Origin of the sequence: Vibrio sp. S9_S30, from assembly GCF_014694455.1 — a bacterium.
Taxonomy (GTDB): domain Bacteria; phylum Pseudomonadota; class Gammaproteobacteria; order Enterobacterales; family Vibrionaceae; genus Vibrio.
Map to the genome: position 1 here is coordinate 57,672 of NZ_JAAUWT010000001.1, position 57,671 is coordinate 115,342.

A 57,671-nucleotide genomic window follows, 5' to 3' on the forward strand; every position below is an offset into this window, starting at 1 on the left:
ATGGGTCCTCTTTTCAACCGGTTTTTTAAGTGCGACCTTATTGCCTGGCGGATCCGAAGCCAGTCTATTGATTGCCTTAAAATTGAATCAATACCCCGTCATTCAACTTGTGTTAGTTGCCACCCTTGGTAATACTTTGGGAGGTGTAACCAATTATTGGATCGGACTTTTTCTTCCAAATAGAACCCAACCGGAAAAATACGGTCATAAAGCTTTACAGTGGATAAAGCAATATGGCTATATCACTCTTCTATTCAGTTGGCTGCCGATTGTGGGTGATCCGCTCTGTTTGGCAGCTGGCTGGCTCAGAATGAAATTTATACCTTGTCTAATTCTCATCGCCATAGGCAAAGCGATACGTTATAGCGTGATCGCGGCAGCATTCGTCGGTTTTTAAAGGAGTTTTCATGAGAAAAGTTTGGTTTGGTGCAATTGCGTCATTCTTTGTCGCGGGTTGTTCTTCTCTTGTACCCGTCTCTTTTTTCTCTTCATTACCTGAAGGGGTCACTCTTGTCGAAGAAGTTAAACCACAATCTGGCAAGGTTGTGATTCCATACAAAAAATACCAACTCGATAATGGATTAACCGTCATTCTTGCACCGGATGACTCCGACCCTCTCGTGCATGTCGATGTGACCTATCATGTGGGGAGTGCGCGTGAAGAAATAGGAAAATCGGGCTTTGCTCACTTCTTTGAACACATGATGTTTCAAGGGAGTGAAAATGTGGGTGATCAAGAGCATTTCCGAATCATCACTGAAGCGGGTGGAACATTAAACGGAACCACGAACAGAGATAGAACCAATTACTTTGAAACGGTTCCTGCAAACCAGTTGGAAAAAGTGCTTTGGTTAGAGTCAGACCGCATGGGCTTTTTACTTGACGCCGTTTCTCAAAGAAAATTTGAAATCCAAAGAGACACGGTGAAAAACGAGCGCGCACAAAACTACGACAATCGACCTTATGGGCTAATATGGGAACGCATTGGTGAAGCGATGTACCCAGAAGGTCACCCCTATTCTTGGCAGCCGATTGGTTATGTCGAAGATCTTGACCGCGTTGATGTGAACGATTTAAAAGCGTTTTTCCTCAAATGGTATGGTCCAAACAACGCCACGTTGACCATTGGTGGTAATTTTGATACTGAAGAAACCCTAAATTGGATTAATCAATATTTCGGCTCCATCCCAGTTGGACCTGAAGTGAAAGAAGCCGATAAGCAGCCAGCGACATTAGCAGAAGATCGTTACATCACTTTAGAAGATAGAATCCAACAGCCTATGCTTGTGGTGTCGTGGCCAACAGCCTATCAAGGTCACAAGACCAACTCCTCGCTCGAAATGCTATCAACCGCACTGGGTGATGGTAAAAACAGCATGCTCTATCAGCAGTTTGTTCAATCAGGAAAAGCGGTCGATGCAGGCGCTTTTCAGGACTGTGCGGAGCTCGCTTGTACCTTCAACGTTTATGTTATGGCAAAGGCAGGTGAATCAGGCAACCTTGAACCCATTTACAATGAGCTAATGGACAGCCTGAAAACGTGGTCGGAGAAAGGTGTTTCTCAATATCAGCTTGAGGCGATGATTGGTCGAGCAGAAGCAAACGCCATTTTTGGATTGGAAAGTGTGGGAGGCAAGGTGACCCAACTGGCATCGAATGAGACCTTCTTTGGTCAGCCGGATCGCATTGAAGAACAATTAGAGCAGCTTAGATCGGTTACTCCGGACAGTGTTCAATCGGTGTATCAGCAGTACCTAGTAAACAATCACAAAGTGGTGTTGAGTGTTGTACCGAAAAACAAAACCGACTGGGCAGTTAAGCCAGCGACTTTTGTTACGCCGAAGCGCACCTTACCTGAATATCAAAAAGTCAAAGAATCCGATCTGACATATCGCAAAGCGGTCGATACATTTGATCGTTCGGTCGTGCCAAAAATTTCAGGTGCAGTTAAAGGGACGATGCCTGATTTATACCGAATCTATTTAGACAGTGGTGTTGAAATTCTAGGAACCGTCAGTGATGAAACACCAACCGTTCAGATTGATATTAAACTGCCCGCCGGAAATCGTTACGTTGCCGAAGGGCAAGAAGGGTTGGCTGGCTTAACAGCAACCATGATGACAGAAGGTACGCTGAAACGCTCTGCAAAAGAAATTCAAACAGAGTTAGACCGATTAGGAAGTTATGTTTCATTTGATGTTGGCGCTTATTCAACGTCTATTAGCGTGTCTGTGCTGGAGAAAAATCTTTCGGAAACGTTGGCTCTGGTGGAAGAAATGATTCTGGAGCCTGCATTTCGTGAGAGTGATTTTGAGCGGATTAAGCAGCAAGCGATCCAAGGTCTTGTTTATGAGCATCAGAAACCAAGTTGGTTGGCCTCTCAAGCCACCCGTCAAGTGTTATTCAACGGCAGCCGTTTTGGTCGTTCTAGCGATGGGACGATGGCCTCAATCAGTCGTTTGACACTCGAAGATGTGAAAACGTTCTATAACGAACACTACACGCCTCAAGGCGCGCAAGTTGTCATTGTTGGCGATATCAAGAAGCGAGAGGCAAAGACATCACTGTCATTCTTGAGCGAATGGGAAGGCAATTCGGCGCCACTGTATACACCTCAAGTGATTAAGCCACTCGAAGGTCAAACCCTCTTTTTGGTAGATAAGCCAGGTGCGCCTCAAAGCATCATTCGATTGGTTAAACAAGGGCTGCCTTTTGATACCACGGGTGAGATGTATTTAGGGCAACTGGCAAACTACAACTTGTCTGGAAACTTTAACAGTCGGATTAATCAAAACTTACGTGAAGATAAAGGCTATACCTACGGTGCATACGGGAATGTGTATGGAATGAAAGAGGCAGGTCTGATTGTCTTTTCTGCTGATGTTCGTGCCGATGTAACGGTGGAGTCGGTGGAAGAAATCATCAATGAGCTTAATGAGGTTTCAACGAACGGTTTAACAGAAGAAGAACTGCAATTTATGCGATTAGCGCGTGGTCAGGCAGATGCGCTGAAGTATGAAACTCCATCGAAGAAGTCTAAGTTACTTTCTAGGATACTGACGTATTCTTTAGAAGAAGACTATCTAGAGCAGCGTGATAACCTATTGCAATCGGTTGAACTTTCTACATTAAACAGCGTAGCGGCTAAGTGGTTTAACCCATCCGACTTTCAAATTATCATTGTAGGAGATGCTGAAAAATTGGCACCAAAGTTGAAAAAGTTTGGACTGCCTATCAAAAAACTTGAAATTGAACAGTAGAGCACACATAACTGTTGATTAGGAGCCGTTGATCCTTATCAACAGTTCCTATAGCGGTATGCATAATGTGAGTGTTGTATGCATCTCTGACATGAATACCAATAGAAGCGGACTTAACGTTCTCATTTATTGGTATTTGCTTCAATTTCATAGTAATCAAAGACCAGAATGATTATTCTAGCCTAATACTAAACAGATAAGTGAACTGAGTTTTGACTGTATTCTCCGAGCGACTTCAGAAGGTCGCAAAAGACCCTTCTATTTTTGAGCAGTATGGGCGTGGCGTAGAAAGAGAGTCGTTACGCTACACTTCAGATGGTCATTTAGCACAGACACCTCATCCTAAAGCGTTGGGGTCGGCACTTACTAATCGGTGGGTGACGACCGACTTTTCTGAATCATTGTTGGAATTTATCACCCCTGTTTCCCATTCAGTAAGCGACGTAATCCATCAGTTATCGGATGTGCACCACTTTACTCAGAAGAAGCTGGATGACGAAAAGTTGTGGCCGCTGTCAATGCCGTGTTTCATTAAGAACGAAGACGACATCGCACTGGCTCGGTACGGTGAGTCAAATACTGGCAAAATGAAGACTTTATACCGGGAAGGTCTAAAGCGCCGGTATGGCAGTTTGATGCAGGTGATTTCTGGTGTTCACTTTAACTTTTCTTTTCCTGAAAGCTTTTGGGATGCGCTATACGGCAAGCAAGAGCAAAAAGCGCGTGAAGAAGCAAAGTCGAATGCGTATTTTGGTTTAATTCGAAACTACTATCGATTTGGTTGGATGATTCCGTTTTTCTATGGCGCGTCTCCTGCATTGTGTCCGTCATTCATTCGAGGCAGAGATTCCAAATTGCCCTTTGAAAATATTGGCGAAACGCTCTATTTGCCAGAAGCGACCTCTCTTCGTTTAAGTGATTTGGGTTACACCAATAGCGCGCAAAGTGAGTTGAAAATTGGGTTCAACAGTTTGAATCAGTATCTCGAAGGTTTGAATGCGGCCATTCATACCCCATCGGCAGAGTTTGCTCAAATGGGGGTTAAAGTGGATGGTGAATACCGTCAGTTGAACTCGAATGTGCTGCAAATCGAAAATGAGTTGTACGCTCCAATACGCCCGAAACGTGTCACTCGTTCAGGTGAAAAACCCTCTGAAGCACTTCATCGTGGAGGGGTCGAATACATCGAAGTTCGCTCGCTAGATGTGAACCCATTTAGTCCAGTCGGAGTCAATGAACAGCAAATCCGCTTCCTCGATTTATTCCTTACTTGGTGTGTGTTGTCTGAATCGGAAGAAATGGATAATTGTGAGCTCGAATGTTGGCGAGACAACTGGAGCAAAGTCATCTTAGAAGGTCGAAAAGTTGGGTTAGAGCTGCAAATTGGTTGCAAAGGTGAACGACTTACCCTTCAAGACTGGGGGCATAGAGTATTCAATGAACTTCGCTTAATCGCAGAAATGATGGATGAGCAACATGGCTCGAGAGAATACCAAAAAGTGTGCGATGAATTGGAAACTTGGATTGATCAGCCTGATTTAACCATATCTGGTCAGCTTCTAGCACAAACGAAGAAACATGGTGGGATTGTGGGCATTGGTATGCATTTAGGGAAAGCGTATAAAGAAGCTCACCTGAATCATCAGTATCAGATCTACAATGAAGAGATGATGGAACAAGAGGTTCTAGATTCTCGTGAAGCACAATCTCGTATCGAAGCGAATGAAACACAACCTTTTGATGCTTTCTTGGATGGCTACTTTTCCTACTTGAAGCAATAAAAGAAGCAATAAAACAAATGAAGATAAAACCGTTTTTATTGGTTGTGTTGACCAGTTCAGTGCTCATGGGGTGTGCGACCGCACCGCCTAAAAAGCAGAACAACTTGTGCGACATCTTTAAAGAGAAGCCCAGCTGGTATGATGATGCGAAAGACATGGAATATAAATGGGGAACGCCCATCAATGTCGCCATGGCTTTTATTAAGCAAGAAAGCAGTTTTGTCCACGATGCTAGACCGCCAAAAGATTATTTATTAGGGTTTATTCCTTGGGGGAGAGTCAGCAGTGCGTACGGTTATGCGCAAGCTCAAGATCCGGCATGGAGTGACTTTCAAAAGGCAACCAATCATGGCGGGTCAAGAACGAACTTCGATGATTCCATTATGTTCGTAGGTTGGTATACTCACGAAACTCAGAGACAACTGGGTATTTCTAAATGGGATGCCTATAATCAGTATTTAGCTTATCACGAAGGTCGCGGCGGTTATAAACGCAAGACCTATGCCAGCAAACCATCGCTTAGAAAAGTTGCACGAAAAGTCGAGCAGCAAGCGAAAGACTATGGCTGGCAACTTAAACAATGTGAAGATGAGTTGGAAAGCAGCAGGAGCTGGTTTTTCTAACCGTTATAACAAGGGATTTATCCGATGCCATTACTAGATAGTTTCACCGTTGATCACACTAAGATGAACGCTCCTGCGGTTCGCGTGGCGAAAACCATGCAGACGCCAAAAGGGGATACGATCACCGTATTCGATTTGCGATTCACTGCGCCAAACAAAGACATTCTTTCAGAAAGAGGCATCCACACGTTAGAGCATCTGTATGCTGGCTTCATGCGTACACATTTGAATGGCTCTAATGTGGAAATCATCGATATTTCACCGATGGGCTGTCGTACTGGCTTTTACATGAGTCTGATTGGTACACCAACAGAATCTCAAGTCGTTGAAGCGTGGCTAGCTTCCATGAAAGATGTATTGAAAGTAGAGAGCCAGAATCAAATTCCAGAATTGAATGAATATCAGTGCGGAACGGCGGAAATGCACTCACTTGATGAAGCAAAAGCGATTGCCACTGCGATCATTGATGCTGGTATCGCTGTAAATAAAAATGATGAACTGGCTTTGCCAGAATCAATGTTAAAAGAACTAAGCGTCAAGTAAATAAGCCCCACCTCAACCTTACGTTCAAAAATTGAAGGTCAATATACTTCAAAATAGATGCATTAAGCTCATTGATATAATGAGCTTTTTATCGCTCTTGATTCGTGCTCGATAGATCCGCAGCAATCATACTTCCGCTTGGTACTCTTTCCATCATTATGTTCAAGGGCTTTATTCCTTGGCAGAGTTTCTTTGTTCTTAATACGAGCAATTTCTGACTTTACAGCCTTTGTGACCTCTTTACATTTTTCTTCATAATAAGGGGGGCGCTATTTATCATCATGAAAACTTGAAGAAGAGAGGTTCTCACTCTTAAATCTGAAAGGAAAGCGGGCAAGGCAAAGAGTCATGGCGTTGTATTGGATAAACGCCCTGAGTTTTCAGGGCGTGAAAGTCAACGTTATTGATGGGAAGGGTACACCTTGACTAACTTGATCTTGTTCTCGGTAAAATCAATGATTTCCATTGGGTGGCTCGCTACTTGAATACTGAGCCGGCTTTCGGGAATGTCTTCTAGGTGCTCTAGGATAAGCCCGTTTAATGTTCTTGGACCATCGGTTGGAAGCTCCCAGCTCAAACCTTTGTTTATATCTCTGATATTGGCACTGCCTTCAATTAAGAAACTTCCATCGTTTTGTGGTGTAATTTCGTCAGCAAGGCTCGGTGCCATTGAGGTCGTAAACTCGCCAACAATCTCTTCCAAGATATCTTCAAGCGTAATTAACCCAATGATGTCACCGTATTCATTTACAATCAGACCGATGCGCTCTTTATTGCGTTGGAATTTGAGTAATTGCACATTCAAAGGTGTGGCTTCAGGAATGAAGTACACCTCATCGGCTGCTCTTAATAGCGTTTCTTTGATGAATTCATTCTTGTCTAGCATCAGGCGGTAAGACTCTCTTAACCTCAGCATTCCCACGACTTCGTCAATTTGGTCACGGTAAAGAACAACCCTGCCATGTGGTGAGTGCGTTAACTGACGAACGATAGACTTCCAATCGTCATTAATGTCGATTCCCGTGATTTCATTACGAGGTATCATAATGTCATTTACGGTAACGTGCTCTAAATCTAGGATAGAGATCAGCATGTCCTGGTGACGACGAGGGATCAGTCCGCCAGCTTCATTCACCACGGTCCGGAGCTCTTCAGAGCTCAAATGATCGTCGTCGCCGTGTTTGGCTTTTATGCCAAGGATGCGCAAGAACCCGTTGGTAATAAAGTTGACGAGCAGCACCAAGGGTGACAGTATTTTCATTAGCAGAGTCAGCACGACGGAGCTGGCATAGGAGACTTTTTCAGGGTAAAGAGAGGCCAGTGTTTTAGGTGTGACCTCAGCAAAGACAAGGACAACGAGCGTCAGCACACCAGTCGCTATTGCAACCCCTAAATCACCGTATAAGCGCATTCCTAAAATAGTAGCGATGGCAGATGCGAGGATATTGACTAGGTTATTACCAATCAGAATCAGACCGATCAATCGGTCTGGGCGATCCAGTAGTTTCTCAACTCGGCGAGCACCTTTATGTCCTTCGTTAGAAAGGTGTTTGAGGCGGTATCTGTTGAGCGACATCATCCCCGTTTCAGAACCAGAAAAGTAACCGGAAATGACGATCAGTATCGCCAGCAGGGCAAATAAGACGCCCGTTGATATATCATCCAAAGTTGTAACTGTCCTTATATTACTGAATGGTTGAAGTAATGAGCAAAAAAAGCGATCTTCTTCAACTTTTAGAGTGCTTGAAAAAGAAATGCAAGTATAAATCAGCTAAGAATGATCTCTCGCACAAAGCGACTACCAAAGTAAGCAAGAGTGAGCAATGTCGCACCACTTACTGCAAACCAAGTCACTTTTTTCCCACGCCAACCTTGTTGATAGTGTCCCCACAAAAGCACGGTATAGATAACCCAAGCGATAAAAGACAAAATAGCCTTATGCGCTTTGCCTTGTGTGAACATGTCTTGAACAAATACGTAGCCTGTCAGCAATGTTGCCGATAAGAGCACAGTTCCAATCAAAATGATCTTGAAAAGCTGCCTTTCGACCATCATTAATGGAGGCAGGTTAGGGTTTATGGCGAGGGCTTTTTTGGCTTTGAGTTTATGATCGAGCCATGCCAGCTGCAGTGCGTAAAGCGCAGCGATAGTTAGTGTCGAGTATGAAAACAACGCTAAAGAAATATGGATCAACAGCTTGGGGTCGTTTTCTAAATGCGTGATGTAAGCACTTGGCAAAAATGTGGCGGCAGATAAATTGATGGCTGAAAACCCGTAAACAACGGGCAGCAAAAACCATAAGCGTGTTTTGAACATTGAGGCGCTCATCACCAATGAAATAATGAAGCTGATGAGAGAAGCAACATTGAGAATGCTTAAGTTCTGCCCTGATCCGTCAAAGATAAGATCACTAAGAAGCCATGCATGGAAAACCAAAGCCAAAAGAGCGCTAACAAATACGGTACGCGTTTTAATGCCTGTTTGATTGGCAAGGCCTGGAACGATGGTCGCGACGGCCAAGAAATAAAGAATAACAGCTGTAACCGTAATCAAGTTTTCCATGGTTTCCACAATTTTACTGTCAGAATAAGGGATTATACCCAAGTGACCTGCAAGTTCATAGCATATACTCAAGCTACCTCAAGATGCTAGGTTCAGCGGCTTCTTATCAATAGATTGGGGCTTGGTTTTCAGGCAAGGCACCGATTTGAAAATCTGGTGGTTCTAATTCAAGAATCAGTAACGCCGCATGAAAACCAAGCAAACTCGCCCTTGGGTGCTTATCTTCTGTCCCATTTCATCGTCAAAGAACTTGGAAAGGGCTCGACATTCCACTGCGTTAGTTCTTTGCGAATAGAGAGGCTTGAACCGCAACAGAAGATAGAGCTCTGAATCCTGCACCTTGAGGTAGCTTGAGTATAGATACTGAAGTCACTTCAAGGATTCACGGCACACAAGACAGACACTCGTGTGTGTATATTGTATACTCGCGGCAAAGTATCGCATTGATTAGGCGAATAAGTAATGTTTGAGAATTTAACAGATAGACTATCCAGTACGCTGAAAAACATCAGCGGTAAAGGTCGACTGACCGAAGACAATATCAAAGACACTCTGCGTGAAGTGCGAATGGCACTGTTGGAAGCCGATGTTGCGCTTCCCGTTGTTCGAGACTTCGTAAAACGCGTGAAAGAAGGCGCGGTGGGGGTTGAAGTTTCTAAGTCTCTGACGCCCGGTCAAGAGTTCATCAAGATAGTTCAAAACGAACTGGAAGCGGTAATGGGGGAGTCAAACGAGGCTCTTAACCTTGCGGCTCAACCGCCAGCGGTGATTCTCATGGCGGGTTTACAAGGTGCGGGTAAAACCACCAGTGTCGGTAAACTCTCTAAGTTATTGACGGAGCGCGATAAGAAAAAAGTATTGGTTGTTTCTGCGGACGTCTATCGCCCTGCCGCGATAAAGCAGCTTGAAACATTGGCGAGTGATGTTGGCGTCGACTTTTTCCCATCATCAGCGGACCAAAAACCGATTGATATCGCGAATGCCGCTATCGATCATGCGAAGAAGAAGTTTTATGACGTTCTTGTAGTCGATACTGCGGGTCGCCTCGCTGTCGATCATGAAATGATGGAAGAAATTCAGGAACTCCATTCTGCCATTACGCCTGTTGAAACCTTGTTTGTGGTGGATGCCATGACAGGTCAAGATGCGGCGAACACCGCAAAAGCATTTGGCGATGCGCTTCCACTAACCGGTGTTATCTTAACGAAAGTGGATGGTGATGCGCGTGGCGGTGCGGCGTTATCTGTCCGTCATATCACAGGTAAACCCATTAAATTTTTGGGTGTGGGTGAAAAAACCGATGCTCTGGAAGCATTCCATCCTGATCGTATTGCCTCTCGTATTTTGGGTATGGGTGACGTATTGTCACTTATCGAAGATTTACAGCGTAATGTTGACCAAGATAAAGCGGAAAAGCTGGCAAGGAAATTCAAAGAGAAGAAAGGCTTCGATTTGGAAGATTTCCGTGAGCAGCTTGGTCAGATGCAGAACATGGGTGGCATGATGGGAATGATGGACAAGCTACCAGGTATGTCTCAGCTACCGGATAACGTGAAAGATAAAGTTGACGACAAGATGTTCAAGCAAATGGAAGCCATCATTAATTCCATGACGATGAAAGAGCGTCAGCGCCCAGAGATCATTAAAGGTTCGCGTAAAAAGCGCATTGCTTCGGGCTCAGGTACCCAAGTGCAAGACGTCAATCGCATGCTAAAACAATTCACTCAAATGCAAAAAATGATGAAAAAAATGCAGAAGGGTGGCATGAAAGGCATGATGAGAAACATGCAAAGTATGATGGGTGGAATGGGCGGTGCCGGCGGAGGCTTTAACCCGTTTGGACGCTAACATTTGGCCGATAACAACAGTAACCATGTGAAAAGGAAGCGAGTGAAATCGCTTCCTTTTTTGTATGAGGGACTCCATACATATCGACGTTTCGATAAAAGCGCAAAAAATCAAACGTCCTCAAAATGCAAGGGTTCAAGAGCTGCTTTCTGATTCATTTCGAAGAAAGGAGCATATTGAGCTGACACGAAAGTAAATAATGAAAAATTCAACAGATGCTCGCTAGAACAATGCAAGGTGAGTATTTTTTCAAGTTGTTATCGTGCTCACATAAAATTGTCGCGTATTCATGTGGTGAAAAAATAGCTAAAAGCCTTGCAATGACTAGTAATAAGAGTAAAATTCCGGAGCTTTATTTTGGCACGAGACCCCAAATTTCTCGGTAATCAGAGAGATTGATGGGGTTATATTTATTTTTGAGAAAGCAAAGAGGACGACATGGTAACCATTCGTTTGGCACGTCACGGCGCGAAGAAGCGTCCATTTTATCAAATCGTAGTAGCGGACAGCCGCAATGTTGCAACTGGCCGTTTTATCGAGAAAGTGGGTTTCTTTAACCCGACAGCTCAAGGTCAAGAAGAAGGTCTACGTCTAGACCTAGATCGTGTTAACCATTGGGTTGGTCAAGGCGCGAAGGTTTCTGACCGCGTAGCTAAGCTAGTTAAAGACGCTCAAAAAGCAGCTTAATTCTTTTAGAGAAGATAATTAGTTTATGTCGATGAAGGATAAAGAAACGATGAGCGAGCAAGTCGAAAAAATTGTTGTAGGTAAGTTTGGTGCTTCTTACGGCATTCGTGGCTGGCTTAAGGTTTTTTCCTACACAGACAATGCTGAGAGTATTTTTGACTATAGCCCTTGGTTTATTAAACAAAAGGGTGATTGGGTGGAATGCAAAGTTGAAAGTTGGAAGCGCCATAACAAAGGTATGGTGTGTAAATTAGAAGGTTTAGAGATCCGTGAGGAAGCTCACCTGCTAACCAATGTTGAAATTGCGATAAACCCCGCTTCTCTTCCTGAATTGTCAGAAGATGAATTCTACTGGCGTGAATTGTTCGGTATGCAAGTTATTACCACAAAAGGTTATAACCTTGGTGAGGTCGTTGACCTGTTAGAAACTGGCTCGAACGATGTTTTGGTTGTGAAAGCGAATCTAAAAGATGCTTTTGGCCAAAAGGAACGATTAATTCCGTTCCTTGAAGAGCAAGTGATCATTCAAGTTGATCGCGAAGCTCAACGGATCGAAGTTGACTGGGATCCTGGATTCTAGCTTCAAAATTTAGAGCGAGAGAACACATGTGGGTTGGCGTAATTAGCCTTTTTCCTGAAATGTTCCGTTCTGTTACGGATTTTGGAGTAACAGGTCAAGCGATTAAAAAAGGTCTTTTGTCGGTAGAGACATGGAATCCTAGAGATTTTACTCACGACAAACATCGCACTGTCGATGATAGGCCTTACGGTGGTGGTCCTGGTATGTTGATGATGGTTCAGCCTTTGCGCGATGCCATTCAAACAGCCAAACAAGCCTCACCGGGAAAGACGAAAGTCATTTACCTTTCTCCTCAAGGTCGAAAGCTCGACCAACAGGGAGTTGAAGAATTGGCAACGAATGAGAATTTGCTTCTTATTTGTGGTCGTTACGAAGGGGTAGATGAGCGCATCATACAATCTGAGGTTGATGAAGAATGGTCAATCGGAGATTTTGTGATGACGGGCGGTGAAATACCAGCCATGACGCTAATTGATTCCGTCTCTAGGTTTGTACCTGGTGTACTGGGGGATTTTGCATCGGCAGAGGAAGATTCCTTTGCGAATGGCTTGTTAGATTGCCCGCACTATACGCGCCCTGAAGTATTGGATGGCATTGAAGTACCCAGTGTACTAAAGTCCGGAAATCATAAGGATATTCGTCGCTGGCGATTGAAACAATCGCTAGGTCGCACCTGGATTAGAAGACCAGAGCTTCTGGAAAACCTAGCTCTGACTGACGAACAGGAATTATTACTTGCCGAGTTTATCAGAGAACATCGAAGCAAGTAACCTATTGAATTTAGTATCAGTTTATTCTAGGAATTTATAAAATGAGCAACATCATCAAAGCTCTTGAGCAAGAGCAAATGAAATCAGATCTACCTAAATTTGCACCAGGTGACACTGTTGTAGTTCAGGTAAAAGTAAAAGAAGGTGACCGTGAGCGTCTACAGGCATTCGAAGGCGTTGTAATCGCTATTCGTAACCGTGGTCTACACTCTGCATTTACAGTTCGTAAGATCTCGAACGGTGAAGGCGTAGAGCGTACGTTCCAAACTCACTCACCAATTATTGATAGCATTGAAGTTAAGCGCCGTGGTGCAGTACGTCGTGCCAAACTGTACTACCTACGTGATCGTTCTGGTAAGTCAGCTCGTATTAAAGAGAAACTTGCTAAGAAGTAATGCTGATTGCATTCTCATAGAAACACGGGCTCTCCAACTGGGAGCCCGTTTTTTTTTGAGAGGCAGAATGGTTTTAGTTTGTCTATTGGGTATACACTCTGAGTAATCTTCTAGAGCCTCTTTGAGTTCTGTACGTTGTAATTAAAAAGGAAAGTCAATGAAACGTCTTCATATTGCTGCAGCTGTAATATTGAATCCGACTAAAAACCAAGTCTTCATCACTAAAAGGGCAGACAAAGCACACAAAGGCGGTTTGTGGGAGTTTCCTGGTGGCAAGGTGGAAGAAGGTGAAACAGCTCAGGATGCAACCATTAGAGAGCTTTATGAAGAGATTGGGATAAAAGTGACCGCTTTAAGTCATTTTGAGTCACTAAAACACGATTATCCCGACAAATCTTTAGAGTTTGATTTCTTTGTTGTAACGGGTTTTGAAGAAGAGCCTTATGGGAAAGAGGGGCAACAGGGAGGTTGGGTGAGTATAGTGGATCTTCAGCAGTTTGACTTTCCAGAAGCCAATGTACCAGTATTGGAAAAGGTGATGAGTATTTACGGTACTCCCGCAACTTAATACTAGTTAGCCTCACCTTGAGATAAGACGTATTTGAATCAATTGAATGTAGAAAGAGACGCGTAAGGCGTCTCTTTTTAATTTCATTGAGGCAGACATGAAAATCAGTGAGCTTCTTCTGACCAACCATCAGAGTCGGACATGTCCGGTGCACCTGCAATGGCTTTTTCTTCCTCCGCCCACTCGCCAAAGTCAATGAGTTGACATTTTTTGCAGCAGAAAGGGCGAAAAGTGCTTTTTTCTCCCCATTGCACATCAGTTTGGCAAGTTGGGCATTTTACGATAGTCACGTTATTCATAGTGTGCTTTTGATTCGGTTCTGATGAGTGTTGATTCTAGCATGTTTTTCCGTGACAAGAAGCACAGACTCTAGCAGCAAATGGTCAGATCAAATTCGACATCATGTGGGTAAGCTTGCCCTGATCCAAAACTCATAAACTTTATGGCAAAGCGATTCTTATGACCTGAAATCATCGGGTAAACACCGTACTCCAATGGGATGTTCAAGCGCAGAATATTGGCTTCTTCTGCGTCACTTTGGAAAAAACCAGCACGGGCGATGATCGGTTTTTCGTACCCGGTTTCTCTTGTCAGTTGCAACCACAGGTGCAAAGCGGAGGTTAAGGGTTGTAACGTGTCAAGCCAGCCTTCAATGTCTCTTTTCCTATTTTCATCAGGTTGGTGTAGCCAAAAATGCAGTGAGGGTAAATCGAAGCAACAGGATCCGCCTGGTAAATTGAACCGTTGGCGAATGGTGCTTAAGAAGCGATCTTCTTTTAAGGATTGACCAAAGCGCTCCGCTGCCATGAGTTCCTTATGCACATCATCGATGTTTGAGAGAACGGCTTGAAGCATATCTTGGTCAACGCCATCCACATTGAGCCAAGATTTGTAGGACAGGCGTTGTTTTTCTAAATCTTTAGCAAGCTCAGATTTCATTTGAATTTGCTCAAATATTTCAAGCAAGTCAAAAATAGGGCGAAAGAACAGCGGGTATTGAACGGTATCCACTTTTGCCGCTGCGTGACTCATTTGTCGCAATAGCGATTCCACTCTAAGGTAAATTCGAGTTTTTTCATTTAATGGATGTTCAAATTTATGAGTGGTCATGAAAAACGCCTTTGTGCTCCTTTTGCGGTTATTGTGGCTTAGTGACTCATTGCCATGTATTTATGATGTAGTGCCGTAACTTGCGCCAATAAATCACACTCTGGTGAGTCATTGTCGATGACGTTATTAGCGTAGCTCAAGCGCTCCTCACGTGTTGCTTGTGAATTCAAGATAGACTCAATTTGCGCTAGAGGTACATCATCCCGATTCATTGTACGCTGAATTTGCGTATCTCTTGTTACATCGACAACAAGTATTGTATCTGCCATCGACTGTAACTGGTTTTCTACCAGCAAAGGAACAACCAGCAGAGCGTAAGGCGATTGTACCTGTTTTAAGCTTTGCTTCATTTTCTGGCGAATCATCGGATGAAGCAAGTTATTAAGCCAAAGTTTTTCTTTTTCGTTCTCAAAAACTCTTGCTCTAAGCTTTATGCGATTCAATGAACCGTCTGAATTCAATATATCCGTTCCGAAATAGGCGGCAATTTGCTTTAACCCTTCAGAATGAGGTGCTACAACTTGTCTGGCTATAACATCAGCATCGACAATATCGATATTGAAGTGTTTTTGAAAAAGGTTCGCTACGGTTGTTTTCCCGCTTGCAATCCCTCCAGTTAAACCAACAACAAATGCCATGCTTTACCTTTAAATCGGATGTGGTGAAACAGTCTATCTAGGAATCACAACTAAATGCCAAGGAAATGTGAAAAATACCAACTTGTGATGTCTTTTCCAAACAATAAGGTAACCCAACCCGCTATAGCAAGGTAGGGACCAAAAGGAAAAGCTTGTTCTATGCCCTTTTTTTGCAATCTTAGCTGAATTACACCAAAGACAACACCCACTAAAGATGACATCAATATGATGATGGGCAAACTTTGCCACCCCAACCACGCGCCCAGTGCCGCGAGCAATTTGAAGTCCCCAAACCCCATGCCTTCTTTGCCTGTTAAAAGCTTGAATAGGTGATACACACTCCATAAACACAAGTAACCCGCTATTGCGCCGATTACAGCATCGGTGAGTGACACTGGGCTAACCTCAAAGAGTGAGAGCGCGATTCCAGCCCACATGAGGGGTAAGGTGAGTTGATCGGGGAGAAGTAAGGTATCGAAATCAATGAAAGTGGCAGCGATAAGCACAAACGTAAAAAACAGAAGTGCGACAGAGAAATAGCTAAATCCGAAATGGTTTGCAACAGCAAAACTCAAACCTGCGGTCAGCAATTCAATAAGAGGGTAGCGTGCGGAGATCGACGCATTGCATGCGTAGCATTTACCGCGCAGCAGTAACCAACTCAATACTGGAACATTATCTCGAATTCTGATTGGCGTATTGCACTTTTGGCAAGTGGAGCGTGGGACACTTAATGTGAGTTTTTTTGCTGGTGGCTCAATGTTGTATTCAGGAAAGGCATCGGCACACTCTTGTCGCCATTCGTTGTCCATCATTTTTGGAAGCCGATAAATAACGACATTCAAAAAACTACCAATGACTAACCCAAACACAGAAGCCATCAACGGAAATAGCCAAGGGTAGTAGTGAAAAGCGTCCATACAAGATCTCTAAGGTGAAATGTGTTTAGGGTCTGGAGACCACTAGCCAGTGGCAAATATTAGCCTAATACACTCATTAAGTTAAACACTGGCAGGTACATAGAGATAACCAATCCGCCAATGACCACTCCAAGGAATATGATAATCAATGGCTCAAGCAACTTCCCGAGGTTATCGACGGTGTTATCGACTTCAAACTCGTAGACGTTTGCGACTTTATTAAGCATGTCATCCAGAGACCCCGTCTCTTCGCCAATCATGACCATCTGCAATACCATTTCAGGGAAAGCTTCGGTATTACGCATGGCGATATAAATAGGCATGCCTGCGGCAGTATCTTTATAAACTTGTTCGATAGCGACTTGGTAGTACAGGTTGCTCACCGTTTTAGAGCTGGTTTTAAGCCCATTAAGAATTGGAATGCCGGCATTAAAACTGGTCGCAAGTGTTCGGCTGAACTTCGCGATGGCGGCTTTACTTAAGACTCCTCCGAGGATTGGGAACGTTAATCCCCATCTTGAAGTTCTTAATCGAAATTTAAACGATCGCTTTCTCATAAGCTTAAAGGTGATACTCAGTGCGGTGATTGCGCCCACCATTTTCAAGGAATCGTGTTGTACGATGTGTGAGAGTTTCAATACCTGCTGGGTAAACCATGGTAATTCAGCCCCAAACCCTGTGAACATTGTTTCAAATTCTGGTATGACGAATTTTAGCATCAAAAAGGATACCCCAACCGCAGTCAAAAGAACCATCACTGGGTAGATCATCGCTTTGATAACTTTGGAGCGTAACTCCTCACTTTTTTCTTGGTAGGTTGCGATGCGTTCGAAAACATCGGACAAATTACCCGTTTGCTCGCCCGTTGCAATTAAGTCGGTGTAAAAACTGTCAAATAGTCTGTTGGATGTGCCGAGTGCTTTAGAGAGCGGGGTGCCTGCCTCTACGGCTTTGGTCACCTGAGATAGGATGGATTTCATCTCTGCTTTGTTGTGATTATCCGACACCATTTTTAAAGATTGCACTATTGGAACGCCAGTTCCCAGCATGGTCGCCATTTGACGAGTGAATATCATGATGTCTTTCTTTTTAACTTTGTGGCTCAGTTTGTCGAGTATAGAAATGCCCGACTTTCTGACTTTTTTAATTTGAACTCGTTGGCTTCGAAGCTTGTCGCGTACTTCCATTTCGGTGTAGGCCAAAAACTGACCTGATGTTTTCTTCCCTGAGCTGTTAATGCCTTTCCAGCGAAAGTTGTATAGCTTGAGGCGAGGGGTAACGGAACGTTCCAAACTGTCTCCTTACAAATACAAAACGCGTTGGAGCTCTTGGTAGCTCGTGATGCCTTGTTTCAAGATCTCAATACCCGATTGGCTGAGGGTCTTCATTCCGTTCTTAACGGCCAGCATTTCGATGTCGGCAATATTGGCTTTATGAGAAACCGCTTGCTGCATTTCCGCATCAAAAGGCATGACTTCATAAATACCAATGCGGCCACTGTACCCAGCGTTACAATCGGCGCAGCCTTCTTTTGATGCTTGAAAAAGGGGGCAGTCAGATTCGATTTGATGTTTTTCTAACAGGGCTGGAGAGAGCTGATGCGAGACTTTACAGTGCGGGCACAAACGTCTAGCCAAACGTTGCGCGATGATCAGGCTGAGTGAGGAAGAGAGGTTATACGGCTCAACCCCCATATTGCCCAATCGAATGACCGTTTCTGCTGCGGAGTTGGTGTGCAATGTCGATAGAACTAGGTGGCCTGTTTGGGCTGCCTTGATGGCGATCTCTGCCGTTTCAAAGTCTCGTATTTCCCCCAGCATGACGATGTCAGGGTCTTGTCGCAAGAAAGACTTGAGCGCTGCCGCAAAGGTGAAGCCGATCTTCGGTCGGATTTGGACTTGGTTGATGCCAGCTAGGTTGATTTCAACCGGATCTTCAGCGGTCGAAATATTGCGTTCAACCGTGTTGAGAATACTGAGCCCAGTATACAGGGAAACGGTTTTACCACTCCCTGTTGGACCCGTCATCAGGATCATGCCCTGAGGTCGACGTAACGCTTCGATATACAAGGCTTTTTGTTCCTCACTGTAGCCAAGCATGTCGATGTTCAAATTTGCACTGCTGCTGTCTAACAAACGCAGAACAATTTTTTCTCCCCAAAGGGTGGGCAGAGTGGAGACTCGAAGGTCGATTGCGGTTGTGTCACTGAGTTTCAGCTTAATACGTCCATCTTGAGGCAAGCGGCGTTCTGCAATGTCCAGTTTTGAGAGTATTTTTAACCGTGCGGCCAGCCTTCGCCCCAGCTGCGGTGCGGGGCTATTGGCTTGAATGAGAATGCCGTCGCAGCGCATCCGAATTCGATAGGTCTTTTCATAAGGTTCAAAGTGAATATCTGACGCGCCTTTACGTACGGCATCGAAGAGGACTTGATGAATAAAGCGACTGACGGGGGCATCATCTAAGCTGAGGTCTTCAGCCGATTCGAATTCATCGTCACTCACTTGAACCAAATCCGCGAGCTCTTCTTGCGTGATTTCTTTACCACCAGTGCTGCTATCGACTCTATTCTTGCCGTACATTCTACGAATGCAGCTGGTCAGTTCTCTCTCATCGCAAAGCAGGAGCTCGACTTGTTGATTGGTGGCAAAGCGAAACTCTTCTTCCGCTTCAACGATCGTTGGGTCGGATAGCGCAATAAACAGGGTATTGTTGTTGGACTCAACGGGCAGTGCATTGTAGCGGGTGATCAAATCTCTCAGACCAAGCTGTTCACACAAGGGGAGGTAATTGTATTGATGAGCTTCTATGACCGACAAACCAAAAATCTCAGCAATGTGCCGAGTCAATTCAAAAGCAGACAGTATACCAAGCGCAGTGATAGCACTGGGGACCGTGCCCCCAGTACTACCGACGTGCTCAATAATAGCCAGCTTGTGTTCTTCGCTAATGATATCGGCTTGGCGAAGAATGCTCACTAAATTGGTGTGCATGGGTTATGGCTTACAGCTTTTAGGAATTTCAGAACTCTCAATTTTACCCGCTGGCGTGAATGTACATGCCCATCCGCTTACTGATTTTGCAAGAGCAAGCGACGCTCCGGTTATCGAAGAATTTGTACCGAATTCAAAGTTAATGGTGCCTGTAGCACCGCTAATACCTGTAAAGGATAGCGTACCTAGCTTATTCATTGTTGTTGTTGCTCCGACTGCGGTAAAGCCATTTGCGTCGTTAGCAGGGAAAGTACCAATTTCTTGAATATGCATATCCACATTGGTTACTAGTGCACGTGCCGTTGCCAAACCTGTCGCTGCTTCTGATTTCTTAACATGATTTTTATAGGCGGGAATTGCCAAAGCAGACAGCACGCCAATAATCGCGACGACAATCATTAGTTCTATTAATGTAAAGCCTTGTTGTTTCCTATTTTGCATAAATAACTCCGTTTATAAGGTCGTATAAAAACAGAGCGAGGATAGGAGCGTGCCAAAAGTAAAGAAACTGTAATTAAAAGATTGCTGGAGGAGGATTTCAGAATTTTTATTTTGTTTCAGTATGTTACTGGTTTAGTGCGACTGGGTTCAAATGCGGTGAGTGATGTCAGTCGCAACCGTATGATAAGGTTAAAAAAAGGAAGTAGACCTTCCTTTTCAATTATAAGTTTACATTTATAAAATATTTCAGATTTGTGATGATGCTCAAATCCGAATTTTGTTAAATCTGAACTATGTAAGCCGCATGGAAAGATCCATGGCTTTCAAATGTTTAGTGAGTGCACCTACTGAAATATAGTCGACACCAGTATCCGCGTATTCGCGAATTGTCTCCAGAGTGACGTTTCCAGAATTTTCTAACGCTGCTTTACCCGCGTTAATTTTGACCGCCTCACGCATCATGTCTGTGGAGAAATTATCGAGCATGATGATGTCCGCGCCCGCTTCAATGGCTTCCTTTAGTTCGTCTAGATTTTCTGTTTCAACCTCGACAGGCTTTCCTGGGTTGAGTGCTTTAGCAGCTTCAATGGCTTTACGAATGCCACCACAGGCAACAATGTGGTTTTCTTTTATTAGGTAAGCATCAAAGACACCAATACGGTGATTGAACCCGCCGCCACAAGTTACCGCATATTTAAGCGCACTTCGTAAACCGGGGATGGTTTTTCGAGTGTCAAGCAGTCGGCAATTTGTGCCTTTCAGTTTTTCAGCGTATTTCGCAACCAAAGTGGCGCAGCCTGAAAGGGTTTGAATAAAGTTCATGGCGTTGCGTTCGCCTGTTAAAAGCGCTCTTGCCGGACCAGACAGGGTGCACAAGGTCTGATTAGGCTCGACTTTATCGCCATCTTGAACATGCCATTCGATGTTGACTTCACCACCAAGCTGTTTGAATACTTCGTCCGCCCATTCTTGACCGCAAAAGATGCCATGCTCTCGCGTAATAATGGTGGCGGTATTGGTTGCATCCTCTGGAATTAATGCTGCGGTGATGTCTGCTGTAGGATCAAGTGTGCCCCCTAAATCTTCTTTTAAGGTGCTCTCGACCGCACGTGTAATTTCCAATGGAAGTTGCTGTTTTAGGTAGTCAAGACGTTCTTGGCTGTTGTGTGTGTTTTTCATCGCAATTCAGTAAATACCAGAGGTTGAAATTGTCTGCATCATACTCTGGCTTGGAGGAGAATTCAGCTATTTATCGGGATAGAACTGAGTTAAGTGACATACTCGCCTCGTTTATGCCTGTTATCTCCAAACAGCCGCTGCTCTGCTTCTTGGTGTGACTTCGGTATATACTCTTAATAATGAGCTGTTTAATAAGAATCAAACAACATGAGAATTGATGAAAGTCATTGGCTTACAGAGATCAATAAGGTGGTGTCTCCTCATTACGATGAGCGCCCTGAAGGTGAGGGCATCTCTTTGCTAGTTGTGCATCACATCAGTTTGCCTCCTCGCCAATATGGTGGCACTTTTGTTGATGACTTTTTTGCCGGAAACCTAGATCCCACGCTGCATCCGTTTTTTGATGTCATTAAAACCCTTAAAGTGTCAGCCCACTGTTTGATTCGGCGTACGGGTGAAATCGTGCAATTTGTTCCGTTTGATAAGAGAGCATGGCATGCCGGAGTGTCGAGTTTTGCGGGGCGTGAGCGTTGTAATGACTATTCTATTGGTGTCGAACTGGAAGGGTGTGAATTCGACAGTTACACGTCTGAGCAATACGACTCGTTGGTTAAGTTAACTAAATTGCTGCAATCTCAATACCCAAGTATGAGTGACCACCGAATTACGGGGCATCAATATATCGCTCCTCTGCGCAAATCTGATCCTGGTCTCACATTTGATTGGCGGTATTTTCGCGCTCTTCTCAAAACCGGATCGAATTAGCATATTTTCAGTGTGTGAGCTGGATACTTGTTTTGCGTAAGGTGTCCAATGTTAACTTATGTGTGTCGAACACTAACTGAGTGTGTCGAATGCTAACTGAATGTGTCAAACACGGAGATGCGACTAAGCTCTATCTGCCGTTAAAAAAAAATTGTCATAACTTTTATTTATGTCACACAGATATTTATGTCACACAGAGCGATATATTAATTGGTAAGACCAATTGTATTGCTGTTTTAATGCGCTCTTGTTGTCTCTTGGTTAATTTGTTCTGCGTTCAATGATGTGCGTCAAGTTTTATCTGGACAGAAACGTTTTATTTATGTTATTTTTTTGCCCAATTTGAAATTGGTATTACCAATTGACTGCAAGAGTAGAAGAACAACACATATGGCTTATCAAAGGATTCGTCAGCCGAAACTCTCTGATGTTATTGAACAGGAGCTTGAACGGTTGATTTTGGAAGGAACGCTCTCACCGGGGGAACAATTACCACCGGAGCGAGAGTTGGCGAAGCAGTTTGATGTTTCGCGTCCTTCGGTCCGAGAAGCGATTCAGAGGCTGGAAGCAAAGCGATTGTTAACTCGTCGCCAAGGTGGCGGGACATTCGTCAGTGAGTCTCTCTGGAAAAGCTTTTCCGATCCTTTGTTAAACTTATTGTCCACCCATTCCGAGACCCAGTTAGATTTGCTGGAAGCACGACATGCGATGGAAGGGTTATCCGCTTACTTTGCGGCATTACGTGGTACCGATGAAGACTTTGAGCGAATCCAGCTCTGCTTAGAGCATATTCGTACAGCTCAAGACAAAAAAGACGTGGAAGTGGAAGCTTCTGCGGTTATGGCGTTCCTTATCGCCTTAACGGAAGCGGCACATAATGTGGTTTTACTTCATATCGTGCGTAGTTTGTCGCCTTTGCTTGAGCAAAACGTCTTGCAAAATTTAAAGCTCTTGCATCGCCGCGCAGAAGTGGTGGATAGAGTCAGTAAACATCGAGCTAATATTGTGGATGCGATTGTTTCTGGTCAGCCTGAACAGGCGCGTGAAATGTCTCACTCACATTTAGCTTATATCGAAGAAACATTGCTGGATTTAACTCGTGAAGAGTCTAGAAGAGAACGCTCTTTGCGCAGAATCCAGCGAGGTAACGAGTCGTAATCACGGCTTGTCACAAGTTTAAAGTAGATCCAACCAACAGAAGGATAGATCGCCATGTCTGATACGAAGCATGACGTAGACGCAATTGAAACTCAAGAATGGCTTCAGGCACTTGAGTCAGTCGTTCGTGAAGAAGGTGTAGAACGAGCTCAATTCTTGTTAGAACAAGTTTTAGATAAAGCACGCCTTGATGGTGTAGATATGCCAACAGGCATCACAACCAACTACATCAACACGATCCCAGCCGATCAAGAACCAGCTTACCCTGGTGACACAACGTTAGAGCGCCGTATTCGAGCCATTATTCGTTGGAATGCGGTGATGATCGTTTTGCGTGCTTCTAAGAAAGACTTAGACCTAGGTGGTCACATGGCTTCTTATCAGTCTGCAGCGGCATTCTACGAAGTCTGTTTCAACCACTTCTTCCGTGCTCCCAATGAGACCGATGGTGGCGATCTGGTTTATTATCAAGGTCATATTTCTCCGGGGATTTACTCGCGTGCATTTGTTGAAGGTCGTCTAACGGAAGAGCAACTAGACAACTTCCGTCAAGAAGTAGACGGTAAAGGTATTCCTTCATACCCACACCCTAAACTGATGCCTGAATTCTGGCAGTTCCCCACTGTATCTATGGGCTTAGGTCCTATTTCAGCGATTTATCAAGCCCGTTTCCTTAAGTATCTTGATGGTCGTGGCTTAAAAGATACTTCTGCTCAACGTGTGTACGCTTTCCTAGGCGACGGTGAGATGGATGAGCCAGAATCACGTGGTTCTCTATCATTCGCTGCACGTGAGAAGCTGGACAACCTATGCTTCCTAATCAACTGTAACCTTCAGCGCCTAGATGGCCCTGTTATGGGTAACGGTAGCATCATCCAAGAGCTCGAAGGTCTATTCAAAGGCGCGGGTTGGAACGTGGTTAAAGTTATCTGGGGCAGCAACTGGGATGCCTTGCTTGCGAAAGATACGACAGGTAAATTACTTCAGTTAATGAACGAAACTGTCGATGGCGATTACCAAACATTTAAGTCGAAAGATGGCGCATACGTACGTAAGCACTTCTTCGGTAAATACCCTGAGACAGCGGCACTTGTTGCTGATATGACCGATGACGAAATTTTTGCCCTTAAGCGTGGCGGTCATGAGTCCTCTAAGCTTTACGCAGCCTACAAAAATGCGGCAGAAACGACGGGTCGTCCAACGGTTATCCTTGCTAAGACTGTAAAAGGTTACGGCATGGGTGAAGCCGCTGAAGGTAAGAACATCGCGCACCAAGTTAAGAAGATGGATATGACTCACGTACTTCACCTACGTGATCGTCTAGGTCTTCAAGACATCTTAACTGACGATGCAGTGAAAGAGCTTCCGTACTTGAAACTGGAAGAAGGTTCGGCTGAATACGACTACCTTCATGCGCGTCGTAAAGATCTAAAAGGTTATACGCCACAGCGTTTGCCTAACTTTACTCAAGAGCTTAAGATTCCTGAGCTAGAAGAATTTGCTCCATTATTGAGCGAGCAAAAGCGTGAAATCTCAACGACGATGGCTTATGTTCGTACGTTAAATATCCTTCTCAAGAATAAAGGCATCGGCAAAAACGTCGTCCCTATTATCTGTGATGAAGCGCGTACGTTTGGTATGGAAGGTCTATTCCGTCAAATAGGTATTTATAACCCGCACGGTCAAGAATACACACCTGAAGATAAAGGCATTGTTTCTTACTACAAAGAAGCGACTTCTGGTCAGGTTCTACAAGAAGGCATCAACGAGCTAGGCTCAATGGCCTCTTGGGTTGCGGCTGCGACGTCTTACAGCACCAACGACCTGCCAATGATTCCATTCTACATCTACTACTCTATGTTCGGTTTCCAACGTGTTGGTGACATGGCGTGGATGGCGGGCGACCAACAAGCACGTGGCTTCCTACTGGGTGCAACGGCTGGTCGTACAACATTGAACGGTGAAGGTCTACAGCACGAGGACGGTCATTCGCACGTGTTAGCGAACACTATCCCTAACTGTATTTCTTACGATCCAACGTTTGCGTATGAAGTCGCTGTGATCATGCAAGACGGTATCCGTCGTATGTACGGCGCTGGTCAAGAAAACGTGTTCTACTACCTAACGGTAATGAACGAAAACTACGCGATGCCAGCTATGCCTGAAGGCGCTGAAGAAGGCATTCGTAAAGGTATTTACAAGCTTGAATCTTACGCTGGTGCTAAGTCTAAAGTTCAACTATTGAGCTCTGGCACAATTATGAACGAAGTGCGTAAAGCCGCGACTATCCTAAGTGAAGAGTACGGTGTAGCGTCTGATGTATTCTCTGTGACCTCATTCAATGAGCTAACTCGTGATGGTCAGAGCGCAGAGCGTTACAATATGCTTCACCCTGAAGCCGAAGCGAAAGTTCCGTACATCACAACAGTACTTGGCACTGAGCCAACCATTGCTGCGACGGACTACATGAAGAACTACGCTGAGCAAGTTCGCGCGTTCATCCCGGCTGATTCTTTCAAGGTTCTTGGTACTGACGGTTTTGGCCGCTCAGATAGCCGAGAAAACCTACGTCGTCACTTTGAAGTGAATGCCGGTTACGTTGTGGTTGCGGCACTAACTGAACTAGCGAAGCGTGGTGATGTTGAGAAATCAGTGGTTGTTGAAGCCATTAAAAAGTTCGACATCGACACTGAAAAAACCAACCCGCTATACGCATAAGACAACGCTTAATTTAGAAGGTAGATAAGCAATGGCAATCGAAATTAATGTGCCTGACATCGGTGCAGATGAGGTTGAAGTTACTGAGATTCTTGTAAGCGTTGGCGACAAGGTCGAAGAAGAACAATCCCTTATCACGGTAGAAGGTGATAAAGCCTCTATGGAAGTTCCTGCATCTCAAGCGGGCGTAGTGAAAGAGATAAAAGTAACGGAAGGTGATTCAGTCACCACTGGCACTTTGATCATGATCTTTGAAGCAGAGGGAGCGGCGGAAGCGGCGGAAGCGGCACCTGCGCCAGCTACGGAAGCGGCTCCTGTCGCTGAAGCAGCGCCGGCAGCACCTGTTGCGTCTGCAGAGAAAGAAATTCATGTTCCAGATATCGGTGGCGACGAAGTTGAAGTGACTGAGATCATGGTAGCGGTTGGCGATGCAGTCGAAGAAGAGCAGTCTCTTATCACTGTTGAAGGCGACAAAGCGTCCATGGAAGTGCCTGCACCGTTCGCTGGTACAGTAAAAGAGATCAAGATTAACGCTGGCGACAAAGTGTCGACAGGTTCTCTCATCATGACGTTTGTTGTAGAAGGCGCTGTGCCAGCTCCTGCCCCAGCTCAAGCTGAAGCAGCTGCTCCTGCGGCGGCTCCAGCAAAAACGGAAGCACCAAAAGCGGCTCCAGCTGCGTCTACGGGGGATTTCCAAGAGAACAACGAGTACGCTCATGCCTCTCCAGTTGTTCGTCGTCTCGCTCGTGAGTTTGGCGTAAACCTATCTAAGGTGAAAGGTTCGGGTCGTAAGAGTCGCATCTTGAAAGAAGATGTTCAGTCTTACGTTAAAGATGCACTCAAGCGTCTAGAGTCGGGCTCTGCTGCTTCAGGCAGTGGCGATGGTTCGGCGTTAGGTCTACTTCCTTGGCCAAAAGTTGATTTCAGCAAGTTCGGTGAAACAGAAGTTCAGAAACTGTCTAAAATTAAGAAGATTTCTGGCGCAAATCTACACCGTAACTGGGTGATGATCCCTCACGTTACACAGTGGGATAACGCAGACATCACTGAGCTAGAAGCATTCCGTAAAGAGCAGAATGCAATCGAAGCGAAGAAAGATTCGGGCATGAAGATCACGCCACTTGTGTTCATCATGAAAGCGGTGGCGAAAGCGCTAGAAGCGTTCCCTGCATTCAACTCGTCTCTTTCTGAAGATGGTGAAAGCATCATTCTTAAGAAATACGTGAACGTCGGTATTGCAGTAGATACACCAAATGGCCTGGTTGTTCCTGTATTCAAAGACGTGAACAAGAAAGGTATTTACGAGTTATCTGAAGAGCTGATGGTGGTGTCTAAGAAAGCCCGCGCTGGTAAGCTGACGGCGGGTGACATGCAAGGTGGATGTTTCACTATTTCTAGCTTGGGTGGTATCGGCGGAACAGCATTTACACCAATCGTGAATGCACCAGAAGTCGGAATTCTAGGTGTATCCAAGTCTGAAATGAAGCCTGTATGGAATGGTAAAGAGTTCACGCCACGTCTGCAGTTGCCATTATCGCTTTCATACGACCACCGTGTGATTGATGGTGCAGAAGGTGCGCGCTTCATCACTTACTTGAATGGTTGCTTAAGCGATATCCGTCGCTTAGTGCTATAAGTCAAGATACGTAAAATCAGGGCGGCTATTAGCCGCCCTTAAATTACAAGCTAACGGTTTGATTTAACCTTGTTGATAATAAGCGAATCTCAATCGAACTGTTGTCTGGCTCACAGGCTAAATGGATTTACTTTTCACACCTTTAACAACTCTGTAAACTGTTTCGGTCTGAAAATAAAACGTTCTAAAAAAGAATTCATTGAACCCCCACTCAGCCTGTTAGGGATAATGACTACAAGAGGTCAAAATGAGCAAAGAAATTAAAGCCCAAGTTGTTGTACTTGGTTCTGGTCCTGCTGGTTACTCTGCTGCATTCCGTTGTGCGGATTTAGGTCTAGAAACCGTACTTATCGAGCGTTACACCACTCTAGGTGGAGTGTGTCTAAATGTGGGGTGTATCCCATCTAAAGCACTGCTACACGTATCTAAAGTGATCGAAGAAGCGAAAGCAATGGCTGATCACGGTGTGGTATTTGGTGAACCGCAAACGGACATCAACAAAATCCGAATCTGGAAAGAAAAGGTGGTTAATCAGCTAACTGGCGGTCTTGGCGGTATGGCTAAGATGCGTAATATCACTGTGGTTAATGGTTACGGTAAATTCACTGGTCCTAACTCGATCCTTGTCGAAGGAGAAAGCGAAGCGACGACGGTGAACTTTGACAACGCCATCATTGCCGCAGGTTCTCGTCCAATTAAACTTCCGTTTATTCCACATGAAGATCCTCGTATTTGGGATTCTACCGATGCGCTGGAACTGAAAGAAGTCCCGGGTAAACTGCTTATTATGGGCGGTGGTATCATTGGTCTTGAAATGGGCACAGTATACCAGTCTCTAGGTTCCAAGGTTGACGTTGTTGAGATGTTTGACCAAGTGATCCCTGCCGCGGATAAAGACATCGTTAAGGTTTACACTAAGCGAGTCAAAGACAAGTTCAACTTGATGCTAGAAACCAAAGTGACGGCTGTTGAAGCGAAAGAAGATGGTATCTACGTATCAATGGAAGGCAAAAAAGCGCCGGCAGAAGCTGAACGTTATGATGCTGTTCTTGTGGCGATTGGTCGTGTGCCGAACGGTCTTCTTATCGATGGTGAAAAAGCCGGTATCGAAATTGATGAGCGTGGCTTTATCAATGTTGATAAGCAAATGCGCACAAACGTACCTCATATCTTTGCGATTGGTGATGTTGTCGGTCAGCCAATGTTGGCACACAAAGGTGTGCACGAAGGTCATGTGGCGGCGGAAGTGATTTCTGGTAAGAAACACTACTTCGATCCTAAAGTTATTCCTTCAATTGCTTACACTGAGCCAGAAGTGGCATGGGTGGGTAAAACAGAGAAAGAAGCAAAAGCGGAAGGCATCAACTACGAAACAGCCACTTTCCCATGGGCTGCATCTGGACGTGCAATCGCGTCTGACTGTGCGGATGGTATGACGAAGCTTATTTTCGATAAAGAAACACACCGCGTTATCGGTGGCGCTATTGTGGGTACGAACGGTGGTGAGCTACTCGGTGAAATTGGTTTGGCTATCGAGATGGGCTGTGATGCGGAAGACATCGCCCTGACCATTCATGCTCACCCAACGTTACACGAATCTGTCGGTTTGGCTGCTGAAGTGTTTGAAGGTTCTATTACTGACCTTCCAAACAAGAAGGCTGTGAAGAAGAAAAAGTAACTTTTCTTTATGCTGAATGATAAAAGCCGCTGCCAGTCAGCGGTTTTTTGTTACAAGCTTTCGCGGCTTTTGCTAGTAGCTCAGGTTAGATGGTTGACTCTAACAAAAAAACGGAGGGAAAACCCTCCGTTTGTCGATTTTGCAGTTTACAAAAGGACGTTTTAATCTTGCTTGTAAATGCAAAGCATACCTAAGAAGCTGCCTACAAGCCCTTCTAAGTACTCAGGGTCTGGGTTGCGGTTAGCTTGAACATAAAGGGAGTAGCAAATGCCGTGTAATAGCTTAGCTAAGTCTTCTGCTTTGTGTTCATCACATACTTCACCACGCTGCATGGCTGCTAGGAACATCTCTTCAACACGCTTCTGAGAGCTTTCGTTACTGGATAGGAACAAAGGCCATACCTCTTCACGAGTGGAGGTGCTCCATTCGAACCAAACTTTCATCCAGTGCGTGCCATCCAGTGCAGATTTGATGATGTTCTTGGTTAGGCTCGTCAAGTTTTCTTCAGCCGTCGCTTCTGGAAGAATGCTTTCGTCGATGAACTGAGCGTATTGCTTTTCAACTTGGCTCAACACTTCATCAACCAAATCTTCACGCGTTTGGAAGTAGTTAAAAACAGTAGCCACTGATACCTGAGCAATCTCAGCAATATCAGCGTGACCACCGCGACCGATGCCGCGTTTTGCGAATACTTCGATCGCAATATCATGAAGTTGCTCTTTACGCTTTTGTGGAGATAGCCTTGTTCTTGGACGTTTTTTTACAGTATCCATAATTGATTTTCCTTGCCAACATATGAAGTTTAATGATTATTTTATAATTAGATTTGCCATATGAGTGTAATGGTGCATATAAAAGTGTCAATCAGGAAATATTAAAAAGTACTTAATTTCATGACCAAGTTAAAATTTACCCTGAGTCGTTTGCAGTGGTAAAATGTGTCAATGAGTGCACATTAACGAAAATTCAAATTATTGATAATGTGATTTTATTTGCAAAATCAGCCACTAATTAATTGAGAGCAGTATGAAACATACAGTTGAAGTCATGATTTCTGAGCAAGACGTTCAGGATCGAGTTATCGAATTGGGTAAAAAAATTACTGAGCGCTACAAAGATTCAGATAAAGAATTGGTGCTGGTGGGGCTGCTTCGTGGTTCATTCGTTTTTATGGCTGATCTGACGCGTGCTATTGGTAAGAACCATTCTGTCGATTTTATGACCGCTTCTAGCTACGGCAATTCAATGGAAAGCTCTCGTGATGTGCGTATTTTAAAAGATCTGGATGATGATATTAAAGGCAAAGACGTTTTGTTGGTGGAAGACATTATCGATACTGGTAACACGTTGAGCAAGGTGTGTGAAATTTTAGAAATACGTGAACCCGCGTCTATTGAAATTTGTACGTTGTTAGACAAACCATCACGCCGTGAAATTGCCGTGGATGCACAATTTATTGGCTTTGAAATTCCGGATGAGTTTGTTGTTGGTGTCGGTATCGATTACGCACAGAAATACCGTAACTTACCGTACATTGGAAAAGTGGTTCCGCAGGAATAAAGGCCTACCCGTATAGTAAATAGAAGAGACGCCACTGTTATAGTGGCGTTTTGTCTGCTGCTTTTGGGGGTTACAATTCTTGAATAAAGCGCAGCCGCCGCTTGTCTAGCTCCTCACGTATGTCTTTTCCTTGAAATCCATCTCGAATGACGTTTTGAACATCCGCTTGTAATGCGGCTTGATACGCTTGATTAAAAAGTGTTGATTGAGGGTAGGGATGGTTTTCCAAGCCCAGTCGACCACGATGATCGGCTTCACAGCAGACCAAGAGCTGCGCTAGGCGTTCCGGTTTACGCCATACATTTAGTTTATTCAGGATCTTAAGCTTTGTTTTTGCTCGTAGCTCTGCTGCTCGGTGTATATTGGTGTGGTGTTCACATACAACGAGTGCCGTGTCTCGGTATTCATTTGGAATCTTAATGCGCTGACATAATGCCTTAATAATATTGAGCCCGGTATGGCAATGCATTTTATGGCTTGGCCACTCTTCTTTCGGTGTGACGCCTTTCCCCAAGTCGTGAACTTGCGCCGCAAATCGAATCACAGGGTCTCGACTCAAATTGGCGGCTTGTCTAGCAACCATCAATGTGTGGATGCCAGTATCGATTTCTGGGTGCCACTGTTGCGGTTGAGGTACACCAAATAGTGCGTCCAATTCCGGTAGAATGACACTTAATGCGCCACATTGTCTGAGTATCTCAAGGAAAACGTCAGGTCTGTCTGTACTGAGAGATTTGTACCATTCCTGCCAAACACGCTCGGGCGTCAAGTGTTCAAGCTCTCCGGATTGCGTTATCTTTGACATCAACTTGAGAGTGTCGTCTGCGACAGTAAACCCTAATGAAGCCAGTTTGGCAGCGAATCGTGCCACTCTAAGAACACGAAGAGGGTCCTCTGTAAACGCATCTGACACATGGCGCAAGATTTTGTTGTGTAGATCAACTTGCCCGCCGTAAGGGTCAACGATAGTTCCATCTTTGTGTTGAGCCATGGCGTTAATGGTTAAATCTCTTCGGAAAAGGTCATCCTCAATGGTCACATCAGGCGCAAAGTGACATTCAAATCCTGTGTAACCATGCCCAGATTTGCGCTCTGTACGAGCCAATGCGTACTCTTCGTGGCTTTCGGGGTGCAAGAACACAGGAAAGTCTTTACCGACGGCTTGGAATCTATTGGCAAGCATTTTTTCTGGCGAGCTACCAACCACAACCCAATCTTTGTCGTGTACTGGAATGCCTAGCAATTGATCTCGCACCGCACCACCGACTAAATATACGTCCAAGTTTGACCTCCTAATTATGCCATGGAGCTTTACAAACCCCGTCACAATGGTAACTTGCCAGAATCTTAGCGAAGAGAGATAAGCATGTATAAGGATTTTTTCGGTTTCACGGAGATGCCGTTCTCCATAGTACCGAGTTCTCGGTATTTGTATTTGAGTGCGCGTCACAGAGAAGCAATGAATCATCTTCAATCGGGTTTGGGAGAAGGTGGCGGATTTGCGATGCTGACTGGTGAAGTTGGAACAGGCAAAACGACGGTGTCGAAAGCCATGCTTTCCACTCTAGGAGAGGAAACCAAAGCCGCGCTTATTCTCAATCCAACGTATTCAAACCAAGATTTGCTGGAGGCTATTTGCGATGAATTTGGTATTGAATACCCAGAATCAGCCAGCCTGAAAGAGCTGACGCAATCCATTCAGCGTTTCTTACTTGAGAATCATGAGAGCGGATGTCAAACGCTTTTGATCATAGATGAAGCGCAGCATCTCCTTCCTGATGTGCTAGAGCAATTAAGATTACTCACCAATCTAGAAACCGATAGTCAAAAACTTTTAAAAGTATTGCTGATTGGGCAGCCTGAATTACAAGCAAAGTTACAGACAACGGAACTCAGACAGCTTGCACAGCGTATTACTGGTCGATATCACCTGTTACCACTTAACCCTACAGAGGTGAGTGAGTACATTGCGTTTCGGCTTGGGTTGGCGAATGGCTCCCAAAGTAGTTTCGAACCCGCTGCAATTAAAGTCATCGCAAAATACACGCAGGGTATACCTCGTCTTATCAATTTGATCTGCGATAAAAGCCTACAATATGCCAGTCAAAGTGGTGTTAAGGTTGTGAATAAAGCGCGAGCCGAACAAGCTTGCCAGGATGTCATGGCGTTCCAAGCACCCGTTCAGGGGGCTCCCTCACCATCGTCACGCTCCTCTTCGATTTGGCAAACACTGCTGCTATTAACTGGGAGCGCAGCACTCGCGATATTGGCTTATTTTGCTACACCACTGGTGCTTCAGAAAGTGATTCCAGCTCAACCTCCAGAAGTCCAAGTTACAACCAAGACGATCCAAATACCGGTTGTTGATACTTTGTTGCCTTATTTAAAGCGCAGCGAAGGTGAAACAGAAACAACGCTAAAGCTGTTCGGTTTATGGGGGCTTAAGGCTTCGGTTAGAGATACGAATTGTGAAAGGTCTCGCTCTTCCTACTATTGTTCCATTGAGTCAGGAGGGTTAGATGACGTGATAACGCGGAATCGCCCCGTGGTTTTTGCGCTGAATGTGGGCGACGAACGACATTATTCGTTGCTGTATGCAATATCTGGCAATACGGCTCAAATTCTGGTTGGAGACGCTCGTATAGAAGTGCCTATCGGGTGGTTGGAGCAGAACTGGGCTGGTGAATATCGCACTATTTGGCATGATCCAATTGCGGAGACGCTTAAGCTTGGGCAGCAAGGCGAATCCGTTGCTAAGTTAGATGTGATGTTGGCTAAGGCACTCGGTGAACCATCACTGGGCAGTGATGTTTTTGATGAAGTATTGAAAGACAAAGTGGAAGCATTTCAGCGTTGGCAAGGGTTATTTGTTGATGGAATTGTAGGAGCTAAGACCTTGCAGTATTTAGATCTAATTGTGAACGATTTGGCGCCATCATTGACCGCTCCATCATTGACTAAAGTGACTGAGGAACCATCGGATGCGTAATGTGCATAATCGGATAAAGTGGAAAGGGGCTTCCAGCCATTGGGGGATTCAATGAGTTACTTAAATACGCCCTCAACGGGGTTCAGCTTTTTGAAATTGATGGTATTTGTCGTTCCTGCTGTATTGGTGTCTTCATGGCAGTATATGAATTATCAACCAGATAGCGCCCTCGTCATACAGGTAAAAACGGTGAAAGAGCCACTAGCGAAGGTGATCACTTATCCTGAACCTAAGCCTCTTAAGGACATGCCAACGGTCGATGAACACCCCACTGAAGTACGGTATGACGCTGCGACGGAAACAGCACGAGTGCTGAGTACTCAAGCGCGACCTGAGGCGCCAATACAGCTAAAGCCTCAAGAGCAAAAAAAAGAAACGTTGGATAACTTAGATCTTTCCTCTTTGTCACCGGAATTGGCGCAAGCGGTTCAATCGGCTATTCACGATACCGCGAAACTGGATTCTCGTCGTTATGATGATGAACCCGTTGAAGCTATGACGTTAGAGACCACGCCGTTAGAAGCTACGCCGCTATTAGGCAATGAACGCCGATTCCGAGGTAAACTTCCGGCACTTAACTTACAAACTCATATGTACGCATCAAGTAAAGATAGACGCTGGGTGAAAGTGAATGGTAAGGAGTTAAAAGAGGGGGATTGGGTCGATGATCAAGTCATGATTAAGAGCATCACCCCTAGAACGGTTGTGGTGGAGTTTGCGGGTCAGAAAATTGAGCTACCTGCATTGCATGAATGGCGTTAGCTTCCATTTTTTATGGTGTGCTCTTGTTAATGTTAATGAAGTACAGCGATCAAAAAAGGGCGCATAATGTGCCCTTCTTTTTTTAGTGTCTATTTTGAATGAAGCATTAAGCCCAACCAGATGGCGCCTTTTTTCTGCGGGGAATGAGGTGAGGAAGAACCAGTCCAAAGATAAGACCAATGCCCGCAACACCACCGCCATACATGAAATACTTCAACAGTAAATCTTCTTTCTGTGTATCCAGTTTTGCGCGCAATTCACGCACTTCACTTTGAGAGGCGGTTAACTGCTTGTTCATATCGGCGTAGTTCTTTTCAAGCTCTTTGATTTGTTCGTTACGAGCTTCAAGGGAGTTCACCAGCCCAGATTTCTCATCATCAGAGTTTCGACGTGCATTCGCCAGTTTCTCTTTCACTTCGGTCAGCTCTTTTTCAAGTGCAGGCAATCGCTCTGCTATGCTTGGGCGAGTGGATACGTATTTGCTATCTACCCAGCCTTTTCTGCCTTTAGAGTCGACAACTTGGCTATATCCAGAATCAGGATTTGTTGCAACTAACGTAATTTTGTCGCCTGCATTGACACTGCCGATGATTCGAAATTGATTGCTTGGTCCTGCGTGCATATAAGTGAATAAGTTGTCTGAGATGTAACGATCTTTTGCGAAGCTGACAGGCGCGACAAGCATGCTAAAGAGGGTCAGACAAATAAGTTTTTTCACGGTACGTCCCTTAACTGATGGAGTTGAACAACGTTTACGCTATCCATTTATTCTTAATTAGACAGAGATAGTATGAATTTTCAGGCGGTGGTGCAACAAAAGAGGGAGGTAAAGCCTCCCTTTCTGTGCGTTTGAGTCAATAATGACATGTGTCTAACAGGAGGCTTACAAAAATAAGCCTTGAATTGCATAGAAGAAGATGACGGCAAGCAGTGCGCCAGCTGGTAACGTAACAACCCAAGATGCAACGATGTTACGTACCACGCCAAGGTTGAGTGCTGCGATGCCCCGAGCAAAGCCGACACCTAACACGGCGCCAACGAGGGTTTGCGTGGTTGAAATAGGTAAACCAGTGCCAGATGCTAAAACCACCGTTGAAGCGGTTGCGAGCTGAGCAGCAAAGCCACGGCTTGGAGTCAGTTCCGTAATACCAGTACCTACTGTCGCCATGACTTTGTGTCCCATGGTTGCCAAACCGACAACGATACCAATACCGCCGAGTGGTAAGATCCACCACGCAATGGACGTTTTCTCCACGATTTCACCGAGGTTTTCAACGGTCGAAACCACAGCAGATAGAGGACCAATTGCGTTTGCTACGTCGTTCGAACCGTGGGCAAATGCCATCGCACATGCTGTAATCACCATGAGCACACTGAAAATGCTCTCAACACCGGCGAAGCTGTGGTCGTCCTCGCGATGGGCGAACTTCTTCTGAATATAGAGGTAGCCACCGATCATGATTAAGCCAGACACACCAGCAGACCATAGCCAAGCTTCTGAGTTGGTTAAATGCAAGCCAACGTGTTTCAAACCTTTCTTAATGGTCACCAACGCAATCACCATGGTGGTGATGAACATATAGACTGGTACAAAACGTTTGGCGTTAATGAGTGGGTTTTCTGTATCGAAAATTAGGCGCTGTGCACTAACGAATATCAAGTAAGCGAAGATACCTGAAATCAATGGTGTCACAATCCAACTTCCGACAATGCCCTGTACTGATTGCCAATCAACGGCTTCAGTACCAACGGATACGCAAGCAAATCCGATGATGGCACCAATAATAGAGTGAGTAGTAGAAACCGGCCAGCCCATGTACGACGCAAGCAGTAGCCAGGTACCTGCAGCGAGAAGCGCAGACATCATACCGTATACAAGAACGTCAGGCTGATCAGCAAAGAAGGACGTCTCGATAACCCCTTTACGGATAGTATCGGTGACTTCGCCACCCGCCAGATAAGCACCAGCAAATTCGAAAATCATCGCGATGATGATCGCTTGTTTTACCGTCAGCGCTTTAGAGCCAACGGACGTACCCATGGCGTTTGCTACATCATTGGCACCGATACCAATTGCCATTAAGAAGCCAAATAAAGCAGCCACTATAATTATGATAGTGCCGTAGTTCGCAAGGATATCCATCGTAATACCTAGTTGTTGGATAACGAATGAGAGGATTTTTGAACAAGCGCGCAACAAGGGCACACAAGCTTTCCGTGCGCCTTGTTGCAATCCAATCTCATGTTATGTGTTTCAGTTTTCGGTTATGAACGAGATAGCATCAGTTCAAGGCGAGCGCCGACGCGCTGAGCTTGATCGGCGATGCCACCTACCCATTCTAAAATCTTGTATAAGAACATAATGTCGATCGGATTGTACTTCGACTCGACCGCCATAAGTTGCTGGCGTAATACAATTTGCATGGCATCGGTATCGTCTTCGATGGCATCCAATTGGTTGATCATCTCAGCCACCAAAGTGACTTCGCGACCTTTAAAACCCGTTTCCAATAATTCGTCTAGTTCGCTGATGACTTTCTGCGCTTGATCGGCGGCATCAAGGCAACGCTTAACGTATAAAATGAAGTTTTCCTGAAGTGGCTCTGGAATTTGTAGTTGGCGACCAATAACCCGACCTGCGATGTCTTTGGCAAGGTTGGCTAGCTTGTCTTGCTGGGTGAGCAAATCAAGCATATCGGTACGATCGACAGGCATGAATAATCCACGTGGCAGTTTCAGACGAATCTCACGTTTTAACACGTCAGCTTCCCTCTCCAAATGAGAGATCTGAGCTCGAATTTCGCCGGCTTTTTCCCAGTCACCCTTAGCGCTAACTTCAAAGAAATTAACGAGGTGAGAGCAGCACTCATTCACACACACAACGTGGCGTTGCAAAGGTTTTATTGGGGACTTTGCAAATAACCCCATAATTGTATTTACTGGCATGGTTATTCAACCTAAAAAATATAACCTTAATAAGAAACTTCAGCCATAAAGGTGAAATCTTGAACGATGGCTATAAAGTCGCGCATGTTAACCTAATCATTCCATCATTAAAACTGTTTTAGATCATCATTTGGGCGTTAATTGCCTCTTGCTGATGTTAGTATTAAGCAATATGCTTTCAGGGTCATCCGTTAAAGGTATAAATATGGAAACTGAGATAGAACTGAAGTTTTTTGTTTCACCTGAATTTTCAAAGATTTTGGTTGCCAAAATAGCTGAAGAGAAAGTTCTACAGCACAGTTGTCGAGAGTTGGGGAATACCTATTTCGATACCCCAGAAAATTGGTTAAGACAACATGACATCGGTCTGCGAATTCGACGCTATGATGATGTCTTCGTTCAGACAGTGAAAACTGCGGGTCGTGTTGTTGCAGGTTTACATCAACGGCCTGAATACAACGCCGAGCATTCCAATAATATTCCCGACCTATACCTCCATCCTAGCGACATTTGGCCCAATGGCAAAGAAATAGACGCATTACAGCAAGAGCTTACTCCTATTTTCTCTACCGATTTTAAGCGCGAACAGTGGTTGATTAGCATGTCGGATGGGAGCCAAGTTGAAGTGGCATTTGATCACGGTTGGGTAACGGCGGGCGACAAACAAGATGAAATTTGTGAAGTCGAGTTAGAGTTGAAATCTGGACAAACCGACGCACTCTTCAATCTTGCTCGTGTTTTGTGTGAAGATGGTGGTATGCGTTTGGGTAACTTGAGCAAAGCGGCTCGCGGATATCGGTTAGCGTATGAGCATCAAGGTGATGAGGTGACACCTCTGACGTTGGTCGCAACGGAAAGTTCTCACAACGCAGAGTATTGCCTTATTCAGTCTTTGGAGCATGCATTGGGTCACTGGCATTACCATGAGCAAATCTATGTTGAGCGTGATGAGTTCGATGCTTTACATGAAATTGCCCATGCCATTGGCTTTATTCGCCAAACATTGTCGGTATTTGGCGGCATAGTGCCACGACGAGCGAGCGCCGTTCTACGGCAAGAGTTGATGTGGTTAGAAGATGAGCTAATGTGGCTTAAAGATGCAGGCTACTTAGGCGAGTTGATGGATGATAAAGGGCATGTATTACGAAAGTTGAATGCTCAAAAGTGGCTTGTCGAGCAGCTTGATGCCCAATTCCAAGCTCTACCGAACAGAGAACAATCCTTGAAGTTGCTTAAATCCGCTCGCTACACTCGTTTGTTGCTTGATCTGAGCCGTTGGATCCTCACTCGGGGTTGGCAGCCATTCCTCGATGACAAAGCACGTGAGAAGATGGCTCAAGATGTGCGCACCTTTTCGGTAAAGCAACTCGATAGGACATGGGCTGAATTGGTTGAGGCGTTTCCAGCAGAGCGTCAATTGAGCCGCCAAGACTATATTGATCAGCAGTACCGTTTATCCAGAAATTTGTACACTGGAATCTGTTTTGCGTCTCTCTATAACGCAGAAGATAGAAATGCGTTCCGCTTACCTTGGGAAGATCTCAAGCAAGGTATCGACGATTTGTTAATGTTAGAGCCGCTATGCAAATTACTGCCAAGTTTAGACGGTGAAAACCAAATGCAATTGGAACGTTGGTTGAATCGACAAGAAAACTCCATTTTGCATGCGATGGAACAAACCCGAAAAATGAGTATGGATACCACACCCTACTGGCAATAAACCTTTCCTCAGAAGTGCACTTGGTTGAATGAGTGCACTTTACTCTCTAGCTCAACGCGAGCTCATTTCATTAACTAAGTTAAAAAGTTATTTTATATTTCTGTTTGAACGCCGACACATAAATCGCGAGATTTCCAACAATATGAGTAAACAACAAGTATTGGATCACAAATAGGGAATTCCATCAGTGAAAAGTGACTGGCAACTCAATGGCAACGAAATGTCTTTGTTATTATCGCTTTCATACGAGGCGTAAAATAAATCCACAACAATAAAAAGTACGTCTCACAAAGAGTGCGGCAGTATTTGTTCGCAGTTCAATGAACACTATATGGAGTACGTACTATGGCGAGTATGAAGTTTAAACCGTGGGAAAGAGTTATTACAGATATTCGGTTGGTGCCAAAGTTAGTGATATTGATGGTATTCAGTACTGTCCTGATCATTGTGAAGCAACTTTGGGATGCGAATACTTTTTACGATTCAGTGGTTCTTGTCCAAAAAGATCAAGCGCAGGAAGTTTCTCACGCACAAGCCTCTTCTATAGACAGCGTATTAAACAGTAATAGGGAAGGCGCGGTGTCGTTGGTGGAAAACAACATTGCTGCGTTGACCAAAAACCGCAACACTAACCACTACATCTATTTGGTTGAACGAGACACTGGCAAAGTTCTCGGTCACCCTTCAGCAAGAACTCTTTCTGAACTCAATCAAACAACAGAAAGTGGACAGCCTTTATCGGCTCTGATTAGCGGAGCCTCTACTGGTTTTGGTTTTGAGCTGGAAGGTGGTAATCGATTTGAGTATGCGTCCAAAATTAGTGGTGCAGATTGGTTTGTCATCGCCTCTCAAAGTGGAGACATTGCTCAAGCTCGCTACGACGACTATTTGTCGCAAATCTTTTGGCAAACCTTGGTGATGATCATTGTGTTTGTTGCTCTGCTACTTGGCGCCGCGCGAATTATGCTACGACAGACTCAGTACATTGCTTATAGCATTCAAAGAATGGCAGACAAAGATCTATCAACACCCATTAACTTGGAATGCAAAGATGAATACGGCGATCTGGCTCGTGAACTAGAGAAAACGCGCTCTCAACTTCAAGAGGTCATTAAGCTGCAAATCAACTCTTCTCAAGAGTTATCCGCTCTAACGGAAGTGATGGCCATCAGCATGTCGGAAACGAAAGATTCTGCGCAAGAAGAGTTTAATGAGATTGACCAGCTAGCAACGGCAATGGGGGAAATGAAGGCAACCGTTCAGGCAGTAGCAGAGCACGCCCAAAATGCCTCGTCTGTTACAGAGAATGCCTCGAGTCAAGCTCAGCAAGCGCAACGCTTTGTGCGAGATACGGTAGGTAAGATGAGTGAGTTATCGGGAGATATATCCGAATCTGCTCAGGCTGTGAATCAAGTGGAAGAACGCGTAGAAGCCATCGGCAGTGTGGTGGGGACAATTCAAGGAATCTCTGAGCAAACCAATCTCCTAGCGCTCAATGCTGCCATTGAAGCGGCACGTGCAGGTGAAGCTGGACGTGGCTTTGCGGTGGTTGCCGATGAAGTTCGAAACCTCGCGCAAAGAACGCAAGGCGCGACGATTGAGATTCAAGAAATGATCACTCAACTTCAAACCAGCGCAAATTCCGCTGTTGAGTTAATGGAAAAAAGTGTGGTTGAAGCTTCAGAAGGTGTGGCGTTGGTTACCAATGCAGGTACAGAGCTGGATGGCATTGTTGTTCAGGTAAACCAAATTAATGACATGAATTTCCAAATTGCCACGTCGGCTGGACAACAAAGTACGGTAGCCGAAGAGATGAACCAAAACCTCAGTAATGTTCGGGAGCTCGTAGAAGCCTCCGTTGTCGTAGTAGGGGAATTGCTGGAAACATCAGAAATAATGCAAGCAAATGCTGAAGAACTGGATGGGAAAATACAGTCGTTTAATGTTTGACGGGTTTTTAAACTCATAGAATACAAATAGCGCTCACATTTCATATGTGGGCGTTTTTTTATGTGATATGGTAAATCGAATAAGACCACCTAACTCGTTGACAGGGATGAACAATGACCTTACCGACGCCCATTGCAGAACAAGCCCAATTCTCACGTCAGAAAATAGAAGAACATTACCCATCAGTATTCGACACTTGGCCCCAAGCCAAATTATCGGATCTTGAGCGCGTGCTAGGCTTGAGTGATTTTATCGCCGACAGTATGCAGCGAGATGAAAAGCTGTGTCAGCGATTACCTGAAATGTTATCAACACAAAACCGAGCCGATGACTATCGTGACAGGTTAAAAAAACAGCTTGCCAAATGTGTCGATGAAAACACCATGATGAAAAAATTGCGCGAATTCAGGCGTCGGGAAATGGTGTACATCGCGTGGCGAGATTTTACCGGGTCGTGGCCACTGGAAAATAGCCTACATCATTTGTCCTCCCTTGCGGAAGCGCTTATTTTTGAAACCTATAGGCACCTTTATCACGCTTGTTGTAAAGAGTGGGGAACGCCGTGCAATGAACATGGTGAAGCGCAACCCATGTTGATCATTGGGATGGGGAAGCTAGGTGGTGGTGAGCTCAACTTTTCTTCTGATATCGATCTTATTTTTACGTATCCCGAGAATGGGGAAACTCAAGGAGCCCGCCGTAGCATTGCGAATGCACAGTTTTTTACTCGTTTGGGACAGCGATTGATCAAAGCGTTAGATCAGCAAACGTTTGATGGCTTTTGTTATCGAGTCGATATGCGATTGAGACCGTTTGGAGAAAGCGGTCCGTTGGTGATGAGTTATGCAGCATTAGAAGATTACTACCAAGAGCAAGGGCGCGATTGGGAACGATACGCCATGATCAAAGCTCGCGTTATGGGGCGAGAAATGTACCCTGAGTATCAAGAGTTAAGAGGCATGCTTCGCCCATTCGTTTTTAGGCGCTACATCGACTTCAGTGCCATTCAATCACTTCGTCGCATGAAATCCATGATCAGTACCGAAGTGCGCCGTCGTGGATTATCGGACAACATTAAGCTTGGTGCTGGTGGCATCCGTGAAGTGGAGTTTATTGCTCAAGTCTTTCAACTGATCCGTGGTGGTCGAGAGCCCAGCTTGAGAGGGCGGGGCTTACTAGAAACGTTAGACGCAATCGAAGCCAAAACTTTGTTATCGGAAGATGACGTCATGCATCTGAGAGAAGGGTATTTATTCCTTCGAAAACTTGAAAACTTAATTCAAGCGATTGGCGATCAACAAACTCAGACTTTGCCAGACAAAGCACTGGATCAACAGCGTTTAGCTGTAGCGATGAAATGTTCAAGTTGGGATGCGTTGCGTGGTTCGATAGAGGAACATATGTCTAATATCCACGCGATTTTCGAGCAACTCATCGGTGATGAAGAAGAAGAAACTCAAGCGGTTTCAAAACACTTTAAAGAAATGTGGGATCTGGCCAATACCGAAGAGGTATTGGTGCACATTTTTGAAGATGACCTCAAAGTTGAATCCCCAGATCCATTGGTGAAAACCATTATGGGCTTTAAAAAGGACTTAGCGAAAAAAACATTAGGTCCTCGCGGTCGCGAAGTCTTGAACCGATTGATGCCTAAGGTCTTCCATGCACTGTTTAATCACAAAGATGCCGAGTTTGGTTTGTCTCGGGTCTTACATTTACTTCACAATATTTGCACTCGTACGACTTATCTAGAGCTTCTTGATGAGCATCCGGCTGCGCTGACTCAACTGGTGAAGTTATGTACCGCTAGCCCCATGATATCTGAGCAACTTTCTCGGTACCCGATATTACTCGATGAGCTTTTGGATTTGCAGCACCTCTATAATCCAACACCTCTGACAGAATATAAATCTGAGCTTCGGGATTACCTAGCACGCATTCCAGAAGATGATATGGAGCAACAAATGGATGCGCTGCGACAGTTTAAGCAAATATGCATATTGCGCATTGCCGCGGCGGATATCTCGGGTGTATTACCTGTCATGAAAGTGAGTGATCACTTGACGTACTTGGCTGAAGCCATAGTTGAAGCCGTTGTAGGGCAGGCTTGGTTGCAAGTGACCGAAAAATATGGCGAACCTACCCACCTTAAAGATCGTGAAGGCAAAGGCTTTGCGGTTATCGGTTATGGCAAAGTCGGTGGTTGGGAGCTGGGCTATAATTCTGATCTGGATATTGTGTTCATGCATGACTGCCCAGTGCATGTCTACACGGACGGCAAGAAAGAGATTGATGGCAGACAGTTTTATTTGCGTTTAGCCCAGCGCATCATCCATATCTTTTCCGTTCGCACCGCTTCCGGCATCTTGTATGAAGCCGACACAAGGCTGCGTCCTTCTGGGGCTTCGGGCATGCTGGTCAGCCCAACGGATGCATTTGAAGAATATCAATTACAGGAAGCTTGGACATGGGAACACCAAGCGCTTGTCAGAGCGCGTGCTATATACAGCGATGCACCTTTAAAATCGGCTTTTGAAGCAACAAGAGCTAAAGTCCTCTCTGCAAAGCGAGAGCAAAGCAAACTCAGAAAAGACGTTGCAGAGATGCGTGAAAAAATGCGCAGCCATCTTGGGGGGAAAAAAGCCGGGCGGTTTATGTTGAAGCAAGATCCCGGTGGCATCACCGACATTGAATTTTTAGTTCAATATTTAGTCTTAAACTTCAGCTCAGAATTCCCATCTTTATTAACGTATTCTGATAACGTTCGGATTCTTGAAGCAGCGGCAAATTTGTCGTTATTGCCCGCTCAACAAGCCGCCAAGCTGACTTCTGCATACACCACATTAAGAGATGAAATTCATCATCGAAACTTGTTAAATCAAGACGCTGATGTAGCGGAATCACACTTCCAAGAGGAAAGAGAATGCGTCGTGCATTCATGGCGTGAATGGCTAATCGATTGAACACCCATTGAGGTAGCCAGAGTGTAGACTCTGGTCTTACCGTTTTTTGCGTCTGGCGGCTATGTTACTATTCTGCCGGATTTGTATTTTTGGAGACAAACATGAAACCAATTTTGCCGGACTACACTCAATCTGGAGTGCTGATTGTAGGCGATGTAATGCTCGATCGTTACTGGTACGGACCGACAGGTCGAATTTCACCAGAAGCACCAGTACCTGTTGTCAAAGTTGAAGACAATGAGGAGCGCCCAGGTGGAGCGGCAAACGTGGCGATGAATATTGCCAGTCTTGGTGGTCATGCGTATTTAGTCGGCTTAACGGGTCAAGATGAACCCGCTCAAGTGTTGAATGAAAAATTAACCTCTCTAAACGTGACGTGTGATTTTGTCTCACTTCCCGACTTTCCAACGATCACTAAGTTGCGTGTAATGAGCCGTGGTCAGCAGCTTATCCGGTTAGACTTTGAAGACAACTTTGAAAATACTGATGCGCAATTTGTACTGGATCGCATGGAGAAAGCGTTACCGAACGTGAAATCAGTCATTTTATCGGATTATGCGAAAGGGGCGTTAGAACATGTTCAGCAGTTCATTCAGAAAGCGCGCTCTGCTAGTGTCCCTGTTTTTATTGACCCCAAAGGTGCCGATTTTGAACGCTATCGTGGTGCAACATTGCTGACACCGAACATGGCGGAATTTGAGTTAGTTGCCGGAAAAGTGAAGAATGAAGAAGATCTTGCTGAAAAAGGGCTGGCTCTGATTGAAGAATTTGATTTTGAGGCGTTGCTGGTCACTCGAAGTGAGCATGGCATGACGTTACTTCGTAGAGGTCAAGAACCTTTTCATCTTCCAACTCAAGCAAAAGAAGTCTTTGATGTAACAGGCGCAGGCGATACGGTTATATCCGTTCTTGCTGCCTCTGTGGCGGCGGGAAAACCACTCGATGAGGCGTGTGCGTTAGCGAATGCTGCCGCAGGTGTCGTGGTTGGTAAGCTTGGTACGTCAACGCTGTCCACCATTGAGTTGGCAGCAGCAGTGCACGGTAGCCAAGACACCGATTACGGCGTGATTAGCGAACATGATCTGATTGCGGCAGTAAAACAAGCACGCGCAAAAGGTGAGAAAGTGGTCATGACCAACGGTTGTTTTGATATTTTACATGCGGGTCACGTGTCGTATTTAAATCACGCCGCTGAACTTGGCGACAGGCTCATTGTTGCCGTCAATACGGATGCGTCGGTAAGAGCGTTGAAAGGTCCAGGTAGACCCGTCAATTCAACAGAACGCCGAATGGCCGTACTCGCTGGTTTAGGTGCTGTTGATTGGGTGGTTCCATTCAGTGAAGAAACACCACAACGTTTGATTGCTGAAGTATTACCAAGCTTGCTTGTCAAAGGCGGAGACTATAAACCAGAAGAGATAGCGGGTGGCAAAGAAGTCATTGATGCTGGCGGTGAAGTGCGAGTGTTGAACTTTGAAGAAGGATGTTCAACTACTGAGATCATCGAGGCAATCAAAGGTGGGCGTGGTTAACCTCCACAGCTAGGAAAAATAAAAAACGACGTTTATACGTCGTTTTTTATTTTTACGATCTAAAACAACTTAGCTTACAGATTTCAAACCTGCATTAATGTCCACAATATCTTGCTCGCTTAATGTACCCACAGCCTGACGAAGTTCAAGAACACTTAGGATGTAGTTATAACGTGCATCAGAAAGATTGCGGTTGGCGTCGTACAGGCGACGAGTTGAGTCGAGCACATCAACAATGGTTCGAGTGCCCACATCGAAGCCTGCTTCGGTTGCTTCAAGAGCGGATTGCGCTGAAATCATCGACTGGTTGTAGGCACGGATAGCACCAATATTGGCATTGATGTTGTTGTAGTAGGCACGAACATCTTTTACAACGGAACGGTATGTTTTCTCTAAATCTTGGCTCGCCTTAATATACTCCGCTTCGGCTTTCTTTGTTAGTGATGTCGTGTTACCACCAGTGTAAAGTGGTACATGGAGAGTTACGCCAATGTTAAATTCATTGAAGCTCCCATTCCCAATCCCCCCTTCTGTACCAGAAACGTTGGTGAAATTATATCCACTATCTAACGTAAGGCTTGGTAAATGACCAGAATAGGCTAACGAGATGGAGTCTCTTGCGATATCTTGTGCGATGCGCTTGGTCAGTAGCGCTAAGTTTTCTTGTTGCGCTTGTTCGATTAATGCTTGGGTTGATGCCTCGGGTCTGTCTGCTGAAAAGCGCTTAGTATCAAGAACGGCGATTTTTTGGTGTTCCTCGCCAGTGATTTCACGCAGAGCTTCGTAGCTATTGGCTAGGGTGTTTTCTTGAAGTACCTCCGATGCCAATACGCTGTCATACTGCGCTTGCGCATCATGTACATCCGTGATTGCGGATAAACCGACTTCAAAGCGTTGTTTGGTTTGTTCAAGTTGGCGAGCTACAGCGGCTTTTTCTGCACGAACAAAATCGAGACTGTCTTGTGCTTTTAGCACTTCAAAGTAGGCTTTAGCCACTCGTAGGATAAGATTTTGCTGTTGAGCTGCGTAGTCTGAATCAATTTCTCGAGCCTTTTTCTCAGTTTGCTTGAGGTTTAACCAACTGCTTCGTTTGTAAAGCTCTTGTTTTAAGCCTACGCCTGCTGTCAGAGAATTACTATCGCGTGAACTTAAGCTGCTCTGCCGAATGTTGTAACCCGCCTGGAGATCAATTTGAGGAAGCATGGTACTGCGAGAGCTATTAATGGCTTCAAATGCCGCTTCGCGCTGTGCGGCGGCACTCAGTAATTGAGGATCGTTTTGTTTTGCTAAATCGTAAATTTCAGCTAGGTTATCTGCCCAGGCTGCATTAATGCCTAGTGCAGTGGTAATTAATAGTGGAAGCAGCTTTTTCATTTTGCCTTTCCTGCCTTGTTATATAAAAATTGGAGCCATGCGCGAGTGTAACGCAACTCGCTTGACTTTTATGTCTATCTTTGCATTTTTAGCAATGTATCACTTAGATGCACAGCAAATAAATTATTCACTTAAATATTTTTGCAGTCATTATCAAAAAAGTTGAGCGCAATCATTGGAGATATCAGGATACAATGATTAGAATTCTCATCTCCGGAGACACGCAATGCAGCAGTCAGACAACAAACATCAACAGTTTACTCCACAAGATGTAAAAATCATCTCAAGAAAATCGCTTTATCGAGGCTTTTTCTCGATGGTGAAATACACATTCCAGCATAAATTGTTTGCTGGTGGATGGAGTCACCCCATTGAGCGTGAAATGTTTGAAAGGGGTCATGCCGCCGCGATGTTGCCATATGATCCTATCGAAGACAAAGTTGTCCTGATTGAGCAAATTCGAGTTGGGGCACTTGAGCACCATAGCCCATGGCAACTCGAAATTGTGGCTGGCGTGATAGATACCGATGAATCCTCTGAAGCAGTTGTACGCCGTGAAGCGATTGAAGAGGCTGGCGTTGACGTTGGGAAAATCGAAACCATAACGAGTTACTACCCTTCTTCAGGAGGTTGTTCTGAAAAGTTGGATGTTTTCATCGGTCAGGTAGCGGCATCAAGCGCTCAAGGCATTCATGGCTTAGACTATGAAGATGAAGACATAAAAGTGCATGTGATGAGTCGGCAAGAAGCTTACCAGCTTGTTAGGGACGGAATTATTGAGAATGGTGCCTCAATAATTGCACTGCAATGGTTGGAATTGCATCATGAAGAACTAAAATCTCGGTGGACGTAAAGAATGTTGAATAAGTCATATCATGTTGATCTTGCCGCTCTTATGAGAGTATACGAGACCAATTACGCCAAATTGAATGCATTGCTGCCAGGACAACCGAGTGTTGGTGACGTGCGTTCTTATCAGGTGGCGTCCATGGCTTATCAGTTGGAAGTGAGTGAAGTGACCAAATACACCACGCTCATCGATGTGTGTCAGTGTGACGAGCAACCCGTTTTTCCACTTCCAAAGATGACCGTACGACTTTACCACGATGCTCGTGTTGCAGAAGTGTGTGCAAGCGAGCAGATTTCTCGGGTCTTTGCTCGTTATGATTATCCCAATACAAAAATGGTGCAAAAGGATGAAAAGTTTCAACTTAACCAATTTTTAGGTGAGTGGCTTACCTTCTGTCTCAAAAACGGTATTAGCCGAAGCCCCATTTATTAAGCACCAACATTATCAAAAATTAATGTTATCAAAAACCAATGTTATCAAAATAGTGTAGAGAGATTCAGCCAGGTTTTATTTTGAAATTGTCCTTAGATTCAAATCGCGATATCAGACTATTGCAGATTACTGACACTCATTTGTTTGAACCTGAAGACGGGTGCTTATTGAGTGTTAACACCCAAGATAGTTTTCATGCTGTTGTAAATACGGTTCTTTCTCGGCAATTGGAATTCGAAGCCATTCTGGCAACGGGCGATATTTCTCAAGATCATACCGCGGTTTCTTATCAGAAATTTGAAGAAGGCATTGCTCCATTAAAGAAGCCATGTTTTTGGTTACCGGGTAATCACGATTTCAAACCGGGAATGCACAGTATTTTCCCGTCTACGCAAATTAAGACTACATCGCACGTTGTGCTCAATCAAAAGTGGCAGATCATATTACTGGATAGCCAAGTTGAGGGCGTTCCTCATGGTCGACTGAGCCAAGAACAGTTGGATTTACTGGAATCTAAATTGACTGAGTTTCCTGACCATCGCGCCATTGTGCTATTGCATCACCATCCAGTTTTGGTCGGTAGTCATTGGCTTGATCAGCATGCTTTAAAAGATGCCGATGACTTTTGGTCCGTACTAAGCCATCATCAAAATGTAGAGGCGGTACTATGTGGGCACGTCCATCAAGATTTTGATGTGATGTATCAGGGAGTCAGAGTGGTGGCGACCCCTTCGACTTGCGTGCAATTTAAGCCTAACTCCGATGATTTTGCGTTAGATAATGAGTCGCCAGGTTGGCGCATGCTCACTCTTACCCAAGAGGGAGAACTCAAACTGGAAGTTGGGCGATTACCCGATGGTGAGTTTCTGCCTGATTTTTCTGCTGGAGGATATTAATTTGAGCCAAAACAAGCCCTCATTGTTGCTTTATATCCACGGGTTTAACAGTTCCCCTCAGTCACATAAAGCGAATATCATTCTAGAGTGGTGTAGTGAACATCGGCCGGATATCAAAGTGATTGCACCACAGCTTCCTTGTTACCCACAGCTCGCGGCAGAGTGTTTGCTCGAAACCGTAAAACAATATCAGGCCGACTATCAAATTGGATTGATTGGTAGCTCTCTGGGGGGGTACTTGTCTACGTGGCTCAATGCTCATTTTGGTTATAGAGCCGTATTGGTGAATCCAGCAGTAAAACCTTATGAATTGTTGGCGGATTACCTAGGGAAGCAAGTTAATCCCTATACTCAAGAAGAATATGTGTTAGAAGAAAAACACATGGATGAACTTAAGGCGCTGGATGTTAGTATCATTAAACAGCCACAGGATTTTTGGTTACTTCAACAAGAAGATGATGAAGTCTTGGATTTTCGGCAAGCCGTGACGCGATACAAAGGCGCACAACAAACCGTTGAGCCTGGTGGCGATCACAGTTTTGTTGGTTTTGAAAGATACCCTCAACAAATCATAGAGTTCCTAAGAATTTAGCTGGGTAGCTTAAACATTTAAACACGGAGGGGCAGTTAGCCCAAGTTGGTATGGGGTCATAATTTTGAGGTTTACTTACCTTGCTCTCTTGACAACCCCTTGTCTGATCCAGAGTATGTTCCATCATAGTTTTATCATTGTGCTTTTGAGGTCTTTTTCTACAACTAGGCGCAACTTTCCACAATGTCACCAAAAAACTGAACAATCACGCATCAATGTGCTGATTGCATTCTAATCACTTGAGTATTATTCCGTATTATGACTGAACAATATAATGCGAAAGACCTGTCTGTTCTTGAAGGTCTCGACCCAGTACGACACCGTCCTGGTATGTATACCGAAACTGAGCGTCCAAACCATCTTGCGCAAGAGGTTATCGATAACTCAGTCGACGAAGCATTGGCTGGGCATGCAAAGAAGATAAAAGTCATTTTGCATAGCGACCAATCACTAGAAGTGATCGATGATGGTCGAGGTATGCCCGTCGATATTCATCCAGAAAAAGGGATTTCGGGTGTGGAACTTATTATGACCAAGCTCCATGCTGGTGGTAAGTTTTCCAACGATAACTATAAATTTTCTGGTGGCTTGCACGGCGTGGGTATTTCCGTTGTGAACGCTTTATCCAAACGTGTTGAAGTCACGGTAAAGCGTGAAGGTCAGGTACATGAAATCGCGTTTGAGGGCGGGGAGACGGTCAGTGATTTAACGGTGACAGGCACGTGCGGTCATCGCAATACAGGCACCTCTGTTCACTTTTGGCCGGATGCTAAGTACTTTGACAGCGCTAAATTTTCTGTTCTGAGGTTGGTCAATAATCTACGCGCGAAAGCCGTGTTGTGCCCTGGGCTCGAAATCACCTTTAACGATAAGGTCAATAACGAAGAACACAAATGGTTCTATGAAGATGGCCTGAAAGACTACCTTGCTGAAGGTGTGAAAGGTTATACCGTTCTTCCAGAAGAGCCTTATATCGGTGACTTTTCCGCTGAGACGGAAATGGCGACATGGGCCGTGATTTGGCAGCCTGAGGGCGGCGAAATGATCACAGAGAGCTATGTCAACTTAGTTCCCACCAAGCAGGGCGGCACCCACGTTAATGGCCTTCGCCAAGGATTGTTGGATGCCATGCGCGAATTTTGTGAGTTCCGAAACTTGTTGCCACGTGGTATCAAACTGACGGGTGATGACGTCTTCGATCGCTGCTCTTATGTACTCTCAATAAAAATGCAAGACCCTCAGTTTGCCGGGCAAACCAAAGAGCGTTTGTCTTCTCGTCAAACTGCGGCATTCGTTTCCGGTGTTGTGAAAGATGCCTTTAGCCTGTGGCTAAATGAAAAGCCGCAATTGGCCGAGCAACTGGCGGAAGTGTGTATTGCCAATGCTCATCGTCGTATGCGTGCGAGCAAAAAAGTCGTACGTAAGAAAATCGCATCCGGTCCAGCGCTTCCAGGCAAGCTTACCGACTGTTCTGTTCAAGACTTGAGCCGAACTGAAATTTTCTTTGTGGAAGGGGACTCTGCGGGAGGCAGTGCAAAACAGGCTCGGGATAGAGAGTTCCAAGCGGTGATGCCACTTCGCGGTAAAATACTCAATACTTGGGAAGTCTCTGCTGATCAGGTATTGGCTTCTCAAGAAGTGCACGATATCTCCGTTGCTCTAGGAATTGACCCAGACAACGATAACCTAGATGGCTTACGCTACGGTAAGGTATGTATTCTCGCGGATGCGGACTCGGATGGTCTTCATATTGCGACGCTTTTATGCGCCCTATTTACACGCCATTTCCGTGCGTTGGTGGAAGCTGGTCATATTTACGTTGCCATGCCTCCTTTGTATCGAATCGATTGTGGTAAAGACGTTTTCTACGCCCTAGACGATGATGAAAAAGAAGGAGTATTGGAGCGCCTTTCTAAGAAGAAAGCCAAAATCAATGTGCAGCGATTCAAAGGTCTGGGTGAAATGAACCCACTTCAGCTGCGTGAAACAACCATGGATCCTAATACGCGTCGCTTGGTTCAATTGACCATAGATGACAGCGATGCAACCATGGAAATGATGGACATGTTGCTTGGCAAGAAACGTGCGGATGACCGCCGTGCTTGGCTACAAAGCAACGGTGATTTGGCTGAGGTTTAATAGATGTCGACAGAAATAACATACGATGGCGTTGAACAGCTGCCGATGCGCAGATTTACTGAAGATGCCTATCTAAACTACTCCATGTACGTCATCATGGATCGTGCATTGCCCTATATTGGCGACGGTTTAAAACCGGTTCAGCGACGCATTATTTATGCCATGTCGGAGCTCGGTTTATCCGCTGCGTCTAAATACAAAAAATCGGCGCGTACTGTGGGCGATGTGTTGGGTAAATATCACCCCCACGGTGATTCTGCCTGTTATGAAGCCATGGTATTGATGGCGCAACCGTTCTCCTATCGTTACCCGTTGGTTGATGGTCAGGGGAACTGGGGAGCGCCGGATGACCCGAAATCCTTCGCTGCGATGCGATATACCGAAGCCAAATTGTCCAAGTTTGCGGAAGTGCTGCTTGGAGAATTAGGGCAAGGAACCGTTGAATGGCAACCCAACTTTGATGGCACGATGAAAGAGCCTCAAATGTTGCCTGCAAGGCTGCCTCATATTCTCCTGAACGGTGTGACGGGGATTGCGGTTGGTATGGCGACAGATATCCCGCCACACAACGTACGTGAAGTGGCGGATGCCACCATTAAGCTAATTGATAACCCTAAGCTGGAACTGGCAGACATCATGCAAGATGTCCAAGGACCGGACTATCCGACGGAAGCGGAGATCATTTCTCCGAAAGCTGAAATCGAGAAGATTTACCGCAATGGTCGCGGTAGCATTAAAATGCGCGCGGTGTGGAACAGAGAGAATGGTGAGATCGTCATCACCTCTTTGCCTCATCAAGTCTCAGGTGCAAAACTACTCGAACAGATCGCCAATCAGATGCGAGCGAAGAAACTTCCGATGGTTGATGATCTTCGTGATGAATCTGATCACGAAAATCCAACTCGTATTGTCATCGTCCCCAGATCGAATCGGGTGGACTGCGATCAATTGATGAATCATTTGTTTGCTTCTACGGATTTGGAAAAAAGTTATCGTGTTAACTTAAACATGATTGGCTTGGATAACCGCCCACAAGTGAAAGGGCTGGTGATGATCCTGAAAGAGTGGATCGAATTTCGTCGTGAAACGGTTCGTCGCAGGTTGCAATATCGTTTAGATAAAGTGTTGGCACGTTTGCACATCTTGGAAGGTTTGCTGATCGCCTATTTGAATCTTGATGAAGTGATCGAAATTATCCGAACGGAAGACGATCCAAAAGCGGTGCTGATGACTCGTTTTGGTATCACTGAAATTCAAGCCGATGCGATCCTCGATACGAAACTTCGTCATCTTGCCAAGCTCGAAGAAATGAAGATCCGTGGCGAGCAAGAAGAGTTAGAAAAAGAACGTGAGAAACTGGAACAGCTTCTCGGCTCTGAGCGCCGCTTGAACACATTGATTAAAAAAGAGATCAAAGCCGACGCTGAGAAATACGGTGATGATCGTCGTTCGCCCATTGTTGAGCGTGAAGAAGCAAAAGCGTTGACCGAGCGAGACCTGATGCCGAGCGAACCAATCACCGTGGTTCTTTCGGAAAAAGGCTGGATACGTCATGCTAAAGGTCATGATGTTGATTGTGAAAGCTTGAATTATAAATCGGGTGACAATTATCTAGCTCACGCTCGCGGTAAAAGTAATCAACAAGCCGTTTTTCTTGGTACAGACGGTCGCAGTTATTCGCTCGAATCCCATTCATTGCCTTCTGCGCGGAGCCAAGGCGAGCCTATCACTGGTCGCTTGAACATTACTGCGGGTACAACCATTAGCCAAGTGATCATGGGCGAGGAAGATCAGCTCTGGCTCGTTGGTTCAGATGCTGGTTATGGGTTTGTGTGCAAAGGCGCGGACTTGCTTTCTAAAAACCGAAGCGGTAAGGCGCTGGTGAATCTGCCTCAGAATTCTGAAGTCATGACGCCAAGTGCTATTTCTGATCTGGATAATGACGAGATCCTCGCGATCACCAATCAAGGTCGAATGCTGATATTTGCTATTAAAGATTTACCCCAACTCAGCAAGGGCAAAGGGAATAAGATCATTAATATCCCTTCAGCAAAAGCCAAAGAGCGGGAAGAAACGGTTTCTCATCTAATGGCTCTGCCAAGTGGGGTATCTATCACGCTGTACGCGGGTAAGCGGAAGCTCGGTTTGAAACCGGCTGACTTAGATAATTTCCGAGGAGAGCGAGGTCGAAGAGGTGGCTTGTTACCACGAGGTTTACAGCGCGTGACTCGAATTGAAATTGAGAGTAGCGCTCAGCTATCTGATCCTGAATCAGACAGTGAATAATGCCTCCCCCCTAGTTTTAAACTAGGGGGTTTTGGTTTGGTGCGTTTTTTGTTTAGTGTATAGATTGATCTAGAGGGGAAGCTCGTCTTTTAACCTTGCGGGTCGTCACCAACGAGTACATTGAGTGTTACTTTTTCACCTTTACGAAGCACGGTCATTTCTACTTCAGTACCAGGGCGAAGCCCCGTTACGATTTCCAACACACCTTCTTTTCCGTTAACTTTTTCACCACCAATTTCAAGTATGATGTCTTTTACTCTAATCCCCGCTTTTTCTGCGGGACCTCCCACATCCACACTCATTACTATGATTCCGCCGACGTATTCCGCCCCAAGTATTCTGGATGAGATGGAAGTGATGTCTTGGCCACTAATACCAATGTAACCACGAATGACTCGACCATCCGCGATGATTTTTGCCATTACCCGATCAGCTAAAAAATACGGTATGGCAAATGAAATCCCATAAGTATTGGTGTTCGTTGCTTGCTGAAATGAAGCCGTATTAATACCAACTAATTCCCCTTTGGTGTTCACCAAAGCGCCACCTGAATTACCTTTGTTGATTGCCGCATCCGTTTGTATAAAGGGCTGACGACCATCTGCGCTGATAGCAAAGCGTTCTATCGCCGAAATGATACCAAAAGTGGTGGTTTGCCCTAAGTTATACGGGTTACCTATCGCAAGAACGACGTCGCCGACTTTTTCTTGATAGTTCGGATTTAGAGGGATAACAGGTAGATTTCCCCCTTCGATACGCAAGACAGCGATGTCTGTTCTGCGATCTTTACCGACCAGTTGAGCGGAGAAGTATCGACCATCTTGCAAGGCTACCGTTATTTCGGCAGCCTGAGCGATGACATGATAGTTCGTAATGATGTAACCTTTTTTACTTACAATGACGCCAGATCCGAGATCTTGCTTAATCCTATTCCTGTCACCATTATTTGGCTTGCTCGTATAAATGTTGACTACGGCGGGGCTCGCTCTACGTACAGCATGACTGAACGAGACTTGAAGATCTTCGATATTCGCTGGCGTGTTATTTATCGTGGCTTCTACCGCAGCCGTTCGTAGTGATGGCAATACCGCAAGAAGTAAACCTGCAGTGATGAGTCCTATGAATGAAGAGCGTAAAAGGGTTGTCCACATACTATCCTCAGAGTGGGTATAAGGGGAAAACCCCATAAGAATTTGATTTGTATTAAAAGGGAAAGCATAGCACTGAATAGCTAGCGGATGCCAGTGTTGGCTATGCCAGTTGTCTGTTAGCTCAGATAGAGCAGGCGTAAAAAAGGAAGCAGTAAATTTGCTCCCTTTTTAGAAATGTTGTTTGTTAAATAATAAGTTCTATTTTAATATCAATAAGTTACTCAATAATAAGGGCTTATCCAGCCGCAAGAATTATCTTACAACGAGATAGAGCGTTCTTTCGCCTCGTTGAATATTCAGTGCAAGTACATTGGGTTTGTCTTCCAAGAGCGTTCTTAACTGCCCAAGGTTTTTAACGCGAGTACGGTTAACACCAATGATAACATCACCTTCTTTTAACTGATAAGCATCTGCAGGTGAGCCTTTTTCAACTTTGGTGACTTTCACCCCAGACAGTGGGTCGTTGCTATCTGTGTTTGATAGCTCCGCACCAGCAAGACCTTTATGCAGTTTGTTTGCACGTGTCTTATTGTCACCGGCTTCTTGCAGAGTTGCTTCAAATATTTTGTTTTTACCGTCTCGAATGACGCCAATGGTGACTTCTTTACCGGAACCTAGCGTTGCTATTTTTGCTCGAAGTTCATTAAAAGTACTGATGGATTTGCCGTTTAAAGAAACAATAACGTCACCCGCTTCCAGCCCCGCTTCATCTGCTGCGCTTTCAGGAACAACCTGGCTTACGAATGCACCTTTATTGGACTCATAGCCAAGAGCCTCAGCGAGCTCGGATGTGATTTCACTTCCTTGAATGCCGAGTAAGCCTCGCTTAACTTGACCAAACTCCAGTATTTGCCGTGTCAGGCTTTTCATCATATTGGCAGGAATTGCGAATCCAATACCAACATTACCACCGTTTGGTCCCAATATTGCTGTGTTAATGCCAATCAGTTCACCATTTAGGTTCACCAAGGCTCCACCAGAGTTACCACTATTAATGGCGGCATCGGTTTGGATGAAGTTCTCAAAATTCTGTAAGTTTAAGCCAGAGCGTCCAAGAGCGGACACAATGCCAGAAGTCACGGTTTGACCCAATCCAAATGGATTGCCTATAGCAACGGTAAAGTCGCCAACACGCAATTTGTCGGAATCTGCTAATGCTATCTGGGTAAGGTTTTCTGACTTCTCTAATTTGAGCAATGCCACATCCGACATTTCATCGCCTCCGATGAGCTCAGCATCGTATTCGCGACCATCGTACAATTGGACGCGGATATCGTCGGCGCCTTTGATTACGTGATAGTTAGTGACAATGTGCCCTTTTTCAGCATCTATGATGACGCCAGAGCCCAATCCGCGGAATGGACGTTTTTGCACTTGTTCCGTAGGAAATTCCGGACCAAAAAAGAATCGAAATGCTTCTGGAACACGTTGAGTAGCAACTTCTTTGCCTTCGACGGCAATGCTTACAACCGCTGGGGTGACTTTTTCCAGCATGGGTGCAAGGCTAGGTAACTGATCACCGCTAACCGCCACTGGCAATGCCGCGGTAGCGGGCAGTGGTGCGATGATTGAACTTAAGCTTAATGTTAATGCACTTAAAACAAGCAAAGGTTTTTTCATCATAAGGCTCCTCTTTGATAGGTGAAAATTATGACTAAGTAATCTACATAAAGTTCAATCATCTATTTTTCAAGTCATGACACTTTTGGAGAGGGTTCATCGGTAGGAGTGTTGATGACTTCTTTCTCTTGATCTTTCAAGAGACCCGTTGCGCCGTGTGCATAATCTTTAGGTGCTTCTTGAGTGATTCCTTTAGAAATGGTTTCTTCTTCAGTATGTTGGGCTATCTTTTTAACAAATGGATTATCTTGTTCGGGGACATTAGGCAACAGTTCTACCGAGGTTTTCGCCATATGCTGATAGAGTTTAGTATAGTCTTTTCCTAGTACATCTAACATTTCCGCTGTTTGAGCAAAGTGATCGGCAAGTTCTTGTCTTTGTTGCTCTAATTCGAATTTGGATTTCTCTAAATCTTTTTGAATAGATTTTTGTTTATTCACATCCGGTGTCATCAGTTTTGCCAGAAAGTAACCGGCAACTAATCCGATTACAATCCCAATGACAATATACATCTCAGGCATAAATGCTCCTTTATCATCGTTACGGTAAGCTGTGTTTGGCTGAATTTTTGGGAATTCAATTGCAGAGACCAAGTCACCTTTGAAGCTCTATTTGTTATTGGTGTGTTACACAGTCGAAGGGGCATGGTACTATGAGTTCAAAGTACGATAAAGAGAAAGCGTCTTATACTGAGAACAAAAAAACGACATGTCGCAACTCTTTCAAGCCGCTATAATCGTAATAATATCAACACGATTAATGAACAATAATTAACGTAAGTTTCCAATGACACCTAAGCTTAGATATCAAGAAGATATAGAAAAAAACGGTTTTTCGGTTGATCTTGCTCAGCAACGTGCTGTTGAAAGATTGGACAATTTATATCATCAATTTCAAGACTATTTGAATACCCCAGTCGAACTCCTCTCTACTTGGCAAAAATGGATTGGGAAAAAGCCTCAAAAACCAGAACCACCAAATGGTGTGTATTTTTGGGGCGGGGTAGGGCGTGGAAAAACGTATCTAATGGATACATTTTTTGATGCTTTGCCTACTGAG

The 57,671-nt window shown here is 44.9% G+C and carries 49 protein-coding genes (2 of these 49 cut by a window edge); 30 read left to right on the plus strand and 19 right to left on the minus strand.

The annotated features are described in order from the left end of the window. The 5 genes from HC752_RS00320 to luxS all read left to right on the plus strand — a co-directional run. Window positions 1-397, plus strand: the 3' portion of a protein-coding gene (locus HC752_RS00320; protein WP_190333093.1) for a YqaA family protein. Its footprint begins 41 nt before the window's first position; only the last 397 of its 438 coding nucleotides appear in the window; its start codon lies off the left edge, out of view; the stop codon is at window positions 395-397. Window positions 398-407: 10 nt separating this feature from the next. Further along, complete coding sequence (locus tag HC752_RS00325) at window positions 408-3,260, plus strand: M16 family metallopeptidase (RefSeq protein ID WP_190333094.1); 2,853 nt, start codon at window positions 408-410, stop codon at window positions 3,258-3,260. Window positions 3,261-3,472: 212 nt separating this feature from the next. Then, complete coding sequence (gene gshA, locus HC752_RS00330) at window positions 3,473-5,041, plus strand: glutamate--cysteine ligase (RefSeq protein ID WP_190333095.1); 1,569 nt, start codon at window positions 3,473-3,475, stop codon at window positions 5,039-5,041. Window positions 5,042-5,058: 17 nt separating this feature from the next. Then, window positions 5,059-5,664, plus strand: coding sequence for a transglycosylase SLT domain-containing protein (locus HC752_RS00335; protein WP_190333096.1), 606 nt, complete (start codon window positions 5,059-5,061; stop codon window positions 5,662-5,664). Between the two features lie 24 nt (window positions 5,665-5,688). After that, window positions 5,689-6,207, plus strand: coding sequence for an S-ribosylhomocysteine lyase (luxS, locus tag HC752_RS00340; protein ID WP_190333097.1), 519 nt, complete (start codon window positions 5,689-5,691; stop codon window positions 6,205-6,207). A 400-nt stretch (window positions 6,208-6,607) separates the two neighbouring features. On the opposite strand, the gene HC752_RS00345 is transcribed toward luxS, so the two are convergent. Next, entirely contained in the window at window positions 6,608-7,873 is a 1,266-nt protein-coding gene (locus HC752_RS00345) for an HlyC/CorC family transporter (protein ID WP_190333098.1), read from the minus strand. A 101-nt stretch (window positions 7,874-7,974) separates the two neighbouring features. Continuing rightward, window positions 7,975-8,769, minus strand: a complete 795-nt coding sequence (locus tag HC752_RS00350; RefSeq protein WP_190333099.1) for a cytochrome C assembly family protein — start codon at window positions 8,767-8,769, stop codon at window positions 7,975-7,977. Between the two features lie 462 nt (window positions 8,770-9,231). Here HC752_RS00350 and ffh point away from each other — a divergent pair, with 462 nt between their 5' ends. The 6 genes from ffh (at window position 9,232) to mutT (ending at window position 13,617) form a co-directional block, all read left to right on the plus strand. Then, a complete protein-coding gene (gene ffh / locus HC752_RS00355; RefSeq protein WP_190333100.1) occupies window positions 9,232-10,617 on the plus strand; it encodes a signal recognition particle protein in 1,386 nt (461 codons plus the stop codon). Window positions 10,618-11,055: 438 nt separating this feature from the next. Further along, a complete protein-coding gene (gene rpsP, locus HC752_RS00360) occupies window positions 11,056-11,304 on the plus strand; it encodes a 30S ribosomal protein S16 (protein WP_190333101.1) in 249 nt (82 codons plus the stop codon). 25 nt (window positions 11,305-11,329) lie between these two features. Then, entirely contained in the window at window positions 11,330-11,884 is a 555-nt protein-coding gene (rimM, locus tag HC752_RS00365) for a ribosome maturation factor RimM (RefSeq protein WP_190333102.1), read from the plus strand. 26 nt (window positions 11,885-11,910) lie between these two features. Continuing rightward, a complete protein-coding gene (gene trmD / locus HC752_RS00370; RefSeq protein WP_190333103.1) occupies window positions 11,911-12,654 on the plus strand; it encodes a tRNA (guanosine(37)-N1)-methyltransferase TrmD in 744 nt (247 codons plus the stop codon). A gap of 41 nt (window positions 12,655-12,695) precedes the next feature. Then, on the plus strand, window positions 12,696-13,049 hold the full coding sequence (gene rplS / locus HC752_RS00375) for a 50S ribosomal protein L19 (RefSeq protein ID WP_190333104.1): 354 nt from the start codon (window positions 12,696-12,698) through the stop codon (window positions 13,047-13,049). A gap of 157 nt (window positions 13,050-13,206) precedes the next feature. Next, window positions 13,207-13,617 (plus strand): 8-oxo-dGTP diphosphatase MutT, encoded by a 411-nt coding sequence (gene mutT / locus HC752_RS00380; protein WP_190333105.1) that lies wholly within the window; start codon window positions 13,207-13,209, stop codon window positions 13,615-13,617. Between the two features lie 104 nt (window positions 13,618-13,721). On the opposite strand, the gene yacG is transcribed toward mutT, so the two are convergent. The 8 genes from yacG to nadC all read right to left on the minus strand — a co-directional run bounded on the left by yacG (window position 13,722) and on the right by nadC (window position 20,895). Then, window positions 13,722-13,916, minus strand: a complete 195-nt coding sequence (yacG, locus tag HC752_RS00385) for a DNA gyrase inhibitor YacG (RefSeq protein WP_190333106.1) — start codon at window positions 13,914-13,916, stop codon at window positions 13,722-13,724. A 70-nt stretch (window positions 13,917-13,986) separates the two neighbouring features. Next, complete coding sequence (zapD, locus tag HC752_RS00390) at window positions 13,987-14,727, minus strand: cell division protein ZapD (RefSeq protein WP_190333107.1); 741 nt, start codon at window positions 14,725-14,727, stop codon at window positions 13,987-13,989. A 38-nt stretch (window positions 14,728-14,765) separates the two neighbouring features. Further along, window positions 14,766-15,365, minus strand: a complete 600-nt coding sequence (gene coaE, locus HC752_RS00395; protein ID WP_190333108.1) for a dephospho-CoA kinase — start codon at window positions 15,363-15,365, stop codon at window positions 14,766-14,768. Between the two features lie 50 nt (window positions 15,366-15,415). Then, a complete protein-coding gene (locus tag HC752_RS00400) occupies window positions 15,416-16,285 on the minus strand; it encodes a prepilin peptidase (protein WP_190333109.1) in 870 nt (289 codons plus the stop codon). Window positions 16,286-16,344: 59 nt separating this feature from the next. Next, window positions 16,345-17,577 carry a type II secretion system F family protein gene (locus tag HC752_RS00405; RefSeq protein ID WP_190333110.1) on the minus strand — a complete coding sequence of 411 codons (1,233 nt, stop codon included), beginning with the start codon at window positions 17,575-17,577 and terminating at the stop codon, window positions 16,345-16,347. 9 nt (window positions 17,578-17,586) lie between these two features. Then, window positions 17,587-19,275 (minus strand): type IV-A pilus assembly ATPase PilB, encoded by a 1,689-nt coding sequence (gene pilB / locus HC752_RS00410; protein WP_190333111.1) that lies wholly within the window; start codon window positions 19,273-19,275, stop codon window positions 17,587-17,589. A 3-nt stretch (window positions 19,276-19,278) separates the two neighbouring features. Beyond that, window positions 19,279-19,716, minus strand: coding sequence for a pilin (locus tag HC752_RS00415; RefSeq protein WP_190333112.1), 438 nt, complete (start codon window positions 19,714-19,716; stop codon window positions 19,279-19,281). Window positions 19,717-20,007: 291 nt separating this feature from the next. Beyond that, window positions 20,008-20,895 carry a carboxylating nicotinate-nucleotide diphosphorylase gene (nadC, locus tag HC752_RS00420; RefSeq protein WP_190333113.1) on the minus strand — a complete coding sequence of 296 codons (888 nt, stop codon included), beginning with the start codon at window positions 20,893-20,895 and terminating at the stop codon, window positions 20,008-20,010. 207 nt (window positions 20,896-21,102) lie between these two features. Between nadC and ampD the strand changes: the two genes are divergently transcribed. The 5 genes from ampD (at window position 21,103) to lpdA (ending at window position 28,850) form a co-directional block, all read left to right on the plus strand. Further along, window positions 21,103-21,660 carry a 1,6-anhydro-N-acetylmuramyl-L-alanine amidase AmpD gene (gene ampD / locus HC752_RS00425; protein ID WP_190333114.1) on the plus strand — a complete coding sequence of 186 codons (558 nt, stop codon included), beginning with the start codon at window positions 21,103-21,105 and terminating at the stop codon, window positions 21,658-21,660. 390 nt (window positions 21,661-22,050) lie between these two features. Next, window positions 22,051-22,818 carry a pyruvate dehydrogenase complex transcriptional repressor PdhR gene (pdhR, locus tag HC752_RS00430; RefSeq protein ID WP_190333115.1) on the plus strand — a complete coding sequence of 256 codons (768 nt, stop codon included), beginning with the start codon at window positions 22,051-22,053 and terminating at the stop codon, window positions 22,816-22,818. 54 nt (window positions 22,819-22,872) lie between these two features. After that, window positions 22,873-25,536, plus strand: coding sequence for a pyruvate dehydrogenase (acetyl-transferring), homodimeric type (gene aceE / locus HC752_RS00435; RefSeq protein WP_190333116.1), 2,664 nt, complete (start codon window positions 22,873-22,875; stop codon window positions 25,534-25,536). Between the two features lie 31 nt (window positions 25,537-25,567). Beyond that, on the plus strand, window positions 25,568-27,172 hold the full coding sequence (gene aceF / locus HC752_RS00440) for a pyruvate dehydrogenase complex dihydrolipoyllysine-residue acetyltransferase (RefSeq protein ID WP_190333117.1): 1,605 nt from the start codon (window positions 25,568-25,570) through the stop codon (window positions 27,170-27,172). A gap of 247 nt (window positions 27,173-27,419) precedes the next feature. After that, window positions 27,420-28,850 (plus strand): dihydrolipoyl dehydrogenase, encoded by a 1,431-nt coding sequence (gene lpdA, locus HC752_RS00445; protein ID WP_190333118.1) that lies wholly within the window; start codon window positions 27,420-27,422, stop codon window positions 28,848-28,850. Between the two features lie 161 nt (window positions 28,851-29,011). On the opposite strand, the gene HC752_RS00450 is transcribed toward lpdA, so the two are convergent. Further along, window positions 29,012-29,623 carry a TetR/AcrR family transcriptional regulator gene (locus HC752_RS00450; protein ID WP_190333119.1) on the minus strand — a complete coding sequence of 204 codons (612 nt, stop codon included), beginning with the start codon at window positions 29,621-29,623 and terminating at the stop codon, window positions 29,012-29,014. A 253-nt stretch (window positions 29,624-29,876) separates the two neighbouring features. Here HC752_RS00450 and hpt point away from each other — a divergent pair, with 253 nt between their 5' ends. Next, window positions 29,877-30,410, plus strand: a complete 534-nt coding sequence (hpt, locus tag HC752_RS00455; protein WP_190333120.1) for a hypoxanthine phosphoribosyltransferase — start codon at window positions 29,877-29,879, stop codon at window positions 30,408-30,410. A 70-nt stretch (window positions 30,411-30,480) separates the two neighbouring features. On the opposite strand, the gene HC752_RS00460 is transcribed toward hpt, so the two are convergent. Further along, window positions 30,481-31,692: a multifunctional CCA addition/repair protein gene (locus tag HC752_RS00460; RefSeq protein WP_190333121.1), complete on the minus strand. Its 1,212-nt coding sequence runs from the start codon at window positions 31,690-31,692 to the stop codon at window positions 30,481-30,483. Between the two features lie 84 nt (window positions 31,693-31,776). Here HC752_RS00460 and HC752_RS00465 point away from each other — a divergent pair, with 84 nt between their 5' ends. Together HC752_RS00465 and HC752_RS00470 are read left to right on the plus strand one after the other, a co-directional pair. After that, window positions 31,777-33,399 (plus strand): ExeA family protein, encoded by a 1,623-nt coding sequence (locus HC752_RS00465; RefSeq protein WP_190333122.1) that lies wholly within the window; start codon window positions 31,777-31,779, stop codon window positions 33,397-33,399. Window positions 33,400-33,450: 51 nt separating this feature from the next. Continuing rightward, window positions 33,451-34,161 carry a general secretion pathway protein GspB gene (locus HC752_RS00470; RefSeq protein WP_190333123.1) on the plus strand — a complete coding sequence of 237 codons (711 nt, stop codon included), beginning with the start codon at window positions 33,451-33,453 and terminating at the stop codon, window positions 34,159-34,161. 106 nt (window positions 34,162-34,267) lie between these two features. On the opposite strand, the gene HC752_RS00475 is transcribed toward HC752_RS00470, so the two are convergent. The 3 genes from HC752_RS00475 to HC752_RS00485 form a co-directional block, all read right to left on the minus strand. After that, the gene (locus tag HC752_RS00475) at window positions 34,268-34,879 is read right to left on the minus strand and encodes a TIGR04211 family SH3 domain-containing protein (RefSeq protein WP_190333124.1); all 612 of its coding nucleotides are present in this window, start codon (window positions 34,877-34,879) and stop codon (window positions 34,268-34,270) included. Between the two features lie 165 nt (window positions 34,880-35,044). Further along, complete coding sequence (locus tag HC752_RS00480; protein ID WP_190333125.1) at window positions 35,045-36,304, minus strand: inorganic phosphate transporter; 1,260 nt, start codon at window positions 36,302-36,304, stop codon at window positions 35,045-35,047. Between the two features lie 122 nt (window positions 36,305-36,426). Beyond that, window positions 36,427-37,107, minus strand: a complete 681-nt coding sequence (locus HC752_RS00485) for a TIGR00153 family protein (protein ID WP_190333126.1) — start codon at window positions 37,105-37,107, stop codon at window positions 36,427-36,429. Between the two features lie 205 nt (window positions 37,108-37,312). On the opposite strand from HC752_RS00485, the gene HC752_RS00490 reads away from it, so the two are divergent. The 4 genes from HC752_RS00490 to hldE all read left to right on the plus strand — a co-directional run bounded on the left by HC752_RS00490 (window position 37,313) and on the right by hldE (window position 45,272). Further along, window positions 37,313-38,827 carry a CYTH and CHAD domain-containing protein gene (locus tag HC752_RS00490; protein WP_190333127.1) on the plus strand — a complete coding sequence of 505 codons (1,515 nt, stop codon included), beginning with the start codon at window positions 37,313-37,315 and terminating at the stop codon, window positions 38,825-38,827. Window positions 38,828-39,172: 345 nt separating this feature from the next. Continuing rightward, window positions 39,173-40,777, plus strand: coding sequence for a methyl-accepting chemotaxis protein (locus tag HC752_RS00495; protein WP_190333128.1), 1,605 nt, complete (start codon window positions 39,173-39,175; stop codon window positions 40,775-40,777). 113 nt (window positions 40,778-40,890) lie between these two features. Further along, complete coding sequence (gene glnE, locus HC752_RS00500) at window positions 40,891-43,740, plus strand: bifunctional [glutamate--ammonia ligase]-adenylyl-L-tyrosine phosphorylase/[glutamate--ammonia-ligase] adenylyltransferase (RefSeq protein ID WP_190333129.1); 2,850 nt, start codon at window positions 40,891-40,893, stop codon at window positions 43,738-43,740. 101 nt (window positions 43,741-43,841) lie between these two features. After that, window positions 43,842-45,272, plus strand: a complete 1,431-nt coding sequence (gene hldE / locus HC752_RS00505) for a bifunctional D-glycero-beta-D-manno-heptose-7-phosphate kinase/D-glycero-beta-D-manno-heptose 1-phosphate adenylyltransferase HldE (protein ID WP_190333130.1) — start codon at window positions 43,842-43,844, stop codon at window positions 45,270-45,272. 69 nt (window positions 45,273-45,341) lie between these two features. Here hldE and tolC read toward each other — a convergent pair whose 3' ends face one another. Next, window positions 45,342-46,646, minus strand: a complete 1,305-nt coding sequence (tolC, locus tag HC752_RS00510; RefSeq protein WP_190333131.1) for an outer membrane channel protein TolC — start codon at window positions 46,644-46,646, stop codon at window positions 45,342-45,344. 226 nt (window positions 46,647-46,872) lie between these two features. Here tolC and nudF point away from each other — a divergent pair, with 226 nt between their 5' ends. The 6 genes from nudF (at window position 46,873) to parC (ending at window position 53,841) form a co-directional block, all read left to right on the plus strand. Further along, the gene (gene nudF, locus HC752_RS00515) at window positions 46,873-47,499 is read left to right on the plus strand and encodes an ADP-ribose diphosphatase (protein WP_190333132.1); all 627 of its coding nucleotides are present in this window, start codon (window positions 46,873-46,875) and stop codon (window positions 47,497-47,499) included. 3 nt (window positions 47,500-47,502) lie between these two features. Beyond that, on the plus strand, window positions 47,503-47,928 hold the full coding sequence (locus tag HC752_RS00520; protein ID WP_190333133.1) for a DUF1249 family protein: 426 nt from the start codon (window positions 47,503-47,505) through the stop codon (window positions 47,926-47,928). An 80-nt stretch (window positions 47,929-48,008) separates the two neighbouring features. Then, complete coding sequence (cpdA, locus tag HC752_RS00525; RefSeq protein ID WP_190333134.1) at window positions 48,009-48,824, plus strand: 3',5'-cyclic-AMP phosphodiesterase; 816 nt, start codon at window positions 48,009-48,011, stop codon at window positions 48,822-48,824. 1 nt (window position 48,825) lies between these two features. Beyond that, window positions 48,826-49,416 (plus strand): esterase YqiA, encoded by a 591-nt coding sequence (yqiA, locus tag HC752_RS00530; protein WP_238930391.1) that lies wholly within the window; start codon window positions 48,826-48,828, stop codon window positions 49,414-49,416. Window positions 49,417-49,674: 258 nt separating this feature from the next. Next, window positions 49,675-51,555 (plus strand): DNA topoisomerase IV subunit B, encoded by a 1,881-nt coding sequence (gene parE, locus HC752_RS00535; RefSeq protein ID WP_190333136.1) that lies wholly within the window; start codon window positions 49,675-49,677, stop codon window positions 51,553-51,555. A gap of 3 nt (window positions 51,556-51,558) precedes the next feature. After that, window positions 51,559-53,841 carry a DNA topoisomerase IV subunit A gene (parC, locus tag HC752_RS00540; protein ID WP_190333137.1) on the plus strand — a complete coding sequence of 761 codons (2,283 nt, stop codon included), beginning with the start codon at window positions 51,559-51,561 and terminating at the stop codon, window positions 53,839-53,841. An 89-nt stretch (window positions 53,842-53,930) separates the two neighbouring features. Here the strand turns inward: parC and degS are convergent, their stop codons facing one another. The 3 genes from degS to zapG all read right to left on the minus strand — a co-directional run bounded on the left by degS (window position 53,931) and on the right by zapG (window position 57,133). Then, window positions 53,931-54,992, minus strand: coding sequence for an outer membrane-stress sensor serine endopeptidase DegS (degS, locus tag HC752_RS00545; protein WP_190333138.1), 1,062 nt, complete (start codon window positions 54,990-54,992; stop codon window positions 53,931-53,933). Between the two features lie 252 nt (window positions 54,993-55,244). After that, a complete protein-coding gene (locus tag HC752_RS00550) occupies window positions 55,245-56,612 on the minus strand; it encodes a Do family serine endopeptidase (protein WP_190333428.1) in 1,368 nt (455 codons plus the stop codon). Between the two features lie 74 nt (window positions 56,613-56,686). After that, a complete protein-coding gene (gene zapG, locus HC752_RS00555; protein WP_190333139.1) occupies window positions 56,687-57,133 on the minus strand; it encodes a Z-ring associated protein ZapG in 447 nt (148 codons plus the stop codon). 265 nt (window positions 57,134-57,398) lie between these two features. Here zapG and zapE point away from each other — a divergent pair, with 265 nt between their 5' ends. Then, window positions 57,399-57,671: the start of a cell division protein ZapE gene (gene zapE, locus HC752_RS00560; RefSeq protein ID WP_190333140.1), read on the plus strand. 831 nt of this gene lie beyond the right edge of the window; 273 of the gene's 1,104 nt are visible here — the first part of the coding sequence; it begins with the start codon at window positions 57,399-57,401; its stop codon lies off the right edge, out of view.

Excerpts from the sequence above, each read along its gene's own strand:
- HC752_RS00325 (WP_190333094.1), top strand. The coding sequence starts at position 408 with ATGAGAAAAGTTTGGTTTGGTGCAATTGCGTCATTCTTTGTCGCGGGT.
- HC752_RS00335 (WP_190333096.1), top strand. The coding sequence starts at position 5,059 with ATGAAGATAAAACCGTTTTTATTGGTTGTGTTGACCAGTTCAGTGCTC.
- luxS (WP_190333097.1), top strand. The coding sequence starts at position 5,689 with ATGCCATTACTAGATAGTTTCACCGTTGATCACACTAAGATGAACGCT.
- HC752_RS00350 (WP_190333099.1), bottom strand. The coding sequence starts at position 8,769 with ATGGAAAACTTGATTACGGTTACAGCTGTTATTCTTTATTTCTTGGCC.
- ffh (WP_190333100.1), top strand. The coding sequence starts at position 9,232 with ATGTTTGAGAATTTAACAGATAGACTATCCAGTACGCTGAAAAACATC.
- rpsP (WP_190333101.1), top strand. The coding sequence starts at position 11,056 with ATGGTAACCATTCGTTTGGCACGTCACGGCGCGAAGAAGCGTCCATTT.
- rimM (WP_190333102.1), top strand. The coding sequence starts at position 11,330 with ATGTCGATGAAGGATAAAGAAACGATGAGCGAGCAAGTCGAAAAAATT.
- trmD (WP_190333103.1), top strand. The coding sequence starts at position 11,911 with ATGTGGGTTGGCGTAATTAGCCTTTTTCCTGAAATGTTCCGTTCTGTT.
- rplS (WP_190333104.1), top strand. The coding sequence starts at position 12,696 with ATGAGCAACATCATCAAAGCTCTTGAGCAAGAGCAAATGAAATCAGAT.
- mutT (WP_190333105.1), top strand. The coding sequence starts at position 13,207 with ATGAAACGTCTTCATATTGCTGCAGCTGTAATATTGAATCCGACTAAA.
- yacG (WP_190333106.1), bottom strand. The coding sequence starts at position 13,916 with ATGAATAACGTGACTATCGTAAAATGCCCAACTTGCCAAACTGATGTG.
- zapD (WP_190333107.1), bottom strand. The coding sequence starts at position 14,727 with ATGACCACTCATAAATTTGAACATCCATTAAATGAAAAAACTCGAATT.
- coaE (WP_190333108.1), bottom strand. The coding sequence starts at position 15,365 with ATGGCATTTGTTGTTGGTTTAACTGGAGGGATTGCAAGCGGGAAAACA.
- HC752_RS00400 (WP_190333109.1), bottom strand. The coding sequence starts at position 16,285 with ATGGACGCTTTTCACTACTACCCTTGGCTATTTCCGTTGATGGCTTCT.
- pilB (WP_190333111.1), bottom strand. The coding sequence starts at position 19,275 with ATGCACACCAATTTAGTGAGCATTCTTCGCCAAGCCGATATCATTAGC.
- HC752_RS00415 (WP_190333112.1), bottom strand. The coding sequence starts at position 19,716 with ATGCAAAATAGGAAACAACAAGGCTTTACATTAATAGAACTAATGATT.
- nadC (WP_190333113.1), bottom strand. The coding sequence starts at position 20,895 with ATGAAAAACACACACAACAGCCAAGAACGTCTTGACTACCTAAAACAG.
- ampD (WP_190333114.1), top strand. The coding sequence starts at position 21,103 with ATGAGAATTGATGAAAGTCATTGGCTTACAGAGATCAATAAGGTGGTG.
- pdhR (WP_190333115.1), top strand. The coding sequence starts at position 22,051 with ATGGCTTATCAAAGGATTCGTCAGCCGAAACTCTCTGATGTTATTGAA.
- aceE (WP_190333116.1), top strand. The coding sequence starts at position 22,873 with ATGTCTGATACGAAGCATGACGTAGACGCAATTGAAACTCAAGAATGG.
- aceF (WP_190333117.1), top strand. The coding sequence starts at position 25,568 with ATGGCAATCGAAATTAATGTGCCTGACATCGGTGCAGATGAGGTTGAA.
- lpdA (WP_190333118.1), top strand. The coding sequence starts at position 27,420 with ATGAGCAAAGAAATTAAAGCCCAAGTTGTTGTACTTGGTTCTGGTCCT.
- HC752_RS00450 (WP_190333119.1), bottom strand. The coding sequence starts at position 29,623 with ATGGATACTGTAAAAAAACGTCCAAGAACAAGGCTATCTCCACAAAAG.
- hpt (WP_190333120.1), top strand. The coding sequence starts at position 29,877 with ATGAAACATACAGTTGAAGTCATGATTTCTGAGCAAGACGTTCAGGAT.
- HC752_RS00465 (WP_190333122.1), top strand. The coding sequence starts at position 31,777 with ATGTATAAGGATTTTTTCGGTTTCACGGAGATGCCGTTCTCCATAGTA.
- HC752_RS00470 (WP_190333123.1), top strand. The coding sequence starts at position 33,451 with ATGAGTTACTTAAATACGCCCTCAACGGGGTTCAGCTTTTTGAAATTG.
- HC752_RS00480 (WP_190333125.1), bottom strand. The coding sequence starts at position 36,304 with ATGGATATCCTTGCGAACTACGGCACTATCATAATTATAGTGGCTGCT.
- HC752_RS00485 (WP_190333126.1), bottom strand. The coding sequence starts at position 37,107 with ATGCCAGTAAATACAATTATGGGGTTATTTGCAAAGTCCCCAATAAAA.
- HC752_RS00490 (WP_190333127.1), top strand. The coding sequence starts at position 37,313 with ATGGAAACTGAGATAGAACTGAAGTTTTTTGTTTCACCTGAATTTTCA.
- HC752_RS00495 (WP_190333128.1), top strand. The coding sequence starts at position 39,173 with ATGGCGAGTATGAAGTTTAAACCGTGGGAAAGAGTTATTACAGATATT.
- glnE (WP_190333129.1), top strand. The coding sequence starts at position 40,891 with ATGACCTTACCGACGCCCATTGCAGAACAAGCCCAATTCTCACGTCAG.
- hldE (WP_190333130.1), top strand. The coding sequence starts at position 43,842 with ATGAAACCAATTTTGCCGGACTACACTCAATCTGGAGTGCTGATTGTA.
- tolC (WP_190333131.1), bottom strand. The coding sequence starts at position 46,646 with ATGAAAAAGCTGCTTCCACTATTAATTACCACTGCACTAGGCATTAAT.
- nudF (WP_190333132.1), top strand. The coding sequence starts at position 46,873 with ATGCAGCAGTCAGACAACAAACATCAACAGTTTACTCCACAAGATGTA.
- HC752_RS00520 (WP_190333133.1), top strand. The coding sequence starts at position 47,503 with ATGTTGAATAAGTCATATCATGTTGATCTTGCCGCTCTTATGAGAGTA.
- parE (WP_190333136.1), top strand. The coding sequence starts at position 49,675 with ATGACTGAACAATATAATGCGAAAGACCTGTCTGTTCTTGAAGGTCTC.
- parC (WP_190333137.1), top strand. The coding sequence starts at position 51,559 with ATGTCGACAGAAATAACATACGATGGCGTTGAACAGCTGCCGATGCGC.
- degS (WP_190333138.1), bottom strand. The coding sequence starts at position 54,992 with ATGTGGACAACCCTTTTACGCTCTTCATTCATAGGACTCATCACTGCA.
- HC752_RS00550 (WP_190333428.1), bottom strand. The coding sequence starts at position 56,612 with ATGAAAAAACCTTTGCTTGTTTTAAGTGCATTAACATTAAGCTTAAGT.
- zapG (WP_190333139.1), bottom strand. The coding sequence starts at position 57,133 with ATGCCTGAGATGTATATTGTCATTGGGATTGTAATCGGATTAGTTGCC.